Source organism: Desulfovibrio diazotrophicus (assembly GCF_902498985.2).
Lineage (GTDB): Bacteria > Desulfobacterota > Desulfovibrionia > Desulfovibrionales > Desulfovibrionaceae > Desulfovibrio > Desulfovibrio legallii.
On record NZ_OX346397.1, the window covers coordinates 162,501 to 218,186 of the forward strand.

A 55,686-nucleotide genomic window follows, 5' to 3' on the forward strand; every position below is an offset into this window, starting at 1 on the left:
GGAAACGAGTTAATATTCTCGTACTTGTGTGTCCGCGCGATGGAGGGACGCAGGAAGGTAAACGGTCCGGGTGTTGGTATACCCGGTGCAAGCAGGTAGGCGTGCAGCACAGGCAAATCCGTGCTGCTCTACGCTGAGACGCGAGTCCGTGGCCGCAAGGCCTGAAGCCGTTGAGCCTCTACTGCCTAGAAAAGCTCCTAAGTATAGGATACGCAAACCGTACTGCAAACCAACTCAGGTGGGTGGGATGAATAATCCAAGGCGCTCGAGAGAACTCTGGCCAAGGAACTCGGCAAAATAACCCCGTACCTTCGGAAGAAGGGGTGCTCTTTTGGGTAAAGTTGATTCACTTAACCAGCCCGAGGGAGCCGCAGAGAAATGGTGGTGGCGACTGTTTACTAAAAACATAGGTCTGTGCCAAGTCGTAAAGACGACGTATACGGACTGACGCCTGCCCGGTGCCGGAAGGTTAAAAGGAGGGGTCAGCGCAAGCGAAGCTCCGAATTGAAGCCCCGGTAAACGGCGGCCGTAACTATAACGGTCCTAAGGTAGCGAAATTCCTTGTCGGGTAAGTTCCGACCTGCACGAATGGCGTAACGATCTCCACACTGTCTCGGCCAGAGACTCGGTGAAATTGAAGTCGCGGTGAAAATGCCGTGTACCCGCAGAAAGACGGAAAGACCCTGTGCACCTTTACTATAGCTTGACATTGGGATTTGGACCAGCATGTGTAGGATAGGTGGGAGACTGTGAACCCTGTACGCTAGTATGGGGGGAGTCATTGTTGAAATACCACCCTTGTTTTTTCAGGTCCCTAACCCTCCACCGTGATCCGGTGAGGGAACAGTGTCTGGTGGGTAGTTTGACTGGGGCGGTCGCCTCCTAAAGAGTAACGGAGGCATGCAAAGGTTCCCTCAGGCTGATTGGAAACCAGCCGTCGAGTGCAAACGCAAAAGGGAGCTTGACTGCAAGAGAGACATCTCGAGCAGGTACGAAAGTAGGTGTTAGTGATCCGGTGGTCCCGTATGGAAGGGCCATCGCTCATTGGATAAAAGGTACGCCGGGGATAACAGGCTGATCGCATCCAAGAGTTCACATCGACGATGCGGTTTGGCACCTCGATGTCGGCTCATCACATCCTGGGGCTGAAGCAGGTCCCAAGGGTACGGCTGTTCGCCGTTTAAAGTGGTACGCGAGCTGGGTTTAAAACGTCGTGAGACAGTTTGGTCCCTATCTTCTGTGGGCGCTGGAGAATTGAAAGGGCCTGTCCCTAGTACGAGAGGACCGGGATGGACGCACCCCTGGTGGACCTGTTGTCGTGCCAACGGCACAGCAGGGTAGCTATGTGCGGAAGGGATAACCGCTGAAAGCATCTAAGCGGGAAGCCTGCCTTAAGATAAGTTCTCCCTGGAGCAATCCCTGAAGGGCCGAGGTAGACTACCTCGTCGATAGGCTGGAGGTGGAAGCGCCGCGAGGCGTGGAGCTGACCAGTACTAATAGCCCGTGCGGCTTGTTTGAAATCAACTTCCTTCCTTCCCTGTCAATTATATTTTTGACAAATTTCTTTGGTGACCATGGAGGAGAGGGTACACCCGAACCCATTCCGAACTCGGTAGTTAAGCTCTCCATCGCCGATGATACTGCATAACGTCATGTGGGAAAGTAGGCCGTCGCCAAAGATTGCTCACAAACGCCCCTCGCCGCTCAACAGCGCGAGGGGCGTTTGTTTTTGCGCGCTGTTCTCATTGTTTTTGTGCGCTGTTCTCGTTGCGTTTGTGCGCTGCCCGCGCACTGACCGGCTGTCCTTACCCGTAAGCCGCCACCCGGCAATGGGTAGTGTTAGAGGTGGTCCCCATTGTGTAGCCGCCAAATGGTTATGCACGGGCTGGGCCTCAAGGCGCTGGCGTGGGACTTGCGAGCGACACATGCAAAGATGCCGGGGCGGCAAGCACCGTGCAGAAGAGCAGGCCGTCGCCAAATAGTCCTCCAATGCCTCGCGCCTCTGCATTGGGCGGTTTTCGTCATCATCCTATTTGCCGAGTTTGGCCAGCAGCGTTTTACGGTTGATGCCCAGGCGGCGGGCAGCTTCGCTTTTGTTGCCGCCCACCTGCTCCAGGGTGTCCTGCACGGCCAGGCGTTCAATTTCTTCCAGCGTCATGTGGGCGAAGTCCGGCCGGGTCGCAGTGCGGGTGGGGTCTTCGGCAGCGATGAGCGTGGGCGGTAACTCTCTTTCACTGACATAGTCGCCCACCAGCAGCACTACGGCACGCTCCACAGCGTTTTCCAGTTCGCGCACATTGCCGGGCCAACTGTGCTTGAGCAGTCGGTCCATGGCCGTGGGGGTGAACCCTTTGACGGTTTTGCCGTTGCGCTGCGCAAAAAGTTTCAGAAAGTGCATGGCCAGCAGAGGGATGTCTTCCCGGCGATCGCGCAGGGGCGGCAAGGTCAGGGCCACCACATTGAGGCGGTAGTAGAGGTCCTGGCGAAAGCGCCCTTCGGCCACTTCGTGAGCCAGGTCTTTGTTGGTGGCGGCCAGAATGCGCACGTCCACCTTGAGGGGCTGGTCGCCGCCCACACGCTGGATTTCCCGCTCCTGAATGACGCGCAGCAGCTTGACCTGCATGGAAAGGGGAATTTCGCCAATCTCGTCCAGAAAAATGGTGCCCTTGTGGGCGGTCATGAAACGGCCTTCGCGGCGTTTTTCCGCACCGGTAAACGCGCCTTTTTCGTGACCGAAAAGTTCCGATTCCAGCAGCGTTTCCGTCAGAGCCGCGCAGTTGACGGCCACATAGGGACCGTTGCGGCGGGCGCTGTTGGTGTGGATAAGCCGGGCCATCACTTCCTTGCCCGTGCCCGATTCGCCGGTAATAAGCACCGTGGCCTCGGAAGGGGCGATGGCCGCAGCCAGATCCAGCACCTGGCGCATAGCCGGGCTTTGCCCGATGATCTGCCGGGCGTCGAAAGCTGAGGCCAGTTCGTGGCGCAGGCTGCGCACTTCGTCCTTGAGCGTGGCGTGGTCCAAGGCCCGCTGCAGGGCCAGCTTAAGCACGTCAAAGGCCAGAGGTTTGGTCAGGTAGTCATAGGCCCCGGCCTTGAGGGCCTCTACCGCCCCGGCCACATCAGAGTAGGCCGTCATGATCAGAATGGGAATGGCCGGATTATAGGCCTTGATGGCCCTGGTGGCCTCCACGCCATTCATGCCGCCCATGCGCACATCCATCAGGATAAGATCAAAGGGCCGTTCGCGGCAGAGGGCCACGGCGGCCTCGCCGTTGTCCAGGCCTGTGGGGGCGTAGCCCCATTCTTCCAGTAGCGCCTGGAGCATCTCGCGGTGGTTGCGGTCGTCGTCCACCACCAGCAGCTGGATGGATGTTTTGGCGTTCATGACTGTTCCTTTTCCGGCGGTTCGTGGGGCGTGGCTACCGGGGGTGCGCTCCGGTTCGCGTCTGCATCTTCCATATTCGCATCGTTGGCGTCAGTGTTCGGACGCAGAGGCAGAATGAGGGTAAATTCCGCGCCTTGGCCGGGCGTGCCGCCCACATTGGCCGCATGCAGCCGACCCCCCAGGCCTTCTACAATCTGCAGCGCAATGGAAAGCCCCAGCCCCGTGCCCGAAGGCCTAGTGGTGAAGTAGGGCGTGAAGATGGAAGACAGGGCCGCCTCGGCAATGCCCGGCCCTGTGTCTGTGACCGTGATGCGATACAACGCATTGCCCGGCAGGGGCGTAAGGCAGACTCGCAGCGTGCCGCCAGAGCTCATGGCCTGGGCTGCATTAAGAAAGAGGTTGAGCAGGGCCTGGGTCAGGCGCTCGGCGTGGATAGGCACGTTGGGGAAGTCCGGCGGCAGATCCTCTGTCACGCGTATGCTCTTGGCCTGCAGATCCGCTTCTGCCAGGCGCAAAGCGTGCCGGATCACCGCGCGTACGTCTCCGTCGCTGCGGGGCATGGCTGCAGGCCGGGCAAACTGCAGCAGTTCGGAAACGACCCGGTCCAGCCGGTCCACTTCGTCCACCATGCGCCGGGCGGCTTCTTCCTCCCGTCCTCCAGGCGTAAGTCGGCGAGCCAGATATACGGCCACGCCCTTGATGGTGCTCAGCGGGTTGCGGATTTCGTGGGCCACGCCTGCGGCCAGGTTGCCCAGGGCGGCCAACCGGTCGTGGCGTTGGGCCTCGGCCCGCAGGCGTTTGACTTCAGTGATGTCGCGCACGGCAAAGACATGTCCCAGGAAGACCCCTGTTTCGTTGCGCACGGCGGCCGCACTCAGGCTAACGGCGGTGGGATCGCGCCCCGGCAGATGCAGGCGGGCTTCGCGGTCGGGGATTTTCCCTTTTTTGGTCAGCTCATGGGCCAAGGCGTTCCAGTCCAGACCTGGCAGGCCGCGCAGGGGCGCGCCCACGGCCTGATCGCGCACAAGGCCCAGCATGTCCAGAGCCGTGGCGTTAATGAGGGCGACGCCACCGGCGGGATCGCTGGTGATAAGCCCCAAGGGCAGGTTGGCTACCACTTCCGCGGCCATGGCCCGCTGGTCGCGCAGCAGGCGTCGCGAACGGCGATAGTTGTGGGCCCAGAACAGGGAAACCACGGCGGCCAACGCCAGCGCTGCCACCAGAGCGGCACTGACCAGCGTGTTGCGGCGGTCGGCGGCCAGGGTTGCCTCAAACGGGCGCATATCCAGCCCGACCATGGCCAGGCCAAGCGTGCGCCGCACCTGCGGCAAAAGGATGCTTCCTGGCGGCGGGGGCGGCCAGACGCCGCGCTCTTGCGGGATTGCCGGGGCGTTCTGCGCATCGGGGTTGCGGCCCGGTTCCAGGCCGAGCCCTGGCCCCATGCTGCGGCCGCGCATATGCCCCATGCCCCGGCCCATGCCGTTGCCCGGATGTGTGGCGTGTTCGGGCTGCAGAGGGGCAAACAGCCGGTAGACTTCAAAAATTTTGCGATCTCCCCACTGACGCACGCGCCAGGCCGGGCGGTCGCCCACTTCTTCCGGCGGCGGCAGGACTCCGGCGGCCTGTTCCGGCGTGAGGGTTGCCGCGTCGTTGTGGGCCAGCATAAGGCCGCCGTTGCCGGCCACGGCCATAAACACGATGCCCGGCTGTTTGGCCGTTTCCATGAGCAGGGGCTCCAGGCTGCGAAAATTATCGGCAGGGCGGCAGAAGCCGGAGCGCCCGCCCGCCTCCAGTGCCCAGATCAGGGCCTCGGCCCTGTCCACCATATTGTGGATCATGGCCGCGCGTTCCCGCTGGCTGCTGCGGACGGAAAGCACTGTTACGGCGGCGCCCAGAATCAGGGCCATGCCCAGCAGCATCCACGGGGACAGGCCGCGTAGCCGCAAAAAGCGGGGAGAAGACAACATCGCTCGCATGGTATGTCCTCGGCCGCGGCTTCACGGCCGGGGCGTGTAAGAATGGCAGCGCACGGGGCATGGCGCCGCAGGCTCTCCTTGCAATAGGTATTTTTTACGCACATGGCAAGATGTTTGGAAAATTTTGGATAGCGTAGCCCGAATGTGGGTAAAATTAGGACAACACCCAGGATTCTGTTTGTGCTGCGCCCATGTCCTGCTGTTGTAGTTTTATCTTTTTATTTAAATATGTTGTGCTAATATTTTGGCTATTGGCACGCCCCTTGCTGTATGTCTGGCAACGGCGGCGCACAGCGGTCGGACACGGCAAAGGGCCGTGGCTGACGACGCAAACTGCCGCTGCAAGGATTAATATATGTTCGGGTGCTTTTCAGATGGATTTATGGGCGGAGGCGGCTGGCCGGGCATGCTGGGCATGCTCCTGCTGCTGGTCCTGGCGGGATGGCTCATCTACGGCTTGGTGAATTCCCGCCGGCAAAATCACGGCGACCGGCGCGATTCGCTGGAAATCCTCAAGCGCCGGCTGGCTTCAGGCGAAATAAGCCTGGAGGAGTTTGAAAACCTCAAAAAAGTGCTCTAACCCCACACGGCACGCGGACCAGCGGAGAAACTATGGGAATGCGCGGCACAGTGTTGTTGGGATTGCTGGCCCTGGCAGCGGCCTTATTGAGCGGCTGCCACGGAGCACCGGGGCCGGGTCGGTACGGCGGGTGTGACGGGTATTGGACCCCGCCCGCCGTGCAGGCCCCCCCGCCAGGGGGCCCAGGCTCCCGCCGGTGAGGAAACGTTTTTTTATGATGCGCGGCCTCGGCCGCAAAAACACAAAGGATATACGACCATGAAAAAGACTCGGATGAGCATAGTGACGCTTTCTCTGGCCCTGGCGGCCACGCTGGCTTTTGCCGGCATGGCGGCGGCCCGGCCCCATTATATGGGTGGCCCCGGCGGCCTTACGGTAGAACAGATGACAGCTATGCAGGAGTTGGGCCAGCAGTATGGTCAGAAGATGCAGCCCCTCATGCAGATGCAGTGGGCCAAACAGTCTGAACTGGAGGCGCTGTACGCGGCGGGCGCCAAGGACGATGACGCCAAGGTGCAGTCCGTCCGCAAGGAGCTGACCGACATCAGCAACAAACTTTACGCCGCCGATGCCGACATGCGCAAGCAGATGCAGGATAAGGGCATCCCCTACATGGGCGGCATGGGCATGATGGGCCGCGGTTTTGGCCCTTGCGGCGGCTATGGCCCGCGTGGCGGCATGATGGGCCCCGGCTACGGCCCGCGTGGTCACATGGGCTACGGCTCGCACGGCTACGGTCATATGGGCTACGGCGGCTACGGCGGCATGATGGGCCCCGGCTATGGCCCTGACAGCGACGAGCGCTGATCCCCGCCGACGTCGCCACGGGCCGGATGCAATGCCCCTGCAGGTCCGGCCCTGAGAAACTTCCCCCCTTGTCCGGCCATATGGACACAAACCCCTCCTGAACACGCCAACCTCAACCCCTGCGGCCTCGACGCTCCCCGGCGTCGGGGCCGCAGCTTTTTAGGGCATCGCAACGTTGTAATGCCTGGCGGTTGCGAAAGCAGGCGCCCGCCGCTGAGGCGCAAGCGCAATTCATTTGCGCGGGTCAGCGTCGGAACGGGTGTCCGTAAACGTTGGGCAACATATATTCGCAAAAGTAATCTTTCTAGGTGTAGAGTTTTTGCGGCGTGGGGCAACCCCTGTGTGCGCAAAACAAACGGGCCGTCGGCATTGCCGATGGCCCGTTTGCGGGATGCCGCTTGAAAAGGGCGGTCGCAGCTCAGATCAGATAGTCCCCACGGTTGAACTTGATTTTCTCGGTGGTGGTGAGCACTTCCAGTTCGTTGAGCAGGGAGTCGAAGCCAGAGCTCTGCCCGCGCAGGGTCGTAGTGCTGTCCTTCAGCGCGGCGACCTGCCCGTCAATGCCCTGCAGCAGCTCGTAGGCCTGCTTCAGAGAGCCTTGATCTCCGGCGCCCAGGGTCTGCACATAGGTGTCCCACATATCCAGCGTGCCGGCGGCCTGGGATACGGCGTTCTCCAGGCCTGGCAGTTCGGGGGAGGCAGTTGCGGCTGCGGTGGCGGCCTGGGCGTCGGGCGCTTCGGCCAGCAACATCTGGCTGATCAGCGCGGCCTGAGAGGCCTGGGCTGTCTGCCCCACCTGAGCAGACGCGGCGGCCGTGTCTTCTGTCGGGCTCAGCTGTTCGGCCAGGGCGGCGGCAAAGGCGTTGCCGTCGCTTTTCTGTCCAGCGGCGGCCCTGGCGGCAAGCTCTTGCTGTCGCAGCAGGGCTTCCAGTTGTTCGTTCTGAATCTTCATGACGCCTCCAGGGGTTGGCATTGCCGTATGGGCAGGCAAATGCAAAAACTTTGCCAGAAATAAGTCTAGACATAAGCCCCCGGTTTTGCAACATCGGCTTGCCCCTAAGGGGAAAATTTTTCCCTTCCGCCGCCATTCTATGGAAAAGACTTGTATATCGCTGTAAAAACCCCTACGATTTACTCCAGGTAAAGGCAAAAATCCGTGAGCGGCGGTTCGTGCTGTAGAGGCGGGGCGAACCGCGTCGTCCCGACCTTGTGAAAAACCTCTCTGCGTTCCGAGAACAGGAGTTTGCCATGAAGGAAATCAAGAAGATACTGTGCGCCGTAGACCTTTCTGACCACAGCAAGGACGTGGCCGAATACGCTTTTCTGCTGGCCCAAAAACTGGGCGCCAGTGTGCTGGTGGTGTATACCGCGCCTTCCTTGAGCCAGTATGTGGGCTTTCATGTGCCGCCCAACACTATTGAGAACTTTGTGGGCGAAATTGTCACCGGCGCGGAAAAGTCCATGGAATCTTTTGTCGCCGAAAATTTTTCGGGCGTGGAGGCCAAGGGCCAGGTGCTTATTGGCTACGCCGCCGAGGAAATTCTCAGCCGAGCCAAGGAAGAAGAGGTAGATCTGATAGTTATGGGCACCCACGGCCGCAAAGGCATTGACCGCATCCTGTTCGGATCCGTGGCTGAAAAGGTGGTCAAGAACGCCGACATGCCCGTGCTGACTGTGCGGCCTACGGATCTTGAGGACTAGGGCAGCTTCACTTTGAAGTTGCTCTGACGGCTGCCTGAGCAGACGTCCGTTTTTGTTCAGGCCCCCGCCCGCCGGGGGCCTGCCTTTGTTCAGCCAAACTGGAGTTTCCATGACCCCCAGCAGCGTCCGGGCGGAAATTGCCGGGCTCAAGCCCTATGTGCCCGGCCTTTCCATTGCAGAAATTCAGGAAAAATACGGTCTTGCCCAGGTCATTAAGCTGGCCAGCAACGAAAATCCCCTGGGCACGCCGCCCCTGGCCGTGGCGGCCGTCCGCCGTCACGCGGAGGGGGCCTTCCGCTATCCTCAGGGCGGCAACCCGCGCCTGGCCGCCGCCTTGGGCCGCCGCCATCAGGTGGACCCCGCGCAAATAGTGGTGGGCAACGGTTCGGACGAAATACTGGACCTGCTCATCCGGGTACTGGCCGTGCCCGGGCGGGATAATCTGGTCTGCTGCCGGCCCTGCTTCAGCATTTATCCCATCCAGGGGCAGATCTGCGGGGTGGAGGCGCGCCGCCAGCCCCTGCGCGAGGATTTTTCCTTCGATTTTGACGGCATGCTCAACCTGGTGGACCAGCACACCCGGCTTATGTTTGTGACTACGCCCGACAATCCCTCAGGCTATTGTCCCCCCCGCGCGGATGTGGCCCGCCTGGCCCGCGAGCTGGCGGCCCGCGCCCCCCAATGCCTGCTGGTGGTGGATGAAGCCTATATGGATTTTGCGCCGGACCCGGCCGGGGCTTCGCTGCTTGAAAGCGGCGAACTGCCGGAAAACGCGGCCTTTATGCGGACTTTTTCCAAACAGTACGGTCTGGCGGGCCTGCGCCTGGGGTACGGCGTGCTGCCGCGCGAGCTGGCGGACTATCTCTGGCGCGCGCGTCTGCCTTTTTCTGTCAATATCCTGGCCGAAGAGGCCGCCCTGGCCGCTCTGGAGGACAGCGCCTTTTACGCCGCCACCCAGGAAGCTGTGCACACCGGGCGGGACACGCTCACTGTGGGGCTCACGGCTCTGGGCTGTACCGTGTGGTCCAGCGCGGCCAACTTCCTTATGTTCCGCCTGCCCGAAGGCGCGCCCGCTGCGGCGGTCTGCTTTGAGGAACTGCTGCGCCGCGGCGTCATCATCCGCCCCCTGACCAGCTACGGTCTGCCCGATCTGCTGCGCGTAAGCGTGGGCGATGCGCGGGAAAACCGCGTTTTCCTTAATGCCCTGGACGACGTCTTGACGGCGACCCACGGCCGGGGAGGCGCGGCATGAGCGTTTTCCTTCCCATAGTGACTCTGGACGGTCCCGCCGGCGTGGGCAAAACCACGCTCGCCCGGCGTATGGCCGAAAGCCTGGGGCTGGCCTATCTGGACACGGGCGCCATGTTCCGGTGTCTGGCCCTCAAGCTGGGGCCGGGCGCGGAAACTCTGCCCGAGGAGGAACTGCGCGCCCGTTGCGGGCAGTACGCCTTTCGTCTGAGCGGGGCCGGGCGGGGCTCCACCCTGTTCTGCAATGATGTGCCTGTGCGGGGCGAGGTGCGCACCGAGGTCGTGGGCATGCTGGCCGCGCGCATCGCCACCGTGCCCGTGGTGCGCGAGGCCCTGCGCGCTATCCAGCGGCGTATGGGCGAGCGCGCTCCCCTGGTGGCCGAAGGCCGCGACATGGGTACGGTGGTTTTTCCCGACGCGCGTTTCAAATTTTTTTTGGATGCAGACCCGGAGGTGCGCGCGGTGCGTCGTCTGCGTGACCTGGAAAATCGGGGACAGAGCGCGGATCTGCACAGCCTTACGGACCAGATCCGCCGCCGCGACGCCATGGACCGCAACCGCGCCGTGGCCCCCCTGCGCCCGGCCCAGGATGCGCTGGTGGTGGATACGTCCCACCTGGATATCGAAGGCGTGCTGGGCGTCATGCTGCATCATATTGACGTGCACGGCGGCGCACGCGCTTTGCGGCCGGTGGCGGACTGAACCCCGGTGGTGCGGCAGGCGCGGCAGGCAGTGGGGCCGTCTGCAAAAAAATCCGGACCTGGCGTCCGGCAGGGCTAGAGCAGTTAGCGAATGAAATGAGCTAACTGCTCTGCAAGGATTTTCTTGAAAATCCTTGCCACGAAATGCGAGAAGGCAGGCTTTTGCCTGCCGTAAGCGAGCATTTCAAGTGTTAAATGCTCTAACGGCTTGACGCGGCGGGAACATATCCGCAAAGAAAGCGCTGTGTAATGGGCAGAGAGTCTGCCCTTTGCGGTCCGTGCCAGCCCTGGCCCGGCCCCTTTTTTGGTGACGGCGTCTTGTGCCCCGGCGGCCAGGGTGCTAACATGCCGCTGCCGCCGGAGAGACCGCGCGGCTTTCGGTTCAATGCAACTTCAAGGAGCTCCCATGTCGGAACTGCGCACGCCGCTCACCGCCTGGCACGAGGCGCACGGAGCCAAAATGGCCCCTTTTGCAGGCTGGCTTATGCCCATCCAGTACGAGGGCATTCTGGCTGAGCACCAGCACACCCGCCAACACGCCGGACTGTTTGACATCTGCCATATGGGCGAATTTCTGGTGGAAGGGGCCGGTGCGGACCAGGCCCTGCCCCAGGCCGTCAGCCACAACCTGCAGACGCTCGCTCCGGGCAAATGTCGCTATGGCTTTATCCTTAACGAAGCGGGCGGCGTGTTGGACGACGGCATCATCTACCGCTTTGGGCCGGATTCCTTCATGGCTGTGGTCAATGCCGCCTGCGCCGCGGGCGATTTTGCCACTCTGCGCGCCCGCCTGCCCCAGAGCGTGCGGCTTACCGACGTTTCTGCAGACACGGCCAAAGTAGACCTGCAGGGGCCGGAATCTCTGGCTGTGCTGGAGCAGGCCCTGGGCGAAAAATTTCATGATCTTGGCTATTTTGCCTTCCGCAAAACCCAGTGGCAGGGCGAGCCCCTGTTGGTGAGCCGCACAGGCTACACGGGCGAGCTGGGCTACGAATTGTACCTGCCTGCCGCCAGAGCCGTGGAGTTCTGGGAGCATCTGCTGACCGACGCGCGGGTCAAACCCGTTGGCCTGGGCGCGCGCGACACCCTGCGCCTGGAGGCCGGTCTGCCCCTGTACGGGCACGACCTGGACGCGGAGCATACCCCGGCGGAAGCGGGCATGGGGCGCATGCTTACCAGCGCGGCCGACTATGTGGGCAAGCTCGGCGCGCAGACCGTGCGCCAGGTGCTCACCCCGTTGAGCCTTGAAGGCCGCCGCGCCGCCAGGCACGGCGACGCCCTGACCCTGCCCGACGGCACGCCCGTGGGCCAGGTGACCAGCGGCTCTTTCGCCCCATCGCTGGGTCACGGCATTGCCCTGGCCTGGGTGGACGCGTCCCACGTGGGGGCCGAACATTTTGTGGTCCATGCCGCAAAAACGGCACTGCCTGCCGTGAAGGCGGATATCCCCTTCTACAAGGCCGGCACGGCCAGGCAGAAATTGGCGTAAACCCGCCGCAACGGCGGCACGTGAACTTCAGTTTTTTTTGAGGAGCAGAACATGGCCAGCAATCCCACAGATCTTCTGTACAGCCAAAGCCACGAATGGGCCCGCCTGGAAGGCGACGAGGCCGTTGTGGGCATCACCTTTTTCGCTCAGGAATCTTTGGGCGACATTACTTATGTGGAACTGCCCGCCGTGGGCGACGCCCTGGGCGAGGACAAGGAATTCGGCACCGTGGAATCGGTCAAGGCCGCCAGCGACCTTATTTCGCCTGTTTCCGGCACGGTAACGGCCGTTAACGCGGCTCTGGAAAACAATCCGGAGCTGTGCAACAGCGATCCCTACGGCCAGGGTTGGTTACTGCGGGTCAGGCTGGACCACAAGCCCGGCGGGCTCATGGATGCGGCGGCCTATGAGGCGTACTGCGCTTCCGTGGCCCACTAGCGTTTTTGCCGCCCCCGTCGGTTCAGAGGCTGCAGCCCCAATGCCCCCTTTGTGGCGACGGCGCGTCCGCAAGGACTCAGGTTTTCCCCTGCGGTTTTCTGCGGCGTTGTGCACCAACGGCAACCGTTTCGGGGGAGGAGTGCGGGGGAGGGACGTTTCCTCCCCACGTTTCTCCCCCGCAAAAAGTTTTGTCACCCATATGCTGCGGCGCAACGGCTTTCTGTTGCGCCGCGCCGTTTGCGCAAGGAGCAACCATGCCGTATATCCCCCACACGCCTGAAGAGCTGCGGGAAATGCTCGATGTGGTGGGCGTGCGCGCGCTGGACGACCTGTTTGCCGACATCCCGGCCAGCATGCGTCCCCGCCGGTTCGATCTGCCCAAGGGGCGGAGTGAGGCCGCCGTGTGCGCCTATTTTGAGGATCTCGCCGCCCGCAACCGTACGGACCTCACGTCCTTTCTGGGTGCGGGCTACTACGCCCACGACATCCCCAAGGCTGTGGACGCCCTGGCCGGGCGCAGCGAGTTCTACACCGCCTACACCCCTTACCAGGCCGAATGTTCCCAGGGCACGCTGCAGGCCATTTTTGAGTTCCAGACGGCCGTAAGCCGGCTGATGGACATGGACTGCGCCAACGCTTCGGTCTATGACGGCGGATCCGCGCTGTTCGAGGCGGCCATGATGGCCGTGCGCAGCACCAAACGCCGCGTACTGGTGGTGGACGAAGCCGTGAACCCCATCTGGCGGGTCATGCTGGCCACCTATATTTCCAGCCTGGACGTGGAGCTCAGAACCGTGCGTCAGGAGCGGGGCGTGAGCCGCGTGGAGGCCCTCAAGGCCGCCATCGACGATCAGACCGCCGCCGTGCTGGTGCAGAACCCCAACTTTTTCGGTGCGGTGACGGATTTTACCGAGGTCTTTGCCGCGGCGCGCGCGCATAAGGCCTTTGGCATCATTTCCGTGTATCCGGTCATGCAGGCCGTGCTTAAAACCCCCGGCGAAATGGGCGCGGACGTGGCCGTGGCCGAGGGCCAGAGCCTGGGTCTGCCCCTTGCCTTCGGCGGCCCCTATCTGGGGCTTATGGCCTGCCGCAAGGAGCATATCCGTCAGTTCCCCGGCCGTATTGTGGGCCGCACTACGGACGTGGACGGCAAAACGGGCTATGTGCTCACCCTCCAGGCGCGGGAACAGCACATCCGCCGGGCCAAGGCCACGTCCAACATCTGCTCCAACCAGGCCCTCTGCGCCCTGCGCGCGCTCATCCACATGAGTCTGCTGGGCCCGGAAGGGCTTACCCGCCTGGCCGAACATAATATGGCCCTCACCCGCTACGCCGTGGAACGTCTTACGTCCCTCAAGGGCGTGGAACTGCTCAACGACGCGCCCTACGGCACAGAAGTTGCCTTGCGCCTGCCCGTGCCTGCCGTCCGGGTGGTAGAGGCCCTCACCGCCCACGGCTGCGTGCCGGGCTATGCCGTGGGCCGGTATTATCCCCAGATGGAAAACGTGCTGCTGTTAGCCTGCACCGAGCAGAACAGCCGCGCGCAGATCGGCATGCTTGCCGAAGCCGTGGGAGGTCTGCTGTGAACACTATTTTTGCCAAATCCGTGCCCGGGCGCTGCGCCTGCCGCCAGGAAAGCGACGCCCCCAGGGCGGCGGACATGCTGCCCCCCGCCTTGTTGCGCGCGCGTCCGCCCCGGCTGCCCCAGTGCTCGGAGCTGGACGTGGTGCGCCACTTTACCGAGCTTTCGCAGCGCAACTACAGTGTGGACGCCAACTTTTATCCCCTTGGCTCCTGCACCATGAAGTACAATCCCAAGTTTACGGAATATGTGGCCGCCTTGCCGGGCTTCAGCCGCCTGCACCCCCTGCTGGCCCAGTCCGGCCGGGGGGCCGCCTGCGTGCAGGGCGCGCTGCAGTGCCTCTACGAGGCCGAGGCCCTGCTTTGCGAGGTGACGGGTATGCGCGCCTTCACCTTCCAGCCCATGGCCGGAGCCAACGGCGAGTTTACGGGCGTGAAACTTATTGCTGCCTACCACAAGGCCAAGGGCCGCAACCGTAAAAAAATGCTCATCCCTGATGCGGCCCACGGCACCAATCCGGCTTCGGCCGCCCTGGCGGGATTTGAAGCTGTCAATCTGGTTTCGCGCGACGGCATGGTGGATCCGGAGGCCGTGGCCGCCGCTGTAGCCGAACACGGCGAAGATCTGGCGGGCATCATGATGACCTGCCCCAACACCTTGGGCCTTATGGAAACCCATCTGCCCCGCATTGTGGAGCTGCTGCACGGGGTGGATGCCCTGCTGTATTACGACGGCGCCAATATGAACGCCATTCTGGGCAAGATGCGCGTGGGAGACGCGGGTTTTGACGTGGTGCACCTCAACGTGCACAAAACCTTTGCCACGCCCCACGGCGGCGGCGGCCCCGGCGCTGGCCCCGTGGGCGTGAGCGAGCGCCTGCTGCCCTTCCTGCCTGCGCCCCGTGTGGCGGCGCGTGAGGACGGCAGCCTGTTCCTGGACTACAACCTGCCCCAGTCCATGGGGTATATGGGGCCGTTTTACGGCAGCTTCGGCGTGGTGGTCAAAGCCCTGGCCTATATGCTGCGTCTGGGAGGAGAGGGCCTGACCCGCGCGGCCGAATATGCGGTGCTCAACGCCAACTACTTGAAAAAGAAGCTGGAAGATGTGCTGGATGAGCCCTACAAAGACCGCTTCTGCGCCCACGAGTTCGTGGCCTCGGCCCCACAGGGGCTGCGTGCTCTGGACATAGCCAAGGCCTTGCTGGAGCGCGGCATCCACGCGCCCACCATTTATTTCCCGCTCATTGTGCACGAATGCCTTATGGCCGAGCCTACGGAAACGGAAAGCAAACAGACTCTGGACGCCTATGTGGCCGCCCTGGAAGATATCGTGGCCCAGGGCCGACGCGACCCCGAAAGCCTGGCGCGCGCGCCGGAAGGCCTGCCTGTGCGTCGGTTGGATGAAACGGCCGCCGCGCGGCATATGGTGCTGACCGAAGACATGGGCTAGAGCAGTTAGCGAATGAAATAAGCTAACTGCTCTGCAAGGATTTTCTTGAAAATCCTTGCCACGAAATGCGAGAAGGCAGGCTTTTGCCTGCCGTAAGCGAGCATTTCAAGTGTTAAATGCTCTAAGACTGCTGGCCCGGACATATGGACGGCCGGCCCTCCGCAGTGGGGGCCGGCCGTCTTTTGATTTTGCGCTGTGGCGTATTGCGCTGCGCAGCGTGGGCCAGCCGCCCGAAAGCCTTTGCATTATCGGCTGTAATGGCGTAAAAAAAGAAAAAAATCACATTGTACGCTCAGGACAAAAACTGGTGGCGGTCTTGGGCCCGGCGGGCACAAGCGTCAAGTAATGTTGACTTAATATTAATATATTATACTAAAAATAGTATTTATTTTTATATGTTATGAGGAGAAAAGTTTGTCCTGAGCCCTATTCCTTTCCAATGTTTTGCCGAATACAAAATAAAAAAGAACGATAAGGCTTGCCGCAGCATGGGTGCTGTAGCGCCGGAACGGCAGGCCGAAACAGACAGGCGGAGTTCTGCCCCCCCTCCGGCGTACGAAGGGCTACCGGAAAGTCGCGTGCGTACGTGGCCGGGACGTGGCCTGAAACCGGCCGGTTTATTGCGTGCACAGTCAAGGAGTAAACCCATGCGTTGGACGCTCATGCACAAGTATGTGGGCTCGCTATTCGGCGCGCTGATCACCTGTTGCGGCGTGGTGTTGTTTGTTTCTATCTATTTCATGAAAACGCCCATTGAGAACGAACTCGACAAGGGCATCCAGCGCATGTGCCAGGTGGTGCACATGTCCAACGAGAGCACGGCTCAGCGTTTTGCCCAGAGCGCCGCGCTCATGGCCGACGAGGACAGCCTGGCCCGCGCCATTGCGGAAAAAGATCATGAAACGGCCTACCGCCTGGGCCAGACCGCCATGAAGAAGGCCAAATCGGACTTTATGACCATCACCGACGCCGAGGGAGTGGTGGTGGCCCGCGGCCATGCCACCAAATACGGCGACAGCGTGCTCAAACAGGAAACCGTGGCTAAAGCCCTTAAGGGTGAGCCGGCCGTGGCCGTAGTTGCGGGCACTGTAGTGCCCTTCACTATCCGGGCCAGCCAGCCGGTCATGTACGAAGGCCGTCTGGTGGGCAGCATTTCCATCGGCGTTTCGCTGGTGGGGCCGGCCTATATGGACTGGCTCGGCAAGGTCACCGGCTCTCATGTGACCATTTTTAAAGGCGATACCCGCGTCATGACCACCATTGTGCGGGACGGCAAGCGCGTCATCGGCACCAGGCTGGAATCCAAAGACATTGTCAAGGCCGTGCTGGAGCGGGGCGAAACCGTCTATGCCCACAACTCCATTCTGGGCGTGCCGTACAATTCCGCCTACTGGCCGGTCAAGGCCGCCGACGGCAAGACTGTGGGCATGTGGTTTGTGGGCATGCCCATTGACGTGCTGCGCAGTCTGGAAAAAACCGCCATCCAGAAGGCCATCATGGTGGGCTGTGCCCTGCTGGTGCTGCAGTTGGCTATTTCTGTCGTGCTGGGGCGGATGGTAGGCGCGCCTGTGGCCAAAATTACCCGTTATGCCCAAGACGTGGCCGAGGGTAAGGGCGATTTGCACCTGGACGTGCACAGCCGCGACGATATGGGCTTGCTGGCCGATTCGCTGCGCAGCATGGAGGCAAATCTGCGCAAACTGGTGGCTGAGGCCGCTGCGCAGGCTGAGGCGGCCCGCCGGAAAGGAACAGAGGCCGAGCAGGCCATGGCCGAGGCCCGCACGGCTCAAGCCAGGGCCGAAAGCGCCCAGCGCGAGGGCATGATCAGCGCCGCCGACCAGATAGAAGGGGTGGTGGAGCAGCTCAACGCTTCCATCAACGATATGGCCACCAAGGTGGAAAATACCGCCAGGGCCTTGGACCACGCCGCAGGGCGTTTGTCCGAAACCGCCACGGCTATGGAAGAAATGAACTCCACCGTGCTGGAGGTGGCCAAGAATGCCGGCGGCGCGGCGGATATTTCCAACGCGGCCAGAAACAAGGCCGAAACCGGCGCCACAGTGGTTTCCAAGGCCGTGTCCAGCATTCAGGAAGTGCAGCGGCAATCCCTGGCCCTCAAGGAGGGCATGACTGATCTGGACGAGCATGCCAGGGCCATCAATCAGATCATGGGCGTGATTTCAGATATTGCAGACCAGACCAATCTGCTGGCCCTCAACGCGGCCATTGAGGCGGCCCGCGCCGGCGACGCCGGACGCGGCTTTGCCGTGGTGGCCGACGAGGTGCGCAAACTGGCCGAAAAGACCATGGCCTCTACCACGGACGTGGGCAACGCCATCCACGCCATTCAGGAAAGCACCGGCCGAAGCATCGGCCAGGTGGACGAATCCGTCAAAAATATTGCTGAAGCCACGGACTTTTCCAACAAGTCCGGCGAGGCTTTGGGCGAAATCGTGGGCATGGTGGAACAGACCGCCGACGAAGTGCGCGCCATTGCCACGGCCAGTGAAGAGCAGTCGTCGGCCAGTGAAGAAATCAACCGCTCCATCGCGGACGTGAATCAGATCGCCGCCAGCACCAGCGCAGATATGCGGGCCGTGAACCAGGAGCTGGACGCTCTGCGTGAGCAAGCCCGCAGCCTGGTGGAATTGATTGAAAAGATGAAGCGGGCCTAAGGCGGGAGCGTGGGCCTGGATGCAAAAAGGGGGGCGAAAGCCCCCCTTGCTGCAGCGGCGGTTGCCAGCCGGAGATTTTATCCTGCGCGCCCTCTGCCAAGCCCCTTTCTAAAGCAGTTAGCGAATGAAATAAGCTAACTGCTCTGCAAGGATTTTCTTGAAAATCCTTGCCACGAAATGCGAGAAGGCAGGCTTTCGCCTGCCGTAAGCGAGCATTTCAAGTGTTAAATGCTCTAAAGGGTACGTGCGCTAAACATTGAACAGGAAGTGCATGACGTCGCCGTCCTGCACCACATAGTCCTTGCCTTCCACGCGCAGTACGCCGTCGGCGCGGCAGGCGGCCTCACTTTCGTGGCTCATATAGTCGTCGTAAGCAATGACTTCGGCCCGGATGAAGCCCCGCTCAAAATCCGTGTGGATGACGCCCGCGGCCTGCGGAGCCTTCCAGCCTTTGTGGATGGTCCAGGCCCGCACTTCGTCCGGCCCGGCGGTAAAATAACTGCACAGCCCCAGGGTGGCATAGCCCGTGTGGATAATGCGGGCGAGGCCGCTTTCTTCAATACCGTAGGAGGCCAGCATTTCGGCCTGCTCCGCCGGGTCCAGGCCCTGCAGTTCCTCTTCCAGCCGGGCGCAGATGCGGGCAAAGCCCGCGCCGCGCGTCCGGGCCAGGTCCTCTACCTGCCGGGCCAGGGCATTGCCCTCGGCGGCGGCCCCTTCGTCCACATTGGCGCAGTAAATGACGGGCTTGGCCGTGAGCAGGCCCAATTCCCGCCAGGCCGCAAGAAAAGCCTCGTGTTCAGGCAGGGCGAAATCCCGCGCAGACTTGCCCGCATTAAGGTGGGCAAGCAGCACCTGCATATGCTCGGCGGCCGCCTTGGCCTCTTTGCTGCCTTTGGCCATCTTCTGCAGTTTTTCCAGGCGTTTTTCCGTGCTCTGCACGTCGGCCAAAAGCAGCTCCAGCTCAATGGTTTCCACATCGCGCAAGGGGCTTACGCTGCCATCCACGTGTGTGACGTTTTCGTCCTCAAAGCAGCGCACCACTTCCACAATGGCCGCGCATTCGCGGATATTGCCCAGAAACTGGTTGCCCAGGCCTTCGCCCTTGCTGGCCCCGCGCACCAGACCAGCAATGTCGATAAAGTCCACGCTGGCATAGATAGTCTTACGCGGGCGGGCCTTGGCGGTGAGGGCGTCCACCCGCGCGTCCGGCACGGCCACTGTGGCCTTGTTGGGTTCAATGGTGCAGAAAGGGTAGTTGGCGGCCTGGGCGTTCTGCGCCTTGGTCAGGGCGTTGAACAGGGTGGATTTGCCCACGTTGGGCAGCCCAACGATTCCGATGCTGAGCGACATGCTGTCTCCTTGCGGTGCGGGGGCACGCGGCCCGCGCCGGTGTAGTTTGCCGAAGCGGGCCTGTTATAGCCGCAAGCGCGGCCCAGGGCAAGGCGCGGCTGCGGCGCGGGAGTGTGCGTGCGGGATGCGCAGCGGCACAGGTCTGTCGTATCCGCCGGGAGGGGATGGCACGGGGCGGTTCGGGGCAGAGGACGACGCATGATCGCACCGCTTGAGCAAAAACAGCCTTTTTTGCGCCGACGGCGTCAGCGGCAGCGGTTGCCGTTACGCACGTCCTGTTTTTCGCCTTCTGTGCGGACAGGCGTCTACTGCAGCCTGGTGCGCACAGTGGGGGTGAGGCCGTCCCCTGCGCCGGGGCCCCGGTCGCGCAGCAGGTTGCGCATGTCGTCGGTAATGGGCACGGTGGCCGTGCCCATGGCCAGCACTTCGCCGCTGGTAGTATGGATAAGACGCAGGCTGAAGCGCACCTGCTCACGGCTGACCACATAGGTGCCGGCCAGCACCGCCTGACCCGTGCCGCTGGCGGCGGCCAGCTTGCGCACATCGCGGGTGAGGTAGAACTCGCCGCGCTGTTTGTCAAAGCGAATGACGCTGCCCCGGCGGATTTCCTGAAAGCGGTACCCCGCGTTGACGAGCCAGCGCGCCACTTCTTCGGTCATCTGCCGGGCCAATGGCGAGGATTCTTCCAGATTGTTGATATTGGCGGGCGTGGTGCCCAAGATCATGATGCGGGCGCGGGCCAAGGATTTGCGTTCCTTACTGGTCATGCCGGGGTCGTCCCCGGCGTAGCGCATCATGAGTTGCTCGTCCATCTGCTTGGCGATGCTGTCCGCCGCGCGGGGCACGGTTCCGGCGGCCGCAGTAAGCGGAAAGAGCAGGGCCGCCAGCATGAGCAGGGTAATAATCCAACGGTACATGACACGACCTCAGCGCATGGTGCGCAGCAAAAGATCCACGCCTTCCAGTTCGCGGCGGATGATCTGCGCCGTGGCGTCGTCGGCGCAGATGGAAAGAGCCTGCAAATAACGCTGCCGGGCCAGCTCATAGCGGCCGTCGACGCGAAATTCGCGGGCCTCCTGCAGGTATTGCAGGCTGTATTTGTTGGCTTTTGCCAAATAGTCGGCATGGTCTTTGGCGGCCTGGCGGGCCGCCGCGTTTTGTTCGCTCTGTTCCCCATAGGCAGAGAGACTGTCTGCCCGCGCCGGGGACGCGACGGCAAACAGTACGGCAAGGCAGCAAAGAACCGGCAGTGTTCGCAGCATGGTTTTTCCCTCATCGCCCCTGTCGGATGGGCACCACGCCGCTGCTCACGGACTGCATGGGCGTGTACAGGCTTGCGGGTCTGCGCGGCGCGGCGGCCTGCGCCACGCTTACGGGCCTGACTCTGGGGGCGTCGGGCTGGCTCAGACGGGCCACAATGGCCGTGTTGACCAGCACAAGCTGGCCCGTGCGCAGCACCAGGCCATCGCTGGCCCGCACCAGACGGGCGTTCACAAAGGTGGCGTCTTTGTCCACATGGTAGGTGCCCACCACCAGGGCGGCCCACTTCTGCCCCACAGTGCTGACCATCTGGTCCGCAGCCAGGGCAAGGTCTTCTCGCCCGCCCTGTACGGATATGGCCCCGTTCAGGCGGTATTCCCGCGCGGGAAAGCCGCGCTGGTTAAATTCGTAGAACAGCGATTCCGCCAGCAGACGCCCCAAGGCGGAACTGCGCGCGGTGTTGTTCTGGTCCACAAAGGCCGTGGGCATGGCCACCACGCCCTGCAGGGCGTCATTGGGCATGGTGGCGAGCATCTGATCTGCCAGTTCGCGGGCTTTGAGCTTGATCTCCACAGCATCCGTATAGCCGGGGTCCAGCGCGGAAGGCCCGTGCCTGCCGCAGGCAGGCAGCAGAAGCAGCAGAGCGCAGCAGAGGCAACAGCGGCAGAGGCAACAGCGGAGGAAGGGATGCGTCATATTCACCTCAAAAGGGTTCTTTTCCTCTTATCGGCGGCGCGGCCGAAAACTTGAGCGGGGGAAAAATCCGCCTGCTTGTGGGGCCGTGCCCTGAACCTTGCAAGACGTGTTCCAGGTGCGGACTTGGCTTGCGGGGCGAAATGGCATAAAGTATACGTTTGCAAAAAGCGCCCCGACGGGCGCAGGGGGAAGCATGGGCAGACGTAAGACCCGCGCCCTTCGCTTGGGCGGGCTGACCATCGGAGGGGACGCCCCCGTGATGGTGCAGAGCATGACCAATACCGACACCAGGGACGCGGCGGCCACCCTGGCGCAGATCGCCCGTCTGGCCGCGCGCGGCTGCGAGGCCGTGCGACTGGCCGTGCCGGACATGGCCGCCGTGGCGGCCTTGCCCGCCATCCGCGCGGGCACGCCCCTGCCGCTTATTGCGGATATCCATTTTGACTATCGGCTGGCTGTGGCCGCGCTGGAGGCCGGGCTGGAAGGCCTGCGCATTAATCCCGGCAACATCGGCCCCAGGGAACACGTGGACCGTGTGGTGGACGCGGCCAAGGCCCACGGCGCGGTCATCCGGGTGGGGGTCAATTCCGGCTCGGTAGAAAAAGGCCTGCTGCAAAAATACGGCGGCCCCCGGCCGCAGGCCCTGGTGGAAAGCGCCCTCAGCCATGTGCGCATGCTGGAGGCGCGCGGCTTTTATGATACCAAGATTTCCCTCAAGTCCTCTTCGGTGCTGGATACCATAGCCGCTTACCGTCTGCTGGCCCAGGCCTGCGATTACCCGCTGCATATCGGCGTCACCGAGGCCGGGGGGCTCATGCGCGGTACGGTCAAGTCCGCTGTGGGGCTGGGCATTCTGCTGCACGAAGGCATAGGCGACACCCTGCGCGTTTCGCTCACCGCCGACCCGGTGGAGGAGGTGGGCGTGGCTTGGGAGATTCTGCGCGCCCTGGGTCTGCGCTCCCGCGGGCCGGAAATCATTTCCTGTCCCACCTGCGGGCGCACGGAAATTGACCTTTTTGCCCTGGCCCACGCCGTGGAAGACCGTCTGGCCACGTCCACAGCGGACATCAAGGTGGCGGTCATGGGCTGCGTGGTCAACGGACCGGGCGAAGCCCGCGAAGCGGACTTGGGCTTGGCCGGCGGACGGGACAAGGGCGTCATTTTTCGCAAGGGCGAGGTCATCCGCTCGGTCAAGGGGCAGGAAGCCCTGCTGGCGGCTTTTATGGAAGAACTGCAATCACTGCTCAACGAAAAGGAATCACACTAATGCGCTTCAGTGCCTGCTACATCCCCACCCTCAAGGAAAGCCCGGCCGATGCGGAGGTGGTCAGCCACAAGCTGCTGCTGCGCGCGGGTATGGTGCGGCGGCTCACTTCGGGCCTGTATACCTATCTGCCCCTGGGCCTGCGCGTCATGGAAAAAATTTCGCGTATTGTGCGCGAGGAAGTCAACGCTGCGGACTACCAGGAGCTGCTTATGCCCATGGTCCAGCCCGCCGACCTCTGGAAGGAAACGGGCCGCTGGGAGCACTACGGCAAGGAACTTTTGCGCTTTAAGGACCGCAACAACCGCGACTACTGCCTGGGCCCCACCCATGAGGAAGTGATCACGGACCTGGTGCGCGGCGAAGTGCGCTCCTACCGGCAGCTGCCCGTGCGTCTGTATCAGATCCAGACCAAGTTTCGTGATGAAATCCGCCCCCGCTTCGGTCTCATGCGCGGGCGCGAGTTCATCATGAAGGACGGCTATTCTTTTGACGCCACAGACGCGGGCGCGGAGGCAAGCTACCGGGCCATGCACGGGGCCTACACCCGCCTGTTCCAACGCCTGGGTCTGCGCTTTCGCGCGGTGGAGGCCGATTCCGGCTCCATTGGCGGCAATTTTTCGCACGAGTTTATGGTCCTGGCGGATACGGGCGAAGACACCATTGCCTTCTGCCATGACTGCGATTATGCCGCCAATGTGGAGCGGGCCGAGGTGCTCTGGAAGGGCGCGCCCGCAACGGCCGTCTGCCCCCCGGCGGAGCAGGTGCCCACCCCCGGCGCGCACAGTGCCGAGGACGTGGCCGCCCTGCTGGGCGTGCCCGCCGCGCAGGTGGTCAAGACCATGCTCTTCAAGGCCGATGGGCAGACCGTGGCCGTGCTGGTGCGTGGCGACCGACAGGTCAACGACATCAAACTTAAAAATCTGCTCAAGGCGCAGGACGTAGCCTTGGCCGACGCTGCCGCAGTGGAGGCCGCCAGCCGTGCGCCCCTGGGCTTTGCCGGGCCCGTGGGCCTGAATGTGCCTGTCTATGCTGACAACGAGCTGCAAGGCGGCACGGATTATGTGACCGGAGCCAACACTGGCGACGCGCACCTGCGTCATGTGGACCTGAACCGCGACGCCACGGTCACGGCCTGGGCCGACCTGCGCGCCATCACCGGGGCGGACCCCTGCCCCCGTTGCGGCGGCCGCCTGGAGCTGACCAAGGGCATTGAAGTGGGCCACATTTTTATGCTGGGCTACAAGTACAGCGAACCCATGCACGCGGTTTTTCTTGACGAAAACGGCAAGGAAAAAGTCATGATCATGGGCTGCTACGGCATCGGCATTTCCCGCGTGGCCGCCGCGGCCATTGAGCAGAACCATGACGAGCACGGCATTGTCTTCCCGCCGGCCATCAGCCCCTTTGACTGCATGCTGCTCAACCTGGATCCGCGCGACGCGGCCGTGAGCGCCAAGGTTGAAGAAGTCTACGCCATGCTGGGCGATATGGGGGTGGACGTGCTGCTGGACGACCGGGAAGAACGCCCCGGAGTCAAGTTTAAGGACGCAGATTTGCTGGGTTTTCCGCTGCAGTTGGTGGTGGGCGGCAAGGGCCTGGCGCGTGGCGTGCTGGAATGCAAGGACCGCCGCACAGGGCAGAAGGGCGAACTGCCTCTGGAAGGCCTGGCTGCAGCCTTCCGGGCCTGGGCCGATGAGGTCCGCGCCGGCTGGAAGGCCCTGCTGTAATGTAACGTTTGGGGGCCTCCGTGCGGAGGCCCCCTTGCCCGGCGTTCTATCCCGCCGGCGCAACGGAACGCCGCACGTGTATTCCACGTATTCGCCCCCGGTCTGCGCAGATGCGGGCCAGCCCGGACCCGCCTGGGCCAGCCTGGACCTCATCGGGGCTGGACCTATCCGGACCCATGCGGCCAATCGGGAAGGCCTTGCCTTGCCACACTACTCTTCCACGGAGAGCCCATGTCCGACGTCATTCTGAGCGTGCGCGAGCTGACGGAAGAGCTGCGCAGGAGCCTGGAGGGGCGCTTTCCTTTTGTCTGGGTGCGGGGCGAGGTGACCAACCTTACGCGGCCCGGTTCCGGACATGTCTATTTTAGCCTCAAAGATCAGGACGCGCAGCTGCAGTGCGTGTGGTTCCGGCAGCGGCAGGGGCGGGGCGGGCAGGCATTTGATCCGCTCACGGGCGAGGTTTTTGACGCACCCCGGCCTGCCCCCGTGGACCTTTTGCGCAACGGGCTGGACGTGCTCTGCGCCGGGCGCATCAGCGTGTACGCGCCGCGCGGGCAGTATCAGCTTGCGGTGGAGCTGGCCCAGCCCGCCGGAGAAGGGCTTCTGGCCCAGGCTTTTGAGGAGCGCAAGCGCAAGCTGGCGGCTTTGGGCTATTTTGCGGCGGAGCGCAAGCGCGGGCTGCCCTGGGATCCGCAGCGCGTGGCCCTGATCACCTCGCCCACGGGCGCGGCGGTGCACGATTTCTGGCAGTTGGCGGCCAACCGGGGCAGTGGGGCGCGGGTACGCCTGTTCCCGGCCCTGGTGCAGGGGGCGGAGGCCGCGCCTTCTCTGGTGCGCGCGCTGGAAGAAGCCAATGCGCAGGGCTGGGCGCAGGTCATTGTGCTTGTCCGCGGCGGCGGTTCGTTGGAAGATTTGTGGGCCTTCAATGAAGAGAGCGTGGCGGAGGCCGTATTCCACTCCCGGCTGCCGGTGCTGGCGGGCATTGGGCACGAGGTGGACGTGACCCTGGCGGACCTGACGGCGGACCTGCGCGCGTCCACGCCCTCCCACGCGGCGCAATTGCTCTGGCCCTTGCGTACTGAATTGGCGCAGCGGCTGGACCTGACGGCCGAAGGTCTGTCCACGACCTGGGGGCGGCAACTGCGCTGCCGGGAAGAAGCGCTGGCGCGTTGCGCGCAGGGCTTGCGCTGGTTTGCGCCTCAGCGACGGCAGGCCCGCCTGCAGGAGCGGCTGGCTGGGCTGGACGCGGGCCTGTGTCGGGCCGGGCAGCGCTGGCAGGAAGGAAAATTTTTGCGCCTGGCGCGGCTGGAACAGGGCCTGCGCACCGTTGGCCGGGTGGGGCGGTTGGACGGCCCTGCAGCGCGGCTGACGTTTCTGCAAGCGCGGCTGCGGGAAAGCCTGCCCCGTTTGCTGCAGGGATGGGGGCGGGAGCGTGCGCGGCTGACGGCGATGACTACCGGCCTCTGGCGTGAGCGCCTCACCGCTGCGGAACGTCGGCTGGAGCGGCTGGATCTGGAGCTTGGCGGCGTGGACCCACAGGCTCCGTTGCGCCGGGGCTACGCCTTGGTGCGCGGGCCGGACGGGGCTTTGCTGCGCTCTGTGGCGGGCGTGCAGCCGGGTGCGGCTGTGAGCGTGGGCCTGGCCGACGGCAGCCTGGAGGCCGAAGTGCGCCAGGTGCGGCGCGGAGGGGAGTAGGCCGCACGGCGCGTTTGTACAACCGCGGGCAACTGGTGTACAAATTTTTCAGACAGGAAAGCGCCCCTGGGGGTGATTCCCCCTGCTCCGTTCAGGGTACGCCTGAGGTGTACCCTGCGGAAAAAAGAAAAAACCTTCCGGCGGTGGTTCATGAGCGACGATCAGGAACAGAGTTTTGAAAAAAAGATGGCCCGACTGCAGGAGATAGTCACGGCTTTGGAGTCGGACGATCTGCCCTTGGAGCAAGGCATGGCTCTGTACCGTGAGGGCATGGCCTGTTCCCGGTTTTGCCGGGAGCGGCTGGAAAAGGCCCGGCACGAGCTGGAGCTGTGGCAGGACGGTCAGGCCGTGCCTTTTGGGGCCGCCGGCGGCACGGAAGGCGGCGGCGCTGCGGGAGCGGCTGACGCCGGGGAGAGCGAATGATGCTGACTGTGGAGAGCATGAAGGATGTGCTGCGTGCGCGTGCGCGTCTGGTGGAAAACTTTCTGGCGACCTGTCTGGATGACAGGGAGGTGCAGCCCCGGCTTAAGGAGGCCATGCGCTACAGTCTGCTGGCCGAGGGCAAGCGGCTCAGGCCCGTGCTCTGCCTGAGCACGGCAGCCCTTTGCGGGCTTGCGGCGGAACGTGTGTTGCCCTTTGCCGTCGCCATTGAGATGATCCACACCTACTCGCTCATCCACGACGATCTGCCGGGCATGGATGACGACGATCTGCGTCGGGGGCGGCCTTCCAACCACAAGGCTTTTGATGTGGCCACGGCCATTCTGGCCGGGGACGGCTTGCTCACCGACGCCTTTCTGCTCATGGGCCGCGCGCCCTTGCCCGCGGAAAGAGTGCTGGCGGCTGTGCGCGAGATGGCCTTGTCGGCCGGGTCGTCCGGTATGGTGGGTGGTCAGGAGTGGGATATGGTCTATACAGGCGGGCCGCAGATCGGGCTGGAGCAGCTGCGTCAGGTGCACGCCCTCAAGACCGGGGCTTTGTTGCGCGGGGCCTGCGTGTGCGGCGCGCTGCTGGCCGGTGCGTCGGATGCGGTGCGGGAAGCCGTGGCGGCTTACGGCGCTGCCTTTGGCGTGGCCTTCCAGATTGCGGACGACATCCTGGACGAAACTTCGGATACGGCTACCTTGGGCAAACCCGTGGGCAGCGATGCGGCCCACGGCAAGATGACCTATCCGCGCCTGGTGGGGCTGGAAAAGAGCCGGGAGCTGGGCTGGCGGCAGGTGGAGAAGGCCCAGGCGGCTCTGCAGGGACTGGACGGGGCGGAAGCGGACTTTTTGCGTGCACTTGTCCACTATATGATGCAGAGGGCGGCCTGATATGGCTGACGAGCTGCATCTGGACGACATCGCTTCCCCGGCGCAGGTGTATGGCCTGGACGATACGGAGCTGACCCGCCTGGCTGGGGAGGTGCGGGAACGCATCATTGACGTGGTTTCGCACACAGGTGGGCACCTTGCGCCTTCTCTGGGCGTGGTGGAGCTGACCTTGGCCCTTCTGGCCACCTTTAATCTGGACGAGGATAAGCTGGTCTGGGACGTGGGGCATCAGGCCTACGCCCACAAGCTGTTGACGGGTCGGGCCAGACAATTCCACACTCTGCGCACCTTGGGGGGCATTTCCGGTTTTCCCCGGCCTTCGGAAAGTCCGTATGACCACTTTGGCGTGGGGCATTCTTCCACATCCATTTCCGCAGCCCTGGGCATGGCTTTGGCGCGGGATCTGGCCGGGCTCAGGCATCATGTGCTGGCGGTCATCGGCGACGGTTCGCTCACGGCGGGCGAGGCGCTGGAGGGGCTTAATCTGGCCGGGCACATGGGGCGGCGGCTCATTGTGGTGCTCAACGACAATGAAATGTCCATTTCGCCCAATGTGGGGGCGCTTTCGCTGTTTTTGAGCCGCACGCTCTCGCGCCGCTGGGTGCGCCAGACCCGCCGTGAAGTGCTCAAATTTTTGCGCTCCATCCCGCGCATCGGGCAGAAACTGGCCGTGTACGCACAGCGCGGGGAGTGGAGCTTCAAGTCTTTCTTCACGCCGGGCATGCTGTTTGAGGCCTTGCGCTTCACCTACATCGGCCCGGTGGACGGGCACGACATCACAGCTCTGCGCCGTCACCTGCAAATGGCCGCCGCCATTGAGGACGGCCCGGTGCTGCTGCACGTGCGCACCCAAAAAGGCAAGGGCTATGCCCCGGCGGAGCAGAACCCCACCCTCTACCACGGCGTGGGCCTGTTTACGCCGGAGACGGGCAAACCCTTGCCCAGCAAGGGCACGGTGCCTTCGTTTACCACCGTGTTCGGCAAAACCCTGGTGGATCTGGCCGAACGCGACGACAAAATCATCGCCATTACGGCGGCCATGCCCGAAGGCACGGGCACGGACAGCTTTCGGGAGCGCTTCCCCGATCGTTTCGTGGACGTGGGCATCTGTGAGCAGCACGCCGTCACCTTCGCCGCCGGCCTGGCCAGTCAGGGCTTCAAGCCTGTGCTGGCCGTCTACTCTACTTTTTTGCAGCGCGGCTACGACCAGGTGGTGCACGACGTCTGCATCCAGGATCTGCCCGTCACCTTCTGTCTGGACCGCGCCGGGCTGGTAGGCGAGGACGGCGCTACCCACCACGGGGCTTTTGACATAGCCTACCTGCGGCATATTCCCAATATGCGCCTGTTGGCCCCGCGCGATGAGGATATGCTACGTCACGCCCTGCGCACCGCCCTGGACCTGGGCGGTCCCTGCGCGCTGCGTTACCCGCGCGGCGCGGGCTATGGGGTTGCACTGGCGGGCGAACCACGTCTGCTCACCCCCGGCCGGGGCGAGGTGCTGCAGGAGGGGGAGGGCCTGGCCGTCATTGCGGCGGGCAGCCGCGCGCACCCCGCTTTGGAGGCTGCCGCCAGGGTGGAGCAGGCTTGCGGGGTGCGGCCGCTGGTCTTTGACCCCGTGTGGCTCAAGCCCCTGCCGGAAGAGCAGCTGACCAGGATCGCTCAGGAATTCGACCGTATTTTGCTGGTGGAAGAGGGCGTGCTGGCCGGAGGGTTCAGTTCTGCCGTGCTGGAGTTCTGGAACGACGCCCGGCTGCTGCGCGGGCAGCGCATCAAGCGCGTGGGCTTGCCGGATGCCTTTGTGGAACACGGCAACCAACTGCGCCTGCGAGAAATGACCGGCCTGTGCAGCGGCAATCTGGCGGCGGACATGTTGGAGCTGCTGCAGGGCCGGGGGCCAGCGCAGGGGGCATAGCGCCGTTTGCGGCGGCCTTCGCTGTCCGCAGGCGTTTGTGCCTGTACTGTAAATATATAATATAATATATAAGATATTACTGCGTGCAGAGCCTGTACGGAGAGGCTTTTTCTAGAAAAATTAGTCCTGACAGTTTGTTAGTTCTTCTTTTTTGTGTCTGACAGACAATTCTCCATAAAAGAAATTGCCTTTTATGCGAAGAATGATTATCATCTAAAAGATATGCGTGTCGTTCCCTGATGAATATTGGCGGAATGTGGGCCTCATGCCGGCACGCGGCCCAAGGCGGGAAGGCGCTGTGCGGTACGCTTCCCCTGTCAGGAGTCTGAACCGTGAAACACCTGTTTGTTTTTTTTCTTGGCTTGATGTTTTTATTCCCTGCTGGTGCCCGTGGCGCCGAGTCCGCATATCCGCCGCCGCCCCCTGCGGGACAACCTTTTAGTGTTACAGATACCGTCTATGGCGTGTTGCGTACGCACCGAAACCTGCGCGGCATGCAGGAAAACCGGTAGGTGCTGGAGCATGAGCTGGATCGCGCCAAGGCGGGCTTCGGCCCCCGGGTTGACGTGACCGGCCGTGCCGGCAGCAGCGTGCTGAGCGACTCCACCACCCGCAGCGAAGATCTTGATTCGCAAATGTGGGGCCTGGTGGACGTAAGCGCGCAGCTGGTGCAGCCCATCTGGGACGGTTTTGCCACCCGTTCGCGCGTGCGTTCTGCCCGTGCTACGCTGGAATCGGTCAAACACCGTGTTTTCGACACAGCCACGTCCCTTTCGCTGGACGGCATCATCGCCCACATCGACCTTTTGCGCCGCCGCAACATCCTGGCGCTCTCCGAGCGCAATGTGGCCCGGCACAAGACCTTGGTGGGTCAGGCCCAGGACCGCGCCAGTCTGGGGGCGGATACCGCGGCCGACGTGACCCAGGCCCAGTCCCGTCTGCAACGGGCCCTCTCCAACCTTTCCGAGGCTAAGGCCGCCCTGCTGGTGGCAGAGGAAACCTATACACGGCTTACGGGGCTGCCGGCCATGGGCAGGCTGCAGCCTGTGTCCTTGCCGCCGGAGCTCTATTCCGGCCCCAAGGACGCCATTGCCCAGGCCGAGCAGAACAACCCCAAACTGGCCGCCTACCTGCAGGATATTCGCGCAGCGCGCGGTGAGCGTGAGCTGGCCGATGCGGCCATGTACCCCACGCTCAACCTGGAGGCCGGCCCCAACTACACGGACCGGGGCGGCGCTTCCGACCGCTGGGTCTACAGTTTTGACGTAATGGGCGTGGTGCGCTGGAACATCTTCAACAGCGGGGCGGACATGGCTGAACGCAGCGCCGCCGTGGCCCGCGTGCGCCAGACCCGCCAGACCATGTACAACTTTATGGACGAACTTAAGCTGGACATGGAAAGCACCTGGACCAACTACCAGGCTGCGCAGGAACAGTTCAAACATTATTCCAAGGCGATAGAATACAACCAGTACACGCGCACGGCCTATGCAGAGCAGTTTCAGATCGGCCGGCGCAGCATCCTGGACGTGCTGGACGCCGAAAGCGAACTTTACAACTCCGCAACCCAGGCCGAAACCGCCCACGGCAATATTCTGGTGGGCGCTTACCGCATGTGCGCGCTCACCGGCAAGCTCTTGCCGCAGCTTTCCATCAACACGGCGCCGTTGACAAAAACTCCCCCCAAGGACAAGGACGACCCGCGCGAGGAATTTGCCCCCGGCTGGTTTAACTGATTTTTCTGTTCACAAAAATCCAACGCCCGACACGGATTGAACCATGTCGGGCGTTGGATTTTTGCTTCGCAAATGGTTTCTGTGGGTTTGCCGTTGCGGGATATTTTGATTCTGAGTGTGTATTTCAAGGGCGTCTGATTACGCCTTTGCCGCACGGAATTGCCTTAACGGCTGCCCACGCCAATGCTGGTCACGCTCTGGCCTTTGGCCTGCACCCGCGCGTTCTGGCCGCAGCCCGCGAGCGCCAGGGTCGCCGCCAGCAGCAGAACCAGACCACCGCCGCACAGGCCCGCGCCGATCCTGCCGTTGGGGCGGGCCCCTGTGCGGTTCCGCCAGCCGGAGGGCCGGGCCTTACACCCGCCGCTTTGCCATTGGGCACGGCCTTCAGTCACGGGGGGGGTCCTGGGTTACCCGTCCGCCTGCAGGCACGTCCTGGGTCACCCAGACGTTGCCGCCGATGACTGCGCCAGCGCCTATGGTCACCCGGCCCAGAATGGTGGCCCCGGCGTAAACAGTGACGTTGTCCTGCAAAATGGGATGGCGGGGAATGCCCTTGGTCAATGTGCCGTCGGCATTTTTGGGGAAGGACAAGGCCCCCAGGGTCACGCCCTGGTACAGGCGGCAGTTATGCCCGATGACGGCGGTTTCGCCGATAACCACGCCGGTGCCGTGGTCGATAAAAAATTCCTCGCCAACGGCTGCTCCGGGGTTGATGTCTATGCCCGTGCTGGCGTGGGCCATTTCCGAAATCATGCGCGGGATGAGCGGTACTTGGAGTTTGTACAGCTCATGGGCGATGCGGTGATGGAACATGGCCCGCAGCGAAGGGTAGCAGAAGATGGTTTCGCCGGGGCTGGTGGCGGCGGGGTCGCCTTCGTAGGCGGCCTTGGCGTCGCCTGCCAGCAGGCGGCGAATCTCCGGCAGGCGGTCCATAAAAGTCAGAGCCGCGTCCCGGCCGTCGGTTTCGCAGGAGGTGCAAGGGGTGGTTTGCCCGGCGCAGCCAAAGCAAAATCCGCGCACCACCTGTTCACTTAATTGGCGGTAGATGCTGTCCAGGTTGGCGGCCAGGTGGTAGCGCATGGATTCGCGCTGTACGTTGGCCGGGCCGAAATAGCCGGGGAAGATGGCGGCGCGCAGACGCTCCAGAATTTCCGCCAGATCCTTGAGGGAAGGCATGGCTGCGCCTTGCGCCGGGCGGTGCCATACGGCGTCCAGGGAATCCGGGTGGCAGAGCCGTTCCACCAGACTGTCCAACAGGGGCATGGAGGTGGCGGTAATGGCGGTTTTTTCGTTCATAAGAAAAATCCTGTTTTTCTTTCTTTGTACACGGGCCGGGCCAGAGCCGCAAGGGCCCGGCTGTTGACAAAGCAGCGCCGCAGGATAAGCCTGAACCGGCGTGGGCGGCCTTTCATAAAAGGCTGGCGGCGCGTTGGCGTATCCGCTATTTTTGGCGCAACACAACAGGCGGTTGCTGCAGCGCGCGGCCGACGCCTGTCCCGGCGCGACCATTCCAGAAGGAGTATACCCTGTGAACGTTCTTGTGACCCCCCGGTCCTTCGGCAAAACCAATCCCGAACTTTTTGACCGCCTGCGTGATGCCGGGCTGACCGTGCTGCGCAACGACACGGGCGGCATTCTTTCTGCCGAACAGATGCGCGTCAGACTGGCCGACTGCCAGGGCGTCATTTTGGGCGTGGACCCGCTGGACGCTTCGGTGCTGACCGTCGCACCCCAGTTGCGCGCCGTGGCCAAGTACGGCGTGGGCCTGGATAATATTGATTTGGAATACTGCAAAACGCGCGGCATCGCCGTTTCGCGCACGGTGGGGGCCAACAGCGAAGCCGTGGCCGACTACGCCCTGACCCTCATGCTCATGGCGGCCCGGCGTGCGGCCCTCATTGACCGCCGTTGCCGCCGGAAGGACTGGAGCAAGATCACCAGCCTGGACCTCTACGGCAAGACCCTGGGCATTGTCGGTCTGGGGGCCGTGGGCCGCTGCGTGGTGCGCCGCGCCCGTGGTTTTGCCATGAAGATTCTGGCCCACGACATTGTCTGGGATGCGGCCTGGGCCGCCGAAAACGGCGTGGAGCGCGCGGACTTGGACCGCATTTGCCGTGAGGCGGACTGCATCACCCTGCACACAGCCCTTACCGACGCCACGCGCAACTGCATCAATGCCGCGCGCCTGGCGAGCATGAAACCCACGGCCATCCTGGTGAACACCGCGCGCGGCGGACTGGTGGACGAAGCGGCTCTGCTGGACGCCCTGCGGGAAAACCGCATCTATGGCGCGGGCCTGGACGTTTTTGCCCAGGAACCCCCGGCCGACCCTGCATGGTACGGGCTGGACAATCTTGTCATGGGTTCGCACTGCGCGGCTTCCACTGCCGGAGCAACCGCCGCCATGGGGCATATGGCGGTGGATAACCTGCTGCGGGATCTGGGCCTGACGGCATAGGGCTTTTTTGCCAGGGCATTGCAACGTTGCAATGCCCTGGCGGCTGCGTATGCAGCTGCCCGCTGCGGAGGTGCAGGCGCAGCTGCAGCCGTTGCGACGCGGGAGCTCAGCCCGTTACGACGAAAGGAAGTGCGAGCAAAGACAGCACCGCTGTGCCGCTACGCGGTTAAGCGCCGGAACGAGCGTGCCGCAGACTTTGAAAAGGCCTACTCTCAAAGGGAATCTGCTCTAGCGGCTGATGGGCGGCACGCTGCTGCCGGCCTTGAGAATACTGCCCAGATGTTTGCGTGCCAGGGCCAGTTCGTCATCGGTCACGTCGGGCATATCACGAGAGCGTGCGCCCATTTCGTTGCCTTCCTCCACAATGGCCAGAGCCGCGGCCATGCGCCCCATGACGCAGAAAAAGCGCACGGGATCCCAATTGCGCTGTTGCACCCAGGCGGCTGCCTGGGGGGAGTAAAGAAAATCCGCCTTGTTGTTGCGCAGGATAGGGTGGGCCTCTTCATTGCCGGCCCGCGCCCAGGCGCGGAACTGAGGCAGCACGTCCAGAAAACGCAGCAGTTCTTTTTCCGTTACCGGCGGCTGTTTTTCATAGACGGAAAGGGCGGCCTTCTGCGGTGCGCTTTTTTTGGCCGGTGCGGCGGCCTGAGCCTCCGGCACGGCGCTGCAGGGCGGCAGAGGCAGGCCGCAGAGCGCCAGCCAGACCCCTACCGCGATCCCCAATCCGGGGCGGAACAGAGCGTTATTATTCATTCAGTACCGCACCGCGCTGAATTTGGTGAGCCGGTCCAGGTTGTGGTAGGATTCCACATACCGCAGGGTACCGGTTTTGCCGCGCAGAACCAGCGAATGGGTCACGGCGTGGCGGGGGCTGTAGCGCACGCCGCGCAGAAAATCGCCGCCGGAAATGCCCGTGGCGGCAAAGAAACAGTCGTCGCTGCGGATCAGGTCGTGCACGGTGAGTACTTCACGCACGTCAATGCCGGCCTCGGTAATGGCCTCTTTTTCCACATAGGACTGAGGGTCGAGCCGGGCCAGCAACTGGCCGCCCATGCCCTTGATGGCGCAGGCAGAAAGCACGCCTTCGGGCGTACCGCCCGTGCCCATCATGATGTCCACTTCAGAGCGCGGGTCCACGGCCATAAGCGCCCCGGCCACATCACCGTCGGTTTGCAGCTGAATGCGCGCTCCGGCGGCGCGGATGTCGTTAATGAGCTTTTTGTGCCGGGGTTTGTCCAGCACAAAAACCACCAGATCCTGTACGCTCTTGTCCAGGGCTTTGGCCACGCGGTTGAGATTTTCTTTCACCGGGGCGTCCAGGTCCACCACGTCGCGGGCTTCGCGGGGCACCACCAGCTTCTGCATGTAATAGCTGGGGCCGGGGTTGAACATGCTGCCGTGCGGGGCCACGCCCACTACGGAAATGGCGTTGGGCCGTCCGTAGGCCAGCAGATTGGTGCCTTCCACGGGGTCCACGGCCACGTCCAGGCAGGGGCCAGTGCCTTTGCCCACCTTTTCGCCGTTAAAAAGCATGGGGGCGTGGTCTTTTTCGCCCTCGCCGATGATCACCAGGCCGTCAATGTTGAGGGTGGCAAAGCTCACCCGCATGGCATCCACGGCGGCGCCGTCGCCGGCTTCTTTGTCTCCCCTGCCGAGCCAGCGGGCCGATGCCAGGGCCGCCGCCTCGGTGATGCGTACAATGTCCAGGGCCAGATTTTTTTCCGGTGCTTCCGCCATGCTGTCCTCCAAGGCAACTGTCGTTACAAAACACTTAGCTCTTACCCCAGCGCGGGGCGGGCTTCAAGGGGAATCCTGCGCGCCCGCGCGGCAAGGTGGTTACAGTAGTAAGGCATCAGGCTTCGGGCAGGCGGTAACGGCCGGCCACGGGCGTCTGCCAGGCCGCGCCGAAGGGCACGCGGCTCAGGTGCAGGGCCAGGGGTTCCTGCCGCCGCTTGAACTCGGCGGCAAAGAGCTTGCGCCGCACTTCCAGGCGTTGGGGCGCAAGCCTTGCCGTGCCCGGCGCAGAAGGCAGCAGCAGGTCTTCCAGAATAGGGTCCAGCTCCTCATAGGGCAGGAGGCTGTCCGAATCTTTCTGGCCGGGGCGCAGTTCCGCTGAGGGGGCTTTGGTAAAGATGTCTTCGGGGATGATTTCCTGGCCCCGGTGGGCGTTGTACCAGCGGCCTACGGCATAGACCTGGGTTTTGGTCAGGTCGCCGATGACGGCCAGCGCGCCCACGGAATCGCCATAGAGGGTGCAGTAGCCCATAGCCCCCTCGCTTTTGTTGCCTGTATTGAGCACCAGGGCCTGGGCGCGGTTGGCCAGCGAAGTGATGAGCGTGCCCCGGATGCGGGCCTGGACATTTTCAAAGGTAACGTCGCCGGGCAGCTGGGGGAACAGGTCCAGACCAGGCTTGAGGGCCACGGCAAAGGCCTCCATGAGGGGGCCGATGGGCATGGTTACGGTGCGTATGCCCAGGTTGGCCGCCAGTGCGGCGGCATCCTTGACGCTGCCCTCGCTGCTGTGGGGGGAGGGCAAGAGCACACCCGTGACATTTTTTGCGCCCAGGGCCTCTACGGCCACACTGCAGACCAGGGCCGAATCCATGCCGCCGGAAATGGCCACAATGGCCTTTTCCAGCCCGCACTTGCGTACAAAGTCGCCGGTGCCCAGCACCAGAGCGCGCCAGCAGGCTTCTTCCTCGCAGGCGCAGAGGGGTTCGGGCGTTTTGCCGCCGTTCTGGTTGGACGCGGTGTCCACCACCAGCACGTCTTCGGCAAAGGCTTTGCCCCGCGCCAACAGTTGGCCTGTGGGGTCAAACCCCAGGCTTTGGCCGTTGTAAACCCGGCTGTCGTTGCCGCCCACCAGGTTGACGGAAAACAAGTGTACATGGTGCCGGGCCGCCACATGGGAGAGCATGTGTTCGCCCGCTTCCTGCGCGCCCACGCAGAAGGTTGAGGCCGCCATGTGAACGATGGCGTCCACACCCCGCTGCACCAGCTCCATCAGCGGATTGTGCCCACTGGCGTAGCGGGTTTTCCAGAAGGCGTTTTCTTCGCTGAGGGCGTCTTCGCAAAGCACCACGCCCAGCCGCCAGCCGCCCAGGGTCACGATGCCGCAGGAAATGCCCCGGTCGAAATAGCGGGCGTCCTCGTCCTGGTATTGCGCCGCGCCGGGGGCCTGCCCCTGGTTTTGCCCCTGGTTTTGGTAGACCTTGCGCGAAACCACCTGCCAGCCGCCCTTGTGCACCAGCACGGCCGCGTTGGACAAGAGACCGGAGGCGTACACGCTGGGCACGGGCGCGCCCACCAGCAGGGCCGGCCCCTGGGCCAGGGCTGCGGCCAGGCGGTCCAGAGCCCGCCGACAACCGCCCGCAAAATCTTCGGCGCAGAGGTAGTGCCCCGGAGCCACGCCGCAGAGGGCCAGTTCCGGCGTGACGCAGAGCTCGGCCCCGGCGGTGGCCGCCTGGCGGGCGGCTTCAAGGATGCGTTCCGTGTTGCCGGCCACGTCGCCGGTGACGCTGTTGCACTGTAAAAGAGCGATTTTCATGGCGCAGATTCCCCCATATTAAAGAAGGTTGTGCAAGGGGCCGCCGGGGGCGGCCAGGGCTTCCACCCTGCGGACAACGGCCGGATCCTCTTCCAGGGGGGGGGCGTGGAAGGGCTTTTGGCGGGCGTCCACCAGGAGGGGTGCTTCACAGGACCAGTGCTTGGCCTGTATGGCGGCTTTGACGCCATACACGTCTGTGGCCGGGTCTGAGCGGGTGAAGGTCACCCACAAAAAATTGTCCAGGTGGGCGGCGCAGAAGTCCGCGTCGTCCGCCACCACCAGCAGCGGAAAGGCCTCGCGCCCGGGCCAGGCCTCCAGCGCGCGCGTCAGGGCCTCCATGCACGGGTCCGGGCAGTTGCGTTCCAGCGTATGGCGCGGGCCGCCCAGCGCCAGCATGCCGGGCCCGGCCATACGCACGGGGCCGAAGCCCGCGGGCAGGGCGGGCAGGTCCGCCGCCGGGCCGCTCAGCTCCGTGCCCAGCCGCCGCCGGGCCGGACCGGCCGCCGCCCAGATGAGTTTGGAGCCCTCGTGCAGGTCCACGCCCGTGTAGTCCAAGGTGTCGCCTGTGCTGCGGGTGATGTAGTGCAGGTCGCGGGCAAAGTCTGTGCGCTCCAGCACATGACGCAAAAAAGCCGGCACGTCGTGGGCCGAAAGGCCGGGGGCGTCTTCGTGCGCGGCCAGGAGCACGTACTTGGCCAGGGCGGTCTGGGTGGTCCCCAGTAAGTGCAGAGCGGCGGTGAGCAGTTCGCGTGGGCGACGGATTGCTTCATACGGCGTATAGCGCTCACTGCCCAGGGCCAGCAAAAGGGGATGCACCCCGGCGGCGTCCACGGCGTGCACCTCGCGTACCCCGTGGAACACGCGCGGCACCAGCGGTCCGGTGAGCTCGTGGATAAAATCGCCGAAGACCGTATCCTCCTGCGGCGGGCGGCCCACGGCCGTGCAGGGCCAGACCGCGTCCTTGCGGTGGTATACGGCCTCTACCCGCAGTACGGGAAAGTCGTGGGTCAGGCTGTAGTAGCCCACATGGTCGCCGAAGGGCCCTTCAGGTTTGAGGTCGGGCAGGATGTGCCCGCTGAGGCAGAAATCCGCCTGGGCAAGCACGGGCAGGGGCAGGTCCGGCATGCGCGCAAGGGCGCAGCGTCGTCCGTCCAGCAGGCCGGCAAAGCGCAGCTCCGAAAGCCCTTCCGGCAGGGGCATGACCGCCGCCACGGTGAGGCCGGGGGGACCGCCCACATAGACGTGCACGGGCAGGGCGCGGCCTTGCGCCAGGGCGTGGGCATGGTGCACGCCCAAGCCCCGGTGGATCTGGTAGTGCAGGCCCACTTCGTCCGGCGCATAGGCATTGCCCGCCATCTGCACGCGGTACATGCCCAGGTTGGCGGCGTCGGGGCCGGGGCGGTCCGGGTCTTCGCTGTAGACCAGGGGCAGGGTGATGAAGGGGCCGCCATCGCCGGGCCAGGCCGTGATTTGTGGCAGGTCGCGCAGTGTGCAGCGGCATTCCAGCACGGGCGCGGCTTTGGCCCGCTGTGCGCCGGCCCGCTGCACGTGCGGCAAAAGGCGCGGCAGCCCCGGCAGGGCCGTAAGGAATTTCCATGGACGGCGGGCCACGGCGGCGGGGTCGGCGGCGGCCCGCAGCACGGCGCGCGCCGCAGGCAGGCTGTGGCGAAAAATGTGGTAGAGGCGTTCCCGCGTGCCGAACAGATTGGTGAGTACGGGAAAGGACGTGCCGTTCACGCGGGTAAAGAGCAGGGCCGGGGCCTTGGCCCGGAAGGCCCGGCGCTGAATGGCGGCCAGTTCCAGATAGGGGTCCACGGGCGCGTCCACGCGCACCAGCTGACCGTGGGCCTCCAGATCCGTGAGGCATTCCCGCAGATTGCGCCAGCCGGCCATCAGACCTCCCCGCCGGGCGCGGCGTTCAGAGGCACAGGGGGCTGCAGCCCGGCCAGGGTGCGTTTTCCGGCGAGCACCAGGCAAAAGTCCGTCAGGATATCCGCATGGTCAAAGGCCAGGGGCGTGGGCAGGGCCTCAAGAGGATAGAAGGCGGCCTGGGCCGCGTCGTCGCCGGCGCGGAGGGCTTCGGGGTGGAGGGGGCGGCCCGTAAAGACCACGCTGAGGGTGTGCTGTCGGGGGTCGCGATCGGGCCGGGAATAGACGCCCAGCAGGCCGGTAAGCTCCACCACAAGGCCGGTTTCTTCCTGCGCTTCGCGCAGGGCGGCGGCTTCGGCGGATTCGCCCTCTTCGATAAAGCCGCCTGGCAGGGCGTAGCCCAGGGGCGGATTGGCCCGGCGGATGACGACTACGCCGCGCTCCGGCGTGTAGATGATCACATCCGTGGTGGGCGTGGGGTTGCGGTAGGCGGCATAGGCTTTGCCGCAGTGCGGGCAGCGGACCTGGCGTTGCATGGGTATCTCCGTGGGGCATTTTCTTTCCTGAAAAGTCCGGAAGAAACGCCTGCGGACATAGTAAGCCAGGCCGCGCCGCGCCGCAAGGAGTGCCCGCAGCCCTGGTGAGGGACGGGCGGCAAAGACGGTATATTTTTAGCGTATATATATGGGAATATTAATGATAACATCCCTGGTGAATGTAATCATGCGTTCCATGAGCCAGGGCAGGGCCAGGAGCAGGGCCAGAAACATGCAGACGATTTTGGGGATGAAGGTCAGGGTCATTTCCTGAATCTGGGTAGCGGCCTGAATGACGCTGACCACCACGCCCACGCCCAGGCCCACGGCCAGCATGGGCAGGGCCATCATAAGGCAGAGTTCAATGGCTTGGCGGCCGAAGCCGATGACGAAATCGGGGGTCATGGGCGAGATCTCCCCGCGCCGGGCGGCGCGCGTTGCGGATTATAACAGAAAGCTGTTGACCAGGGAGCCCACCAGCAGATTCCAGCCGTCCACCATGACAAAGAGCAGCAGCTTGAAGGGCATGGAAACCATCATGGGCGGCAGCATCATCATGCCCATGGCCAGCAGCACGCTGGAGATGACCATGTCCAGCACCAGAAAGGGAATGTAGATGAGAAAGCCGATGGTGAAGGCGGTTTTCAGTTCGCTGATGACGTAGGCGGCGGCCAGCAGCATGGTGGGGACTTCTTCCTTATTGCGCGGCGCTTCCATGTTGCTGATGGCGTAGAAGACTGAAAGGTCTTTCTCGCGGGTATGCTTGAACATGAAGGTGCGTAAGGGAGCCTGGGCGCGGTCCAGGGCCACCTTGTAGTCGATTTGTTCGTTGAGGTAGGGCTGCAGGGCCTGGTCGTTGATTTCCTTGCCCACGGGGAACATGATGACCACTGTCATAAAAATGGCAAGGCTGGCCAGAATCTGGGTGGGCGGCAGCTGCTGCACGCCCATGGCCTGACGCAGAAAGCTGAAGACAATGATGATGCGGGTGAAGCTCGTGACCGTGAGCATGATGGCCGGGGCCACGGAAAGCACGGTGAGCAGGAAGAGAATTTCCAGCAGGACCGAGACTTTTTCAGGAGATTGGGCCCCGCCCGAAAGGGTCAGCTGCAGTGCGGGCAAAGAAATATCCTGCGCGGCCAAGGCCAGGGCGGGCAGGAACAGCAGGGGCAGACTAGCCGCCGTCAACGTCGCGACGGGCTTTATCCATAACCTGTTGAAAAGGGTTTTCCGGTGGCTCATGGTGCGCCTCTTCCTCGCTCAAAAGGGTAATCCGCTGGTCGGTAACGCCCAGCAGCAACCTTTTATTCAAGAAGCGTACCACCATAAGCCCTTTGCGCGGTCCCAAAGGCAGTTGGGCCTCCATGACCAGCGCGCCGCGCGGCAGCGCGCCCGGACGCGGCAGAAAATTGAACTTGCCAAAGCGCCGGGCCAGCCAGACGGCCAGCCAGAGCACGCCCAGCAGCAAAAAGAGTATGCCTATGGCCTGGGCGTAGCCGCCCCAGGTAAAGGCGCTTTGCCCCAGCATTGCGGCCTGACCTGCGGCCTGCCCCGCCGCTGGGCCAGCGGCCTGCCCTGCAGCCGCGCCCGAACCCGCGGCGGCCTGGCCCCCGGCGTCGGCAAGGCCCACAGCGGCCAGAAGCAGGGGCGCAGGGCTAGCCAAGCTGTTTGACCCTCTCAATGGGGCTGATGATGTCCGTCAGGCGCACGCCGAATTTCTCGTTAATGACCACGGCCTCGCCGCGCGCTACCAGCTTGCCGTTGACGTAGACTTCCAGCGGTTCGCCCGCCAGTTTGTTGAGCTCCACCACCGAGCCCTGCCCCAGCTGCAGCAGCTCATTGATGAGCAGGCGGGTGCGCCCCAGTTCCGCTGAAACGTCCAGGGGAATGTCCAGAATAAAGTCCAGCTCGCGTTTGAGCTTATTGTCGCCGGGTTGGCGGGCCATTTCCGTCATGTCCTGAAAATGGGCGTCCGTGGCGTGCCCGGCCAGACCGGCGTTGTCCTTGGGGGCGGATTCCTTGCCCTCTTCATCCTTGGCCAGGGCTTCAGCCCACTGGGCGGCCAGGGCCTCTTCGTCCTGCTTGGCGTCGCCCGTCGGTGCAGCCGCAGTTTGCCCGGCCGCGCCTGGTCCGCCGACAGGCTGTGCGGCTGCAGGCTGTGCGGCCGCCGGGGCCGCATCGCCGCCCTGCGCTTCCTTTTCCAGTTCCGCCGCCCATTGGGCGGCCAGAGCTTCCTGATCGTCCTGCGCCATGTGTCTACCTCACGCCGTCCATCCGGGTTGAAAAGCCGGACAAACGCTGCGGCCGGAGTTGTGCTCCGGCGTTATTCCACAACAAAATCGGTAAAGTATACGCGGATAACCCGCTGCGCGCCCAAAATCTGGTTCAGCCGCGCCGCCACCTCGGCCTTGAGCAGCACCTTGCCCTCCGGCGAGGCCACGTCCGCGTACGTCTTGCCCGCCAGAAGCATGATCACGGCGTCGCGCACCCGTGCGCTGTTGCCCTGCAGCTCTTTGGAGACGTCGGCGTTGACCTCCACTTCCATGCCCAGCTTGAGGTAGCGCCGTCCGGCGGGGTCGGCCAGATTGACGGTAATGGCCGGCAGGGGCAGCACCAGCCCGGCGCTGCGGGGCAGGTCGCTCTGCCGTTCTATGCGCGCGCCTTCAGGGCCGCCCTGGCCGTTGCCTTGACCAGCCTGGCCCGCTTGGCCTGCGGGCGTTGCGCCGTGGCCGGCCGACGCGTTGGGCTGCGCCTTGTTCTGGGCGCTGGCCGGGGCCGTGGCGGCCGGGTCTTCCGGCGCGGCCTCGCCCGCTGCGGGCGTGCGCAGGTAGAGCCACCAGTATGCGCCCAGGCCGGCCCCGCTCAGGGTCATGAGCAGAATGGCCGCAATAATGATAATGCGCTTGAGGCGCGAACGCTTCTTGGGATTTTCGGCCTGCCCCTCGGGCAGGGCCGGCGCTTCCTTTTCCTTGGCCGCCATAGCGTACTCCAGAACGTTTCCGTCTGCCCCGGGCTGGCCCCGCCGGTCATTTGCCCTGTCAGGCTTTGGCGGGACGCGGCCCGAAAATATCCGTGCCGATGCGTACTAACGTTGCCCCCTCGGCCACGGCCCCGGCAAAGTCGCCGCTCATGCCCATGGAAAGTTCGGGCAGGGGCAGGCCCAAGCGTGTACGCAGGGCGTCGCGCAGGCCGCGCAGGCGGGCAAAATAGGGCCGGGCCGCGTCGCCCGCGTCAAACACCGGGGGCAGGCACATGAGCCCCTGCAGGTCCAGATGCGGGCAGCTTTCACAGACATAATCGGCCAGAGCGGGCAAATCCTCAGCCCCCAGGCCAGATTTTTGCGCCTCGGCGGCCAAATTAACTTCAATGAGCACGGGCTGACGCCGGTTCTGCTCCGCCAGCCGCCGTTCCAGCGCTTCGGCCAGACGGCGGGAATCTAGGCTGTGCAGCAGGTGAAAGGCTCCGGCCACCTGCGCCGCCTTGCGGTGCTGCACATGGCCGATCATGTGCCAGCGGACGTGCCCGCAGGCCGGGTTCGCCGCCAGATCGGCCTGCTTCTGCAGAGCCTCCTGGACGTAATTCTCGCCAAAGTCCACCTGACCAACGTGGGCCAGAGCAGCGATGTCCGCTGCCGGATGCAGCTTGGATACGGCCACCAGAGTCACCTCGGCGCGGGGGCGTCCGGCCCGGTCGCAGGCGGCCTGCAGCCGTTCCTGCAGGTTTTGGTAGCGTCGCAGCAGTGCGTCGTCCATGCCTTTATTCCGCCATGAGGCCCATGTCGCGCAAAAAGGCCACGTCTTCAGTCCAGTGCTCGCGCACCTTGACCCACAGGTCCAGGTGCACCTTGCCGCCCAGCAGTTCCACAATGTCCTTGCGGGCTTCGGTGCCGATTTCTTTGATGCCCGCGCCGGCCCGGCCGATGACCATGGCCTTGTGCATGGGGCGGGCCACATAGATGGTGGCCTGAATAAGCGTCTGCCCGCGTTCCTGGTCTTCTTCCCAGTTCTCCACATCCACGGCCACGGTGTAGGGCACCTCCTGCCGCAGGTGCAGGAAGAGTTTTTCGCGGATGATCTCCGCCGCCATGAAGCGCAGAGGCGCCGTGGAAATCTGGTCTTCGGGAAATTCCGCCGGGGCTTCGGGCAGGCGGGAGCGCACCAGGGCGGCCAGTTCAGGCAGGCCGTCGCGCAACAGCGCTGAAGCAGGAAAGATTTCCGATCCGGGCCACATTTCGTGCAGCTGGGTGAGCAGGGGCAGCATGCGGCTTTTGTCCGCAAACAGGTCCACCTTGTTGACCACCACGATCATGGGGCGCGTGTCGCTGGCAAGCGCCTGGGCCACGGGGGCCAGGTCGCGCTCCAGAAATTCCGGATGGCGGATATAGAGGTGCGCGTCCAGCACGGGCATGATCACGTCCGCCTGGCTCAGGCTCTGCCAGACGGCCTGGAGCATGGTCTTGCTCAGGCGGCCACGCATCTGGGTGAGGCCCGGCGTATCCATAAAAATGATTTGCGAACCCGGGTCCGTGAGGATGCCCACAATCTGGTTGCGCGTGGTCTGCGGTTTGGGGGTGACAATGGTCACCTTTTGCCCCAGAAGGGCGTTGAGCAGGGTGGATTTGCCCGCATTGGGCGGCCCCATGAGGGCGACCCGGCCGCAACGGTGGTGCTGGTCCGTCATGCCTTCTCCCGGCCGGCGGGGCCGGCCTTGCGCCCGCTTTGCGGGCCTTGTGGAAACAGTGTCAAAACAGCCTTTCTGTCCCACATCCGCGCGCCGGGGTCAAGCGGCGGTCTTGACGCCGAAGCGGGCGGCGCTTACTCTGCCTTTATGTTTACGCTGTTTACCTATATGGCCCTTATTGTGGGCGTGAACTGGGGCTTTGCCGTCACACCGCTTATCGCGCTGCCCAACGGCGAAATGTGGCCGCCCATGTCTCTGGTGGTGGGCTTCATCTTTGTGGTGCGCGATTACGCCCAGCGTCGCGTGGGGCACAAGGTGCTTTGGGCCATGCTGGTGGGGTGCGTGGTGAGCTGGTATATGGCCACTCCGCAACTGGCCGTGGCCAGCGCCGCAGCCTTTGCCGTGGGCGAACTGGGCGACTGGGCCCTGTACACCTTTACCAACCGGCCTTTTTCGCAGCGCATCCTCATTTCCAGCCTGGTCAGCGCGCCTCTGGACAGCATCGTGTTTCTGGGGCTTATCGGTCTGGCCACGCCTTGGTCCGTCGTCATCATGAGCCTGAGCAAACTGGTGGGCGCGCTGCTGGTTTTCTGTCTGGTGCGGCGGCGCGAACAGCGCGCATACGCTCTGGTCGACCCGCGTTCCTGAGCCGGGGCCGCAGGCTTTGCAGCCTACTGCAGCCCGCGTCATCGACGTGGCGCATTCCTTTTCGTCCGCCCTGGCCGGATGTCCCCAGGTACTGGGCGGGCCGTGGGCTATACTGTTATGGCGCGCACCCCAGCGGTTTTCTGCGCGCAGGAGAACCCCCCTATGAAGAAAGCTCTGCTCCATTCCCTCATGCCCTTGTTGCTGGCGGGTGTCGTTGTGGGCTGCACCACCTCCGGCCCGCAGAAGGTCCTGGACGCCCAGGCCGACGCCCTGAACAAAAACGACAGTACTGCCTTTCTTGCCCAGATGGATTTGAAGACCTTTGCCGCCAATCAGGTCAAAAATATGACCCGCAACGATCAGGCCCTGAGCACCCTGGATTCCATGGGCCGCATGCTGGGCCTGGGCGGCATGGATTCCCTGCTGGGCAGCGTTCTTGATATGGAAGCCCGCCTCAACAAACAGTACACCCGTGGCGTGAGTACGGGCGAACTGGCGGCCCAGTGCCGTGCGGCGGCGACCCCGGACTGCCCCTGGGTACCGGAAAGTCTGCGCAAGGCGCAGGTCACGGAGCTTGGGCAGGACGCCGCTGTGGCCAAGGTGACCACTCCTGCGGGCATGACCAGTTGGTTGGCCTTGCGTAAAAAGGGCGACCGCTGGTTGGTGGTGGGGCAGGCCATGCTGGAAGGTACGGCCAGGGAATATGCCGCGCAGACGGCGCCGCAACCGGAAGCCGGGCCGCAGCAGGCCCCGGCCGCGCCCCGGACGCCTGGGCAGGGAGCGCCTGATCAGGATGCGCCTGCGCCAGACACACCCGCGCCCACCCCGGACAACCGGGCCGACAATCAGGGCGTGACCAAGCTGTAGAGCTGCGTGTCGGCGCGTTCCGGCTGGAGAGCCCTGGGGTGCAGGCTTTCGCCGCAGCCGGTCTGAAGCACGGGCAAGCGCGGTGGAAGGGTGGAAATGCCCCTTGGTCGCCCCACTTGAACAAAAACAGCCTTTTTTGCGCCCACGGCGTCAACGGCGCGGTTTTGCTGCAGAAAGCCCCCGGCCCCGCGTAAGGCGGGAACGGGGGCTTTTGCCGTGGGGCTAGGGCCGTTAGCGAATGAAATGCGCTAACGGCTCTGCAAGGATTTTCTTGAAAAGCCTTGCCACGAAATGCGAGAAGGCAGGCTTTTGCCTGCCGTAAGCGAGCATTTCAAGTGTTAAATGCGCTAATGCGGGCCCCTGTCGTCATGGCAGGCCGCGCGTCAGGGCGGTCCTGCCGGAGTGCCTTTATTTGCCTTGCAGCATTTTCACGGCGCAGAATTTGCCGCACATGGCGCAGACTTCTTCATCTTTGTGGGCTTCCCGGCGTTTGGCCAGCGTGCTGGGGTCCAGGGCGGCCTTGGCCATGCCGTCCCAGTCCAGGGCGCGACGGGCCTGGTTCATGGCGGCCTCGCGGGCCACGGCCTGCGGACGGCCCAGGGCCACTTCGCCCACCTGCGCGGCCACGCGGGAGGCCATGACCCCGGCGCGCACGTCGGCCTCGTCGGGCAGGGTCAGGTGTTCCGCCGGGGTGAGGTAGCAGAGGAAGTCCACGCCCGCCTCCACGGCCAGAGCGCCGCCGATGGCGCCGGCAATGTGGTCGTAGCCGGGGGCGCTGTCGCAGCACAAGGGCCCCAGCACATAGAGCGGGGCGTTGTGGGTAAGGCGTTTGATGCCCTGAATCTGGGTGCGCACCTGATTGAGCGGTACATGGCCGGGGCCTTCGATCATGCACTGCACGCCGCGCTCCAGAGCGTAGCGGGCCAGCTGCCCCAGGTTGATCACTTCCTCCCACTGGGCCGCGTCGCCCGCGTCCACGCCCGCACCGGGGCGCAGACCGTCACCCAGAGAGAGGGTGACGTTGTAGGGGCGGCAGATTTCCAGCAGGCGGTCAAAGTCTTCCAGCAAGGGGTTTTCGCGGTCGTTTTCCAGCATCCAGCGGGCCAGCATGGAGCCGCCGCGGGAAACAATGCCAAGGGCACGCTTGTCCTTGACGGCCATTTCCGCTCCGCGTCGGGAAAGACCGCAGTGCACGGTCATGAAGTCCACACCCTGACGCGCCTGTTTGGCAATTTCGTCAAACAGCTGGTCCGGGTCCATGCTGGCGATGTCTTTGTCCGCATCCAGGATGCGCTGGCCCACGGCATACAGGGGCACGGTGCCCAGGGGGCGGGGGCAGGCGGCCAGCATGCCCGTGCGCAGGGCGTCCAGATCTCCGGCGATGGAAAGATCCATGACCGTGTGGGCTCCGGCCTCCAGAGCGGCCTTGATTTTGCGCTCTTCAGTGTGGGGGCAGTTGCACAGGGGGGAGGTGCCGATATTGGCGTTGACCTTGACGCTGGCGGGCTGCCCCACCAAAATGGGATCAAGGCCGCCGTGGGCGGGATTGCCCAAAAGCACCATGGCACCCGCTTCCAGGGCGCTGGTGACGGTTTCGGGGGCAAGCTGCTCCTGGCTGGACAGACCGGCAAGGTGCCGGTCGAGCAGCCCGCGCAGGGCGGCGTTCTGGGAAAGGAGTTGCTGGGACATGAGTGCCTCGCGGGTTGCGACGCAGGGCGCTAAAAAAGCCACAAGCAGCGGATGACAGCATTGTGGCCGCGGCTTCCCTCCGGCAGTGCGAACTGCGTCAGGTTCATAGGGTCTGGGTTGGCCCACTCTCAGCCGCAGGGCCCGGTACGGGCGGCTTGCGGCTCCCCTAGCTCGAAGTACAACATAGCCCCGTTGCGTCCGCTTGTAAAGACCCCGGCTTGCAATCGCGCCCGCCGTGGCATACATGGGGGCATGCGCCGCAACCGTCTGTTCAGCCCCTTCACCTGGCCGGTATATTCTTTTTTGCTGGTCATCGCGCTTGGCGCGCTGCTGCTGCACCTGCCGGCCAGCTGCCGTTCAGGTCAGAATCTGACGCTGGTGGACGCTGCCTTTTTATCCACCTCGGCCGTATGCGTCACCGGGCTTTCCCCCGTGGACGTGGGCGCGGTGCTGAGCCCCCTGGGCAAGATTGTGCTGCTGGCCCTCGTGCAATTGGGGGGGCTGGGCGTCATGACCTATACGAGCATTATTTTTCTGCTCTGGCGCAAGGCCGTGCCTTTTTCCAGCCGAGAGGCCGTGAGTCAGGCCCTGCTGGGCGGTGATTTCAGTCTGCGGGCTTTTTTGTTTCAGGTGCTCGGCCTGGTGCTGGGCATTGAAGCCGTGGCGGCCCTGCTGCTCTACTGGCACGACCCCGTGGCCTTTTATCCCTTCAGCGCGGTGTTTCACGCGGTTTCGGCCTTCTGCAACGCCGGTTTTTCGCTTAATTCCAACAATCTTATGAGCTTTCGGCAGGATTGGGTGGTTATCCTGATCATCTGCGGCAGCGTTCTTCTGGGCGGCATCGGCTTCGGCGTGCTGCGCGAGGGGCTGGGCTTGTGTACGGGCGGCAGGCTGGGCGCGCCGGTGCGGCGTTTCAGCCGCTTCAGCCGGTTGGTGCTCAAGACTACCTTGTTTCTGGTGATTTTCGGCGCGGCGTTCATCTACGGCATCGAGCATCTGCGCGTGGGCAATGAAGCCGACCTGGGCGAAGGCGCGACCCTGGCCAGCACGGCCCTGTTCCAGTCCGTAGCGGCGCGCACGGCGGGCTTTAATCTGGTGGACACCACAACGCTGAGTGAGGCTTCTTTGCTGGTGCTTATGGCCCTCATGTTTGTGGGTGGGGGGCCCGGTTCCTGCGCCGGGGGCATCAAGGTGGTGGCCTTTCGGGTGCTCACGGGCTATGTGGCGGCGCAGTTTCGCGGCGACCGGCAGATTGTGCTGGAAGGGCGGGGCGTGCCTACGGATAACGTCACCAGGGCGCTGACCCTGTTCTTCGTCTATTCTCTGCTCATCGGCCTGACCACCTTTTTGCTGAGCATGACGGAACACGGCATTCTGGGCGGCGCGCAGCCGGGCGGGCCCTCCCTGCTGGGCATTTTGTTCGAGTCCGTGTCCGCCTTGGGTACGGTGGGGCTTTCACTGGACCTCACGCCCCAGCTCAGCCCGTGGGGCAAAGGCATTATTATGGTCAACATGTTTGCGGGGCGTGTGGGTCTGCTCAGTCTGCTCATGGCTGTGCAGAGTCTGCAGCCGCGCAAAGCCTATGCGGTGGCGGAAACCGAGCTGCCCATCGGGTAGCCGCCCCGGCCTTGCGCAGTGGGAAGGACCAAAGCGGGAGAGAAAACATGGCGGAAAAAAAATTGGAAATAGGCGTCATCGGCCTGGGTAAGTTTGGGCTGCGCATGGCCACCACCCTGGTTTCGTTGGGGCATACCGTGGTGGGCATAGACCAGGCCGAAGGCCCGGTGCAGCGTGCCGAAGAGGCGCTGGATTCGGTCTACAAGGCGGACGCCACCAATATTGCCGTGCTGCGCTCCCTGCATGTGCAGGATCTGGACTGGGTGGTCATCAGCGTGGGGCAGAGCGTGGAGCAGTCCTTGAGCATCACCCTCAATGTGCAGGAGCTGGGCGGCCCCAAGATATGGGTCAAGGCTTCCAATGAAGAGCACAAAAAGATTTTGCAGCGCCTGCGTGTGAACCGCGCCCTGGTGCCGGAAATGGAAGCCGCCGTCATGGCCGCCCACCAGCTTACCTACCCCGGCATGCTGGACCTTATCCCCAAATACGGCGGCATAGCCATTCAGGAACTGCGTGTGGACCAGTGGGATGGCAAGACCCTGATTGACCTTAACCTCATGCAGCGCTTCAACGTCATGGTGCTGGGTATCCGCCCCGTGGGGGAGTACTCCTTTATGTTTGTGCCTCCGGCGGTGACCGTGCTGCACCGGGGCGATACGCTGGTAGTGGCGGGCCGGGCCAACGCCATGCGCGAGCTGCAGCCCTGACGCAAAAGCCTTGCAGGCGTGAGTTTTTTTTCTGATTACGGCAGAGGGGGCGCCACACGGCTTCGTGCCTTGGGCGGCACCGCTGTCCACCCCGTCCGACCTTCTCCTCCTTCCCGCAAAAACCGTCAGCCTTCCCTGTGCAGAGCCCAGCGGGGCAGGCTGCGCCAGGCCAGGTTGAGGGCTTTTTCCTGTTCCGGCCAGCGGGGGGAGTAGCGCGCCAGTTCAGCGCGGTAGGCCGGGGAGTGGTTCATGTGGCGCAGGTGGCAGAGTTCGTGCCAGCAGAGGTGTTCCAAAAGGGGCGTGGGCAGGAGCAGGGCGCGCCAGTTGAGGCTGATGCGGGCGGCAGGCGTGCCGTCCGAGGCGGGTTGCCTGGTGCAGCTGCCCCAGCGGCTGCGCTGGTCGCGCACGCGGGTTCTTTCAAGGGCGAAGCCGCCGCGTTGGGCCAGGTTTGCCACGCAGGTGGGCAGGAAGGCTTCAGCCTGTTTACGGCACCAGTGCTGCAGGGCCAGGGCGCAGGGTTCTGCCGCTGTGGCACCATAGAGCCGCAGCAAGCCGGGCGTTTCCACCAGCAGGACGCGTCCTGCCGAGGTCTGCAGCAGCAGGGGCCGTGCGTTTGCGGCCATGGCCGCCGCACGTCCGGCGGCCATGTTGCCGTCGTGGACCACGCCGCAGTGCGTGTCCAGAGGCGGCAGGCTGACGGCCGCGGGCAAGGCCGGTTCCGCCGTACGGGCGTGGTGGTTCGTCCAGGCGCGTTCCAGCCAAGGCAAAAATTGGGGCAGGCTCATCTCAATCAGCTGCAGGGACAGGCCTTGCGGCACGGTCAGGGTCAGCGCGCCACCGGGGCTGAGCGAGAGGCGCGTGCGCCGGGCGCGGGCCGAGGTCCGCACTGTGGCGGTCAGCAGGGTGCCGTCGGCCAGCAGAAAAGGGACGCTCGCTGGCGGGGAGGGAGCGGCAAATTTTGCAGCCATGCGGGCCATGCTGCCACAGGGGGCTGAGGCTGTAAAGGTTGACTGGCGGCGGTTTGCCGGCTTTGGGCCGAGCTATATGGCTTGCGGCATAATTTTTGCTTTTTGTGCGGAGCCTGGAATAGGGCGCGCGCGGGCGCGAAAATTTTTCCCGGCGGGCATACGGGCGGACGGGCGTTGTCTGCGGGGCAGACGGCGATGGTAAACGCACAAGGAGAGCCTTATGAGCATTGGCAGCATCAGCGGCAGCAGTGGCGTCACCAGTATTGAGGAAATTTTCGGCATTAACGGCACGGGCAGTTCAAGCAGCAGCACAGCCGGCGACACGGCTTCCGGCGACACCGTGGATATTTCCGACGAAGCCCGCAAACTCTTTTCGGAGAGCATCCACAAGTACGATTCGGGCACTACGTCCACGACCTCCACAAAAAGCGAAAGCGAAGATGCGGACAGCTCTGCGTCTGAAGAAAGTTCCGGCAGCGCCGGCAGTGCCGCCGCAAGCGGCTCCGGCGGGTCTTCTTCGAGCAGCGATACGGTGGAAAGCATCAAAAAACAGATAGAATCCATCAAAAGTCAGCTGACCAGTCTGGCCAATCAGGCCGGCGCGGGCGCGGACCAGGCCGTGGAGAGCAAGATGAATGTTCTGCAGGCCCAGCTGGCTGCCCTGGAGGCCCAGCTGGCGGCGGCCCAAAGCTGATGCCTTGACAGGCATTCCTAACGTACTTATTTCAAACCTTGGAGGGGATGGCGGCGGCTATCCCCTTTTTGGCGCGGTGTATACTCTTGCAATTAATCCTCAACCCTGCACTTTTTGTGCAAAGAGAGGCAGCGATGAAATCCTTGAAAGGCAGCCAGACCGAGAAGAACATTCTTACGGCCTTTGCCGGCGAATCCCAGGCCCGCAACCGCTATGATTTTTTTGCCGGTCAGGCCAAAAAAGACGGCTATGTGCTGGTGCAGGAAATTTTTCAGGAAACAGCCTTGCAGGAAAAGGAACATGCCAAGCGTCTGTTCAAGTTTCTTGAAGGCGGCGAGGTAGAGATCCAGGCCGGGTATCCCGCAGGCGTCATCGGCGCCAGCGAAGCCAATCTGCGCGCGGCTGCCGGCGGCGAGAACTATGAGCACACCACCATGTACCCCTCCTTTGCCGCCACCGCCGAAAAGGAAGGCTTTGCCGAAGTGGCCGCTGTCATGCGGCACATTGCCGTGGCCGAAGCCTACCATGAAAAGCGCTTCCTGAGCCTGGCCAATGATATCAAGGAAGGCCGCATGTTCGTGCGTAACAAGCCTACAGTCTGGCGCTGCCTTAACTGCGGCTGTCTGGTGGAAGGCGAGCACGCCCCCGAAGTCTGCCCGGCCTGTGCGCACCCCAAAGCCTATTTTGCGGAATTGAACTACTCCTTTTAGAGCATTTCACCTTTGAGAATAGACATTCTCAAAGATTTTACTACGTTCACTTCGGTGGTTACCAGCACAAATATATTGTGCCGACACCGGCTGGCGGGCGCCTGCTTACGCAGCCGCCGGAGTAATTTCAAAATGAAATTGTTCTGCATGCCGGAGTGGGCGCAGTACCAACGTTGATAGTGTAACGTACCAACAGTACAATATTCTTGAGAAAGAAAGCGTTCTTGAGAAAGAAAGCGTTGCGGGGCGGGAAGTTTTTTTGAAAAAACTCCTCGCCCCGCAAAGTGTTTGCGGCTAAACGCCCAGGTAGGCTTTGCGGACCTGTTCGCTTTTAAGAAGATTGGCGGCCGTGTCGTGCATGACGATGCGGCCGTTTTCCATGACATAGCCGCGGGTGGCGATGCGCAGGGCCTGGTTGGCGTTTTGTTCCACTAGAAAAACAGTGGTGCCGTCGGCATTGACCTTGCGGATGATGTCAAAGATCTGCTGGATGATGATGGGGGCGAGGCCCAGCGAAGGTTCGTCCAGCAAGAGCAGTTTGGGACGGGCCATGAGGGCGCGGCTGATGGCGAGCATCTGCTGTTCCCCGCCGGAAAGCGTGCCGCCCAGCTGGCGGCGGCGTTCGGCCAGGATGGGGAAGAGGCTGAAGACGTAGTCCTGGTCCTGCTTTATAGCGGCGGCGTCTTTGCGCAGAAAAGCGCCCAGGTCCAGATTTTCGCTCACGCTCAGGTCGGGAAAGATCAGGCGGCCTTCGGGCACCTGCGAGATGCCCAAAGCCACTATTTCGTGCGGCGGCAGGGTGTGGATGGGCTTGCCGTACCAGAGTATTTCGCCCTGGCGGGCCCGGTTGATGCCGCAAATGGTCATAAGCGTGGTGGATTTGCCGGCGCCGTTGGCCCCGATGAGCGTGGCGATGTCGCCTTCCTCTACGGTGAGAGAAATATCGCGCAGGGCCTGGATATTGCCGTAGTAGGTATCCACATGGCTGAGCTCAAGCATCGCTTTCTCCCAGGTAAGCCTTGATGACGCGGGGGTTGGCGCGGATTTCCGCCGGGGTGCCCGTGGCGATGCAGGAACCGTATTCCATGACATAGATGCGGTCGGAAAGAGACATGACCATGCTCATATCGTGCTCAATGAGCAAAATGGAGATTTTTTTGGCGTCACGGATGGAGAGGACCAGGTCTTTGAGTTCGTTGGTTTCCTGAGGGTTCATACCGGCGGCGGGTTCGTCCAGCAAGAGCATGCGGGGTTCCGTGGCCAGAGCGCGGGCGATTTCCAGGCGGCGTTGTGCGCCGTAGGGCAGGTTGTGGGCGGCTTCGTTCCAGAATTCTTCCAGTTGTACCAGTTGGAGCAGGGCATAGCTCTGGTCAATGCTCGCTTGCTCTTCCCTGCGGGAGCGGCTGTCGCGGACCAGCGCGCCCCAAACGCCCGTGCTGGTGCGGCAGTGGCGGCCAATCATAACATTTTCCAGCACGGTCATTTCGCCGAACAGGCGGATATTCTGAAACGTGCGGGCCATGCCCATCATCGTGATTTTGTGCGGCTTTACGCCGTTGAGCAAATGCTGTTGCCCTTGCGCGTCATAGAGGTGCACCTTGCCCTCGGTGGGGGTGTAGATGCCCGTGACGCAGTTGAAAAATGTGGTCTTGCCCGCACCGTTGGGGCCGATCAGGGCCACAATTTCCCTTTCCTCGACCGTCAGGGAAACTTCGTTGAGGGCGCGCAGGCCGCCGAAATCCTGGGTCAGATCCTGTACTTCCAGCACGGGGGTCACGAGCGTTCTCCTTTGCCTTCGCCGTGCGGGGCGCTGATGTGGTATCGCCGCCGTTCGCCGCTGATGAGCCCCTGCGGACGGAAGAGCATCATGATCACCATGGTCAGGCCGAAGAGCAACATGCGGTATTCGGAAAAGGCCCGCAGGTATTCCGGCACCAGAATGAGGATGAGGGCCGCGATGACCACGCCGGTAATGGAGCCCATGCCGCCCAGCACTACCATGGAAAGGATCATGGCCGATTCCATGAAGGTAAAGCTGGAGGGATTGATGTAGGTGGTTTTGGCCGCGAAGATGACCCCTGCAAAGCCCGCCCAGCAGGAGCCCAGGGCAAAGGCCGAGAGCTTAACGCGGGTGATGTCTATGCCCATGGCCTCGCAGGCAATTTCATCCTCGCGCAGGGCCTGCAGGGCCAGCCCCACGCGGGAGTTCTTCAGCCGGCTGATGACCACGATGGTTACGATGACGGCGGCCAGCACCAGATAGTACACATAGGTAGTGCTGGCGCTGATGTCCATCGCTATGCCGAACAGGCTGGGCCGGGGGATGTCGCCGATGCCGCGCGGCCCGCCGGTGACGGAGGTCCAGTTCTGCAGGGTCAGGCGCACGATTTCGCCAAAGCCCAGGGTTACGATGGCCAGATAGTCGCCGCGCAAGCGCAGTACGGGAAAGCCCAGCGCCAAGCCGAACAGGACGGCCATGACCCCGCCCACGGGCAGGCAGGTCCAGAAACCCAGGCCGAAAAACTGGTTAAGCAGGCCGTAGGTGTAAGCCCCCACGGCGTAAAAAGCCACATAGCCCAGCACCAGCTGGCCGGCCAAGCCTACCACGATGTTCAGGCCCAGGGCCAGCATCACGTAGAGCAGAGCCGAGATCATGATGTTGGTCTGGTAGAAGGAGCTGATCCAGGGCATGATGACCATGACGCCCAAAAGCGCACCCAGCGCCGCCGCCAGCACGCGGGGCCGCTCACGCAGCAGGGCCAGACGGGCAGGAAGGCCGCCCGTGTGCGGCAGGGAGAGCAGGGGCAGTCCGCGGGCCTTGCGGGTGAAACACCAGTCCCAGATCAGGGCCAGGCCGAAGATGGCCACGCCCAGAATAAGGATGCGGTCGAAACGCCAGCTGACGGTGCGGTCCACGGTGTTGAGCTTGATGCCCAGCACCGGCAGGGTCAACAGCATAAACCAGACTGCGGCAATGGCGGCTTTACGGATGCGATGCATGGCTAGACCTTCTGCACGGTGGCTTTGCCCAGAATGCCCTCGGGCCGGAAAATGAGGATGAGGATCAGGATGCCGAAGGCCAGGATGTCCTCATAGTTGCCCGAAAAGTATCCGGTAGTGAAGCTCTCGGCCAGGCCCAGCACCAGGCCCCCCAGCATGGCGCCGGGAATGGAGCCGATGCCCCCCAGCACGGCCGCGGTAAAGGCCTTGAGCCCGGCCAGAAAACCGATGCCGAAGTTGACCTGCCCCATGTGTGAGGCGATGAGTACGCCGCCCAGGGCTGCCAAAGACGAGCCCACAATAAAGGTAAGCGAAATAATGCGGTCGGCGTTAATGCCCAGCAGCAGAGCCATTTTACGGTTCTGCGAGGTGGCGCGCATGGCCTTGCCCATGCGGGTGTAGCGGATGAACAGCGAAAGGCTGACCATGGCGATGGTGCTGACCAGCAGAATCAGAAAGTCGCTGGGGCCCATGACGTAGCCGATGTGTTCCAGAAAATCCATTTCGGGCAGAAGGTTGGGAAAAGGCACGAAATCCGAGGTCTGGGCCAGCAGCACATAGTTCTGCAAAAAGATGGACATGCCGATGGCCGAGATAAGCGGCGAAAGGCGTGGCGCGGTGCGCAGGGGCTTGTAAGCCACCTTTTCCAGTGTGTAGCCATAGGCCGCACACCAGACCATGGCCGCCAGGGCCGCCACCACCA

Annotated in this window: 52 protein-coding genes, 2 rRNA genes and 1 riboswitch (2 of these 55 running past the window's edge); of the genes, 27 read left to right on the top strand and 27 right to left on the bottom strand. The window is 63.4% G+C overall.

Features of this window, described 5'->3' with window-relative positions:
- Both J7I12_RS00675 and rrf read left to right on the top strand, forming a co-directional pair.
- Positions 1–1,518 (top strand): 23S ribosomal RNA (locus J7I12_RS00675) (it extends 1,416 nt beyond the left edge of the window).
- A gap of 46 nt (positions 1,519–1,564) precedes the next feature.
- Positions 1,565–1,679 (top strand): 5S ribosomal RNA (rrf, locus tag J7I12_RS00680).
- A gap of 350 nt (positions 1,680–2,029) precedes the next feature.
- Here rrf and J7I12_RS00685 read toward each other — a convergent pair.
- Complete coding sequence (locus tag J7I12_RS00685; RefSeq protein ID WP_118229257.1) at positions 2,030–3,385, bottom strand: sigma-54-dependent transcriptional regulator; 1,356 nt, start codon at positions 3,383–3,385, stop codon at positions 2,030–2,032.
- Positions 3,382–5,361, bottom strand: coding sequence for an ATP-binding protein (locus tag J7I12_RS00690; RefSeq protein WP_288907795.1), 1,980 nt, complete (start codon positions 5,359–5,361; stop codon positions 3,382–3,384). The genes J7I12_RS00685 and J7I12_RS00690 overlap by 4 nt, the downstream gene beginning before the upstream one ends.
- Positions 5,362–5,716: 355 nt before the next feature.
- Here J7I12_RS00690 and J7I12_RS00695 point away from each other — a divergent pair, with 355 nt between their 5' ends.
- Entirely contained in the window at positions 5,717–5,941 is a 225-nt protein-coding gene (locus J7I12_RS00695; protein WP_118229255.1) for an SHOCT domain-containing protein, read from the top strand.
- A gap of 258 nt (positions 5,942–6,199) precedes the next feature.
- Positions 6,200–6,748, top strand: a complete 549-nt coding sequence (locus J7I12_RS00700) for a hypothetical protein (RefSeq protein ID WP_118229254.1) — start codon at positions 6,200–6,202, stop codon at positions 6,746–6,748.
- Positions 6,749–7,166: 418 nt separating this feature from the next.
- Here J7I12_RS00700 and J7I12_RS00705 read toward each other — a convergent pair whose 3' ends face one another.
- Positions 7,167–7,700 (bottom strand): hypothetical protein, encoded by a 534-nt coding sequence (locus tag J7I12_RS00705; protein WP_302549090.1) that lies wholly within the window; start codon positions 7,698–7,700, stop codon positions 7,167–7,169.
- A gap of 296 nt (positions 7,701–7,996) precedes the next feature.
- On the opposite strand from J7I12_RS00705, the gene J7I12_RS00710 reads away from it, so the two are divergent.
- From J7I12_RS00710 to J7I12_RS00745, 8 genes are all read left to right on the top strand, one after another.
- On the top strand, positions 7,997–8,449 hold the full coding sequence (locus tag J7I12_RS00710) for a universal stress protein (protein WP_118229252.1): 453 nt from the start codon (positions 7,997–7,999) through the stop codon (positions 8,447–8,449).
- Between the two features lie 109 nt (positions 8,450–8,558).
- A complete protein-coding gene (gene hisC / locus J7I12_RS00715) occupies positions 8,559–9,701 on the top strand; it encodes a histidinol-phosphate transaminase (RefSeq protein WP_118229251.1) in 1,143 nt (380 codons plus the stop codon).
- Positions 9,698–10,399 (top strand): (d)CMP kinase, encoded by a 702-nt coding sequence (cmk, locus tag J7I12_RS00720; protein ID WP_118229250.1) that lies wholly within the window; start codon positions 9,698–9,700, stop codon positions 10,397–10,399. The genes hisC and cmk overlap by 4 nt, the downstream gene beginning before the upstream one ends.
- 405 nt (positions 10,400–10,804) lie before the next feature.
- On the top strand, positions 10,805–11,887 hold the full coding sequence (gcvT, locus tag J7I12_RS00725; protein ID WP_302413586.1) for a glycine cleavage system aminomethyltransferase GcvT: 1,083 nt from the start codon (positions 10,805–10,807) through the stop codon (positions 11,885–11,887).
- 51 nt (positions 11,888–11,938) lie between these two features.
- Positions 11,939–12,325 (top strand): glycine cleavage system protein GcvH, encoded by a 387-nt coding sequence (gcvH, locus tag J7I12_RS00730; RefSeq protein ID WP_118229277.1) that lies wholly within the window; start codon positions 11,939–11,941, stop codon positions 12,323–12,325.
- A 254-nt stretch (positions 12,326–12,579) separates the two neighbouring features.
- Entirely contained in the window at positions 12,580–13,911 is a 1,332-nt protein-coding gene (gcvPA, locus tag J7I12_RS00735; protein ID WP_288907538.1) for an aminomethyl-transferring glycine dehydrogenase subunit GcvPA, read from the top strand.
- Positions 13,908–15,356, top strand: a complete 1,449-nt coding sequence (gene gcvPB, locus J7I12_RS00740) for an aminomethyl-transferring glycine dehydrogenase subunit GcvPB (protein ID WP_118229247.1) — start codon at positions 13,908–13,910, stop codon at positions 15,354–15,356. The genes gcvPA and gcvPB overlap by 4 nt, the downstream gene beginning before the upstream one ends.
- A 647-nt stretch (positions 15,357–16,003) precedes the next feature.
- On the top strand, positions 16,004–18,031 hold the full coding sequence (locus tag J7I12_RS00745) for a methyl-accepting chemotaxis protein (protein ID WP_483203538.1): 2,028 nt from the start codon (positions 16,004–16,006) through the stop codon (positions 18,029–18,031).
- Between the two features lie 249 nt (positions 18,032–18,280).
- Here J7I12_RS00745 and ychF read toward each other — a convergent pair whose 3' ends face one another.
- From ychF to J7I12_RS00765, 4 genes are all read right to left on the bottom strand, one after another.
- Positions 18,281–19,381, bottom strand: coding sequence for a redox-regulated ATPase YchF (gene ychF / locus J7I12_RS00750; protein ID WP_288908538.1), 1,101 nt, complete (start codon positions 19,379–19,381; stop codon positions 18,281–18,283).
- 305 nt (positions 19,382–19,686) lie between these two features.
- Complete coding sequence (locus J7I12_RS00755; RefSeq protein ID WP_118229243.1) at positions 19,687–20,298, bottom strand: FlgO family outer membrane protein; 612 nt, start codon at positions 20,296–20,298, stop codon at positions 19,687–19,689.
- Between the two features lie 9 nt (positions 20,299–20,307).
- Positions 20,308–20,643, bottom strand: coding sequence for a hypothetical protein (locus tag J7I12_RS00760; protein WP_288908537.1), 336 nt, complete (start codon positions 20,641–20,643; stop codon positions 20,308–20,310).
- A gap of 10 nt (positions 20,644–20,653) precedes the next feature.
- On the bottom strand, positions 20,654–21,337 hold the full coding sequence (locus J7I12_RS00765) for a FlgO family outer membrane protein (protein WP_118229241.1): 684 nt from the start codon (positions 21,335–21,337) through the stop codon (positions 20,654–20,656).
- Between the two features lie 193 nt (positions 21,338–21,530).
- Here J7I12_RS00765 and ispG point away from each other — a divergent pair, with 193 nt between their 5' ends.
- The 8 genes from ispG to J7I12_RS00805 all read left to right on the top strand — a co-directional run bounded on the left by ispG (position 21,531) and on the right by J7I12_RS00805 (position 30,993).
- Positions 21,531–22,604, top strand: coding sequence for a flavodoxin-dependent (E)-4-hydroxy-3-methylbut-2-enyl-diphosphate synthase (ispG, locus tag J7I12_RS00770; RefSeq protein ID WP_118229240.1), 1,074 nt, complete (start codon positions 21,531–21,533; stop codon positions 22,602–22,604).
- Positions 22,604–24,331: a proline--tRNA ligase gene (locus tag J7I12_RS00775; RefSeq protein WP_118229239.1), complete on the top strand. Its 1,728-nt coding sequence runs from the start codon at positions 22,604–22,606 to the stop codon at positions 24,329–24,331. Before ispG ends, J7I12_RS00775 begins: the two co-directional genes overlap by 1 nt.
- Before the next feature lie 231 nt (positions 24,332–24,562).
- Entirely contained in the window at positions 24,563–26,026 is a 1,464-nt protein-coding gene (gene xseA, locus J7I12_RS00780; RefSeq protein WP_302548908.1) for an exodeoxyribonuclease VII large subunit, read from the top strand.
- 150 nt (positions 26,027–26,176) lie between these two features.
- On the top strand, positions 26,177–26,449 hold the full coding sequence (gene xseB, locus J7I12_RS00785; RefSeq protein WP_118229237.1) for an exodeoxyribonuclease VII small subunit: 273 nt from the start codon (positions 26,177–26,179) through the stop codon (positions 26,447–26,449).
- On the top strand, positions 26,449–27,342 hold the full coding sequence (locus tag J7I12_RS00790; protein ID WP_118229276.1) for a polyprenyl synthetase family protein: 894 nt from the start codon (positions 26,449–26,451) through the stop codon (positions 27,340–27,342). Before xseB ends, J7I12_RS00790 begins: the two co-directional genes overlap by 1 nt.
- A 1-nt stretch (position 27,343) precedes the next feature.
- On the top strand, positions 27,344–29,257 hold the full coding sequence (gene dxs, locus J7I12_RS00795) for a 1-deoxy-D-xylulose-5-phosphate synthase (RefSeq protein WP_302148816.1): 1,914 nt from the start codon (positions 27,344–27,346) through the stop codon (positions 29,255–29,257).
- Positions 29,258–29,589: 332 nt separating this feature from the next.
- On the top strand, positions 29,590–29,769 hold the full coding sequence (locus tag J7I12_RS00800) for a hypothetical protein (protein ID WP_498793854.1): 180 nt from the start codon (positions 29,590–29,592) through the stop codon (positions 29,767–29,769).
- Positions 29,770–30,993 (top strand): TolC family protein, encoded by a 1,224-nt coding sequence (locus tag J7I12_RS00805; RefSeq protein ID WP_498793855.1) that lies wholly within the window; start codon positions 29,770–29,772, stop codon positions 30,991–30,993.
- Positions 30,994–31,157: 164 nt separating this feature from the next.
- Here the strand turns inward: J7I12_RS00805 and J7I12_RS00810 are convergent, their stop codons facing one another.
- Together J7I12_RS00810 and epsC are read right to left on the bottom strand one after the other, a co-directional pair.
- Positions 31,158–31,385, bottom strand: a complete 228-nt coding sequence (locus J7I12_RS00810; protein WP_118229235.1) for a hypothetical protein — start codon at positions 31,383–31,385, stop codon at positions 31,158–31,160.
- Positions 31,378–32,289 carry a serine O-acetyltransferase EpsC gene (epsC, locus tag J7I12_RS00815; RefSeq protein ID WP_302148818.1) on the bottom strand — a complete coding sequence of 304 codons (912 nt, stop codon included), beginning with the start codon at positions 32,287–32,289 and terminating at the stop codon, positions 31,378–31,380. Before epsC ends, J7I12_RS00810 begins: the two co-directional genes overlap by 8 nt.
- A gap of 232 nt (positions 32,290–32,521) precedes the next feature.
- Between epsC and J7I12_RS00820 the strand changes: the two genes are divergently transcribed.
- Positions 32,522–33,451, top strand: coding sequence for a phosphoglycerate dehydrogenase (locus J7I12_RS00820; protein WP_118229233.1), 930 nt, complete (start codon positions 32,522–32,524; stop codon positions 33,449–33,451).
- 228 nt (positions 33,452–33,679) lie between these two features.
- On the opposite strand, the gene J7I12_RS00825 is transcribed toward J7I12_RS00820, so the two are convergent.
- The 12 genes from J7I12_RS00825 to era all read right to left on the bottom strand — a co-directional run bounded on the left by J7I12_RS00825 (position 33,680) and on the right by era (position 44,083).
- On the bottom strand, positions 33,680–34,204 hold the full coding sequence (locus J7I12_RS00825; protein ID WP_118229232.1) for a serine/threonine protein phosphatase: 525 nt from the start codon (positions 34,202–34,204) through the stop codon (positions 33,680–33,682).
- Positions 34,205–35,188, bottom strand: coding sequence for a class II fructose-bisphosphatase (gene glpX / locus J7I12_RS00830; protein ID WP_118229231.1), 984 nt, complete (start codon positions 35,186–35,188; stop codon positions 34,205–34,207).
- Positions 35,189–35,303: 115 nt separating this feature from the next.
- Positions 35,304–36,998 (bottom strand): NAD(+) synthase, encoded by a 1,695-nt coding sequence (nadE, locus tag J7I12_RS00835; protein ID WP_118229230.1) that lies wholly within the window; start codon positions 36,996–36,998, stop codon positions 35,304–35,306.
- Between the two features lie 18 nt (positions 36,999–37,016).
- Positions 37,017–38,891 carry a UbiD family decarboxylase gene (locus J7I12_RS00840; protein ID WP_302148908.1) on the bottom strand — a complete coding sequence of 625 codons (1,875 nt, stop codon included), beginning with the start codon at positions 38,889–38,891 and terminating at the stop codon, positions 37,017–37,019.
- Positions 38,891–39,403, bottom strand: coding sequence for an NUDIX domain-containing protein (locus tag J7I12_RS00845; protein ID WP_302413194.1), 513 nt, complete (start codon positions 39,401–39,403; stop codon positions 38,891–38,893). The genes J7I12_RS00840 and J7I12_RS00845 overlap by 1 nt, the downstream gene beginning before the upstream one ends.
- 135 nt (positions 39,404–39,538) lie before the next feature.
- Entirely contained in the window at positions 39,539–39,808 is a 270-nt protein-coding gene (fliQ, locus tag J7I12_RS00850) for a flagellar biosynthesis protein FliQ (RefSeq protein ID WP_118229227.1), read from the bottom strand.
- Positions 39,809–39,847: 39 nt separating this feature from the next.
- Positions 39,848–40,645 carry a flagellar type III secretion system pore protein FliP gene (fliP, locus tag J7I12_RS00855; protein WP_242621214.1) on the bottom strand — a complete coding sequence of 266 codons (798 nt, stop codon included), beginning with the start codon at positions 40,643–40,645 and terminating at the stop codon, positions 39,848–39,850.
- A complete protein-coding gene (gene fliO, locus J7I12_RS00860) occupies positions 40,578–41,066 on the bottom strand; it encodes a flagellar biosynthetic protein FliO (RefSeq protein ID WP_242621215.1) in 489 nt (162 codons plus the stop codon). Before fliO ends, fliP begins: the two co-directional genes overlap by 68 nt.
- The gene (fliN, locus tag J7I12_RS00865) at positions 41,059–41,655 is read right to left on the bottom strand and encodes a flagellar motor switch protein FliN (protein ID WP_302148906.1); all 597 of its coding nucleotides are present in this window, start codon (positions 41,653–41,655) and stop codon (positions 41,059–41,061) included. Before fliN ends, fliO begins: the two co-directional genes overlap by 8 nt.
- Positions 41,656–41,726: 71 nt before the next feature.
- Complete coding sequence (locus tag J7I12_RS00870) at positions 41,727–42,383, bottom strand: flagellar basal body-associated FliL family protein (protein ID WP_118229225.1); 657 nt, start codon at positions 42,381–42,383, stop codon at positions 41,727–41,729.
- A 58-nt stretch (positions 42,384–42,441) separates the two neighbouring features.
- A complete protein-coding gene (locus J7I12_RS00875) occupies positions 42,442–43,155 on the bottom strand; it encodes a YggS family pyridoxal phosphate-dependent enzyme (protein ID WP_118229224.1) in 714 nt (237 codons plus the stop codon).
- Between the two features lie 4 nt (positions 43,156–43,159).
- Positions 43,160–44,083 carry a GTPase Era gene (era, locus tag J7I12_RS00880; protein ID WP_118229223.1) on the bottom strand — a complete coding sequence of 308 codons (924 nt, stop codon included), beginning with the start codon at positions 44,081–44,083 and terminating at the stop codon, positions 43,160–43,162.
- 147 nt (positions 44,084–44,230) lie between these two features.
- Between era and J7I12_RS00885 the strand changes: the two genes are divergently transcribed.
- The gene (locus tag J7I12_RS00885) at positions 44,231–44,731 is read left to right on the top strand and encodes a VUT family protein (RefSeq protein WP_118229222.1); all 501 of its coding nucleotides are present in this window, start codon (positions 44,231–44,233) and stop codon (positions 44,729–44,731) included.
- A gap of 162 nt (positions 44,732–44,893) precedes the next feature.
- Positions 44,894–45,598 carry a hypothetical protein gene (locus J7I12_RS00890; RefSeq protein WP_118229221.1) on the top strand — a complete coding sequence of 235 codons (705 nt, stop codon included), beginning with the start codon at positions 44,894–44,896 and terminating at the stop codon, positions 45,596–45,598.
- Between the two features lie 408 nt (positions 45,599–46,006).
- Here J7I12_RS00890 and thiC read toward each other — a convergent pair whose 3' ends face one another.
- Positions 46,007–47,287, bottom strand: a complete 1,281-nt coding sequence (thiC, locus tag J7I12_RS00895) for a phosphomethylpyrimidine synthase ThiC (protein ID WP_118229220.1) — start codon at positions 47,285–47,287, stop codon at positions 46,007–46,009.
- Between the two features lie 57 nt (positions 47,288–47,344).
- Positions 47,345–47,465: riboswitch (TPP riboswitch) on the bottom strand.
- Between the two features lie 74 nt (positions 47,466–47,539).
- Between thiC and J7I12_RS00900 the strand changes: the two genes are divergently transcribed.
- Both J7I12_RS00900 and J7I12_RS00905 read left to right on the top strand, forming a co-directional pair.
- Positions 47,540–48,904: a TrkH family potassium uptake protein gene (locus tag J7I12_RS00900; protein ID WP_118229272.1), complete on the top strand. Its 1,365-nt coding sequence runs from the start codon at positions 47,540–47,542 to the stop codon at positions 48,902–48,904.
- A 47-nt stretch (positions 48,905–48,951) separates the two neighbouring features.
- The gene (locus J7I12_RS00905) at positions 48,952–49,611 is read left to right on the top strand and encodes a potassium channel family protein (RefSeq protein ID WP_118229219.1); all 660 of its coding nucleotides are present in this window, start codon (positions 48,952–48,954) and stop codon (positions 49,609–49,611) included.
- A 125-nt stretch (positions 49,612–49,736) separates the two neighbouring features.
- Here the strand turns inward: J7I12_RS00905 and J7I12_RS00910 are convergent, their stop codons facing one another.
- Positions 49,737–50,579, bottom strand: a complete 843-nt coding sequence (locus J7I12_RS00910; RefSeq protein WP_302549073.1) for a M48 family metallopeptidase — start codon at positions 50,577–50,579, stop codon at positions 49,737–49,739.
- A gap of 220 nt (positions 50,580–50,799) precedes the next feature.
- Between J7I12_RS00910 and J7I12_RS00915 the strand changes: the two genes are divergently transcribed.
- Positions 50,800–51,273 carry a FlxA-like family protein gene (locus J7I12_RS00915; protein WP_118229218.1) on the top strand — a complete coding sequence of 158 codons (474 nt, stop codon included), beginning with the start codon at positions 50,800–50,802 and terminating at the stop codon, positions 51,271–51,273.
- 134 nt (positions 51,274–51,407) lie between these two features.
- Entirely contained in the window at positions 51,408–51,983 is a 576-nt protein-coding gene (gene rbr / locus J7I12_RS00920) for a rubrerythrin (RefSeq protein WP_118229217.1), read from the top strand.
- A gap of 294 nt (positions 51,984–52,277) precedes the next feature.
- On the opposite strand, the gene J7I12_RS00925 is transcribed toward rbr, so the two are convergent.
- The 4 genes in view from J7I12_RS00925 to J7I12_RS00940 are tightly spaced (at most 2 nt apart) and all read right to left on the bottom strand, a layout consistent with a single transcriptional unit that may run on beyond the window.
- Positions 52,278–52,982 carry an ABC transporter ATP-binding protein gene (locus tag J7I12_RS00925; protein WP_118229216.1) on the bottom strand — a complete coding sequence of 235 codons (705 nt, stop codon included), beginning with the start codon at positions 52,980–52,982 and terminating at the stop codon, positions 52,278–52,280.
- Positions 52,975–53,760 (bottom strand): ABC transporter ATP-binding protein, encoded by a 786-nt coding sequence (locus J7I12_RS00930; RefSeq protein ID WP_130957929.1) that lies wholly within the window; start codon positions 53,758–53,760, stop codon positions 52,975–52,977. The genes J7I12_RS00925 and J7I12_RS00930 overlap by 8 nt, the downstream gene beginning before the upstream one ends.
- Positions 53,757–54,983 (bottom strand): ABC transporter permease subunit, encoded by a 1,227-nt coding sequence (locus tag J7I12_RS00935; RefSeq protein ID WP_130957930.1) that lies wholly within the window; start codon positions 54,981–54,983, stop codon positions 53,757–53,759. Before J7I12_RS00935 ends, J7I12_RS00930 begins: the two co-directional genes overlap by 4 nt.
- 2 nt (positions 54,984–54,985) lie before the next feature.
- Positions 54,986–55,686 carry the 3' portion of a branched-chain amino acid ABC transporter permease gene (locus J7I12_RS00940; protein ID WP_118229213.1) on the bottom strand. 208 nt of this gene lie beyond the right edge of the window, so 701 of the gene's 909 nt are visible here — the last part of the coding sequence; its start codon lies beyond the right edge, outside the window — the gene reads right to left on this strand; it ends in the stop codon at positions 54,986–54,988.

Bases quoted from the DNA above. Each gene is read 5' to 3' on its own strand.
- fliP (WP_242621214.1), bottom strand. From the start codon at position 40,645: ATGAGCCACCGGAAAACCCTTTTCAACAGGTTATGGATAAAGCCCGTC.
- ispG (WP_118229240.1), top strand. From the start codon at position 21,531: ATGGGCAGACGTAAGACCCGCGCCCTTCGCTTGGGCGGGCTGACCATC.
- cmk (WP_118229250.1), top strand. From the start codon at position 9,698: ATGAGCGTTTTCCTTCCCATAGTGACTCTGGACGGTCCCGCCGGCGTG.
- dxs (WP_302148816.1), top strand. From the start codon at position 27,344: ATGGCTGACGAGCTGCATCTGGACGACATCGCTTCCCCGGCGCAGGTG.
- hisC (WP_118229251.1), top strand. From the start codon at position 8,559: ATGACCCCCAGCAGCGTCCGGGCGGAAATTGCCGGGCTCAAGCCCTAT.
- J7I12_RS00775 (WP_118229239.1), top strand. From the start codon at position 22,604: ATGCGCTTCAGTGCCTGCTACATCCCCACCCTCAAGGAAAGCCCGGCC.
- J7I12_RS00845 (WP_302413194.1), bottom strand. From the start codon at position 39,403: ATGCAACGCCAGGTCCGCTGCCCGCACTGCGGCAAAGCCTATGCCGCC.
- J7I12_RS00875 (WP_118229224.1), bottom strand. From the start codon at position 43,155: ATGGACGACGCACTGCTGCGACGCTACCAAAACCTGCAGGAACGGCTG.
- J7I12_RS00765 (WP_118229241.1), bottom strand. From the start codon at position 21,337: ATGACGCATCCCTTCCTCCGCTGTTGCCTCTGCCGCTGTTGCCTCTGC.
- J7I12_RS00910 (WP_302549073.1), bottom strand. From the start codon at position 50,579: ATGGCTGCAAAATTTGCCGCTCCCTCCCCGCCAGCGAGCGTCCCTTTT.
- thiC (WP_118229220.1), bottom strand. From the start codon at position 47,287: ATGTCCCAGCAACTCCTTTCCCAGAACGCCGCCCTGCGCGGGCTGCTC.
- ychF (WP_288908538.1), bottom strand. From the start codon at position 19,381: ATGTCGCTCAGCATCGGAATCGTTGGGCTGCCCAACGTGGGCAAATCC.
- gcvH (WP_118229277.1), top strand. From the start codon at position 11,939: ATGGCCAGCAATCCCACAGATCTTCTGTACAGCCAAAGCCACGAATGG.
- J7I12_RS00685 (WP_118229257.1), bottom strand. From the start codon at position 3,385: ATGAACGCCAAAACATCCATCCAGCTGCTGGTGGTGGACGACGACCGC.
- nadE (WP_118229230.1), bottom strand. From the start codon at position 36,998: ATGAAAATCGCTCTTTTACAGTGCAACAGCGTCACCGGCGACGTGGCC.
- J7I12_RS00870 (WP_118229225.1), bottom strand. From the start codon at position 42,383: ATGGCGGCCAAGGAAAAGGAAGCGCCGGCCCTGCCCGAGGGGCAGGCC.
- J7I12_RS00690 (WP_288907795.1), bottom strand. From the start codon at position 5,361: ATGCGAGCGATGTTGTCTTCTCCCCGCTTTTTGCGGCTACGCGGCCTG.
- J7I12_RS00890 (WP_118229221.1), top strand. From the start codon at position 44,894: ATGAAGAAAGCTCTGCTCCATTCCCTCATGCCCTTGTTGCTGGCGGGT.
- xseB (WP_118229237.1), top strand. From the start codon at position 26,177: ATGAGCGACGATCAGGAACAGAGTTTTGAAAAAAAGATGGCCCGACTG.
- glpX (WP_118229231.1), bottom strand. From the start codon at position 35,188: ATGGCGGAAGCACCGGAAAAAAATCTGGCCCTGGACATTGTACGCATC.
- J7I12_RS00915 (WP_118229218.1), top strand. From the start codon at position 50,800: ATGAGCATTGGCAGCATCAGCGGCAGCAGTGGCGTCACCAGTATTGAG.
- J7I12_RS00925 (WP_118229216.1), bottom strand. From the start codon at position 52,982: ATGCTTGAGCTCAGCCATGTGGATACCTACTACGGCAATATCCAGGCC.
- epsC (WP_302148818.1), bottom strand. From the start codon at position 32,289: ATGAACGAAAAAACCGCCATTACCGCCACCTCCATGCCCCTGTTGGAC.
- J7I12_RS00710 (WP_118229252.1), top strand. From the start codon at position 7,997: ATGAAGGAAATCAAGAAGATACTGTGCGCCGTAGACCTTTCTGACCAC.
- era (WP_118229223.1), bottom strand. From the start codon at position 44,083: ATGACGGACCAGCACCACCGTTGCGGCCGGGTCGCCCTCATGGGGCCG.
- J7I12_RS00905 (WP_118229219.1), top strand. From the start codon at position 48,952: ATGGCGGAAAAAAAATTGGAAATAGGCGTCATCGGCCTGGGTAAGTTT.
- rbr (WP_118229217.1), top strand. From the start codon at position 51,408: ATGAAATCCTTGAAAGGCAGCCAGACCGAGAAGAACATTCTTACGGCC.
- gcvT (WP_302413586.1), top strand. From the start codon at position 10,805: ATGTCGGAACTGCGCACGCCGCTCACCGCCTGGCACGAGGCGCACGGA.
- J7I12_RS00840 (WP_302148908.1), bottom strand. From the start codon at position 38,891: ATGGCCGGCTGGCGCAATCTGCGGGAATGCCTCACGGATCTGGAGGCC.
- fliQ (WP_118229227.1), bottom strand. From the start codon at position 39,808: ATGACCCCCGATTTCGTCATCGGCTTCGGCCGCCAAGCCATTGAACTC.
- J7I12_RS00900 (WP_118229272.1), top strand. From the start codon at position 47,540: ATGCGCCGCAACCGTCTGTTCAGCCCCTTCACCTGGCCGGTATATTCT.
- J7I12_RS00695 (WP_118229255.1), top strand. From the start codon at position 5,717: ATGTTCGGGTGCTTTTCAGATGGATTTATGGGCGGAGGCGGCTGGCCG.
- J7I12_RS00885 (WP_118229222.1), top strand. From the start codon at position 44,231: ATGTTTACGCTGTTTACCTATATGGCCCTTATTGTGGGCGTGAACTGG.
- xseA (WP_302548908.1), top strand. From the start codon at position 24,563: ATGTCCGACGTCATTCTGAGCGTGCGCGAGCTGACGGAAGAGCTGCGC.
- J7I12_RS00745 (WP_483203538.1), top strand. From the start codon at position 16,004: ATGCGTTGGACGCTCATGCACAAGTATGTGGGCTCGCTATTCGGCGCG.
- J7I12_RS00760 (WP_288908537.1), bottom strand. From the start codon at position 20,643: ATGCTGCGAACACTGCCGGTTCTTTGCTGCCTTGCCGTACTGTTTGCC.
- J7I12_RS00935 (WP_130957930.1), bottom strand. From the start codon at position 54,983: ATGCATCGCATCCGTAAAGCCGCCATTGCCGCAGTCTGGTTTATGCTG.
- J7I12_RS00825 (WP_118229232.1), bottom strand. From the start codon at position 34,204: ATGAATAATAACGCTCTGTTCCGCCCCGGATTGGGGATCGCGGTAGGG.
- J7I12_RS00705 (WP_302549090.1), bottom strand. From the start codon at position 7,700: ATGAAGATTCAGAACGAACAACTGGAAGCCCTGCTGCGACAGCAAGAG.
- J7I12_RS00700 (WP_118229254.1), top strand. From the start codon at position 6,200: ATGAAAAAGACTCGGATGAGCATAGTGACGCTTTCTCTGGCCCTGGCG.
- J7I12_RS00790 (WP_118229276.1), top strand. From the start codon at position 26,449: ATGCTGACTGTGGAGAGCATGAAGGATGTGCTGCGTGCGCGTGCGCGT.
- gcvPA (WP_288907538.1), top strand. From the start codon at position 12,580: ATGCCGTATATCCCCCACACGCCTGAAGAGCTGCGGGAAATGCTCGAT.
- J7I12_RS00755 (WP_118229243.1), bottom strand. From the start codon at position 20,298: ATGTACCGTTGGATTATTACCCTGCTCATGCTGGCGGCCCTGCTCTTT.
- fliN (WP_302148906.1), bottom strand. From the start codon at position 41,655: ATGGCGCAGGACGATCAGGAAGCTCTGGCCGCCCAATGGGCGGCGGAA.